This is a genomic window from Ideonella azotifigens, from assembly GCF_021043325.1.
GTDB classification, from domain to species: Bacteria; Pseudomonadota; Gammaproteobacteria; order Burkholderiales; family Burkholderiaceae_C; genus Ideonella; species Ideonella azotifigens.
This window is the reverse complement of record NZ_JAJNKD010000020.1, coordinates 55,906-113,576: the sequence shown is the minus strand read 5'-3', so window position 1 is coordinate 113,576 and position 57,671 is coordinate 55,906. Positions and strand designations below refer to the sequence as shown.

The following is a 57,671-nucleotide window of genomic DNA, read 5'->3' as shown; positions in this document are numbered from 1 at the left end:
GGCCCATCCACCGGCGAGCTGACGGCCGGCCGCTGGGCGAGCACCATTCACGCACGTCCCCGGGGCGCCTGACGGCGCCCGGCTGATCACTTCCCGACGGCGATTCCGCCACCGGCCAACCATGCCAGCAGCGGCGCCCAATCCGCCTGGGGACAGCTGGCCTCGACCTTCGACGCGCACCGGCACCGAAAGACCTGCGCCAGTTCATCCGCTTGCAGCGGCTCGGCCGCGAGAAGCTGCGCGGCGAGCACATTGCCATCCGCATCGGACGGATCCGCGCCGCGCAGCGTGCGCTCGCGCAAACGTTGGCGCAGCACTTCGATCTCAACCTCGAAGTCCAGCACGATGCAGCGCACGGCCTGGAGGGCTGCGAACTGACGTGCCGCATCGCGCCGGGCACGCTGCAAGAAGGTGGCGTCCAGGATGGCGTGGCGACCGCTTCTCAGCACAGGCGCGGCGAGTGCCAGCAGCCGCGCATAGGTGGCGGCGGTCATCTCCGGGGCATACAGCCCGGGGGAGGCAGGCGCACCGGCGTGATCGAGCGGCTGAAGACCTGCCAGGCGCTTGCGCTCCACGTCGGCACGGATGCGAATGGCGCCGATGGCGCCCAGCAGGTCCAGCGTGAGGGAGGACTTGCCGCTGCCGGAGAAACCATGCGTCAACATCAGCACGGCGCGCGTGTCGCCTCGTCGGCTGAAGGCAAGGGCGAGATCGATGTAGCGGCCAACGGTTGACGGTCCGCCGGCGGTAGCGCCGCCGCTCGCGGCAGCCGACTGTTGCGCGCGCAGCATACCCACCTTGGCACGCACCAGTGCGCGATGGACCAGGTAGTAGTCAAGCAACTCGACGCCGCCGTAGTCGCCGCCAGCCTCCAGGTAGCCGCTGACCAGGCGATGCGCCAGTTTCGGCAGGCCATGCGCGTGAAGGTCCATCGCCATGAAGGCGAGTTCGCTCATGACATCGATCCAGCGGAAGCTGTCGTTGAACTCGATGCAGTCGAAGACGAGGGTGCGGCCGTCCACCGTCGCCACATTGCCCAGGTGCAGGTCACCGTGGCATTCGCGCACCCTGCCCTGCGCCAGGCGCTGCGCCATCAGCGGTTCAAGCCGCTCGAATGTGGCAGCCTCCCAATCCCGCAGGCGCTGCAGGCGGGCGCGGCCATCGGTCGACGCATCCCATTGCGCCAGTTCGGCCAGGTTGTCGAGCATCGCCGCGCGCAACCCGGCGGGGCTGCCCAGCGCTCCGTGCGCCCCGGCAGCCGCGGCATGGAACGGCACCAGCAGTTGCACCAGCGCATCGATGTGTTGCGGACCCAATTCAGCCCGAGCCGCCAGGGCGTCCCACAGGCCGTCCTGAGCGAAGGACCGCATCTTCACAGCCACGTCGAACGCAACGCCCTGCCCTGCGATTTCCGGTGCCACCGGCGTGCCGCAGATCGGCACCACGGCAAGGTACAGATCTGGCGCCAGGCGCCGGTTCAGGCGCAGTTCCTCCTCGCATGCCCACCGCCTCTGCGCGAGAGTGGACTGGTCCAGGAAGGCATTTTTCAGCGCCTTCTTGAACTTGAACGCATGCTCGCCGCAGACCAGCACATGGGAGATGTGTGTCTCGAACTGCGCAACCGTGCAGCCCGTCTCGGCTGCGAGCCGGCGCCGCAGTGCGGCCACCATGGCGGCTTGCTGCGTCAGGCCCAATTCATCGCTCAAGGCGCCCCTCCCTTTCACAGCGACAGACTACGCCCTGACCTTGATTGCGCGCAAGATGACCGTCGGCCAGTCGGTGTGTACTGATCGGCCGGATCTCAAGGGTCATGCGCCCATGGATCACAAAACGGCAATGCACGAGATCCAGGTTGGGCAGCTGAGGCAATGTGAATGCAATGGACGACATGACAGGTGGCGCGGCGGCCCGCGCCGTGGGGGCCACGTTCGAAACTGCGCACAAAGCCGCGCGCAGTGACGCCGTGCCAGCGCAGGTGCGAACCCTGCCTCAGCTTTTGGACTGGCGGGTTGGCAGCACGCCCGAGCTGGAAGCCTACCGGGAGTTCAACGCAGGCACCGGGCAGTGGGCGAGCTTCTCCTGGCGCGAAGCGGCACTGCGCATTGCCAGCTGGCGCGCCGCACTGGCCAGAACCGGGCTGGAACGCGGAAGCCGCGTCGCGATCCTGCTGCCCAACGGACTGGCGGCCGTCTGCATCGACCAGGCGGCGCTGGCACTGGCCTGCGTGCCGGTGCCGCTGCATGCGCTGGACAACCCGGAGAGCATCGCCTACATCCTCGCGGACAGCGATGCGGCGCTGCTGGTCGTCGCATCGCTGGGCCAATGGCAAGCCATCGCTGCCTTGCAGCGAGCGCTGCCGATGCTGCGCAATGTGGTGGTGCTCGAAGAGATGGACAGCGCCGTGGACGCGCCAGCCGGCGGCCCACGCATCTGTTCGGTGACCGCCTGGCTGGCCGCCCGCGCGGAGACTGCGCCACCTCTCCCGCCACTGGCGCCAGAGGAGGACGAACTGGCGGCCCTGGTCTACACCTCGGGCACCACCGGAAAGCCCAAGGGCGTGATGCTGACGCATGCCAATGTGGTCTCGAATGTCAAGGCGGCGCTGGTGCGCGTCGCGCCCCGGACAGACGACGTTTTCCTTTCCTTCCTGCCGCTGTCCCACACCTTCGAACGCACCGCTGGCTACTACCTGCCGATCGCTGCCGGCTGCTGCGTGGCCTATGCCAGGTCCATTGCGCTGCTGGCGGACGATCTGCTCATCGTGAGCCCTACCATCCTGATCTCGGTGCCGCGAATCTACGAGCGGGTCTACGCCAAGCTGCGCCAAGCGCTGGCCGGCTCGGAATGGCGCTTGTGGCTGTTCATGTGGGCCATCGAGGTGGGCTGGCGGCGCTTTCGCCGCGAGCAAGCGCTGCCGGAGGAGCGCCACGGCTGGCCGCTGTGGGACTCGCTGGCGTGGCAACTGCTCGAGCCCCGCGTGGCGCGCCCGGTGCGCGCTGCGTTCGGCGGGCGGTTGCGGGTCGCAGTGAGTGGCGGCGCACCACTGCCGCCGGTGATCTCACGCTGCTTCCTGGGACTGGGGCTGCCAGTCCTGCAGGGCTATGGCATGACCGAGACCTCGCCGGTGGTTGCCGTCAACGCCCCCGACGACAACGACCCGGCAACCGTCGGCCGCGCGTTGCCGGGCGTGGAATTGCGCATCGCAGAGCGCAGCGAGCTGCTGGTGCGGGGCCCGAGCGTGATGCGGGGCTACTGGAAGCGCGAGACGGACACGCACAACGCATTCCTGGACGGCTGGCTTCGGACCGGCGACCAGGCGGTCATCGAACACGGGCGCCTGCGCATCCTCGGCCGGGTCAAGGAGATCATCGTCACCTCCACCGGCGAGAAGATCGCCCCTGTCGACCTCGAATTGGCGATCACGGCCGACCCCTTGTTCGAACAGGCCTGCGCCATGGGTGATGAGCGGCCCTTCATTGCGTGCGTCGTGGTGCTGAACCGCGATGCCTGGGTGCGCCTGGCCGGCAGCCTGCGGCTGGACCCATCCGCTCCTGCCAGCCTGCGGGATGCGGGCGCACGCCGGGCCGCGCTCGAAAAAATCACCGCCCGTACCTCCGCCTTTCCGCGTTACGCACAGCCCCGCGCGGTGCTGTTGACGCTGGCGCCCTGGACGGTAGAGAACACCCTGCTGACGCCGACCCTCAAGGTCAAACGCCAGAACCTGGTGGCCCGCTACAAAGCGGAAATCGACGCGATGTACACGCGCTGAGGCGCTGCCCCAAGCTCAATGTGGCATCGCGGCACCCGCCGCATCCGCCCAACGCTGGGTGGTCGCCAGCCATTGGTCCTGGAATCGCCCGAGCTGGGCCAGCGAGGAGGTGTCCAGGCCATTGGCCACGGGCGGTTCCGCCCGCTCCGAACGCAGTTGCTGCGCCAATGCAAAGGCATTGCTGTTCAGGCGGCGGGCGAGTTGCATTTCGCCTTCCATCCAGCCCGATACGCCTTCACCCATCTGCTGCATCAGCAGGGCCAGCTGCCCGTTGACCAGCTTGGCCGCAATCGCCATCAGTGCCGGCAGGTCACCCGCGTGTTCTGCATCGCGCAGCGCCGAGTCCAGCGCGACGGAAAAGGCGTCAATGGACTTTGCCTGCTGCTGCTGCAGTTGTGCTGCGCAGTCGACAAGATTCTGCGCGAGGGCCATCGAGCTGCCGAGGATCACGCGGGCTGCGCTGATGCCAGCGTGCGGCTCACCGCTGCTTGGTGCCTCTTCAGCGCCGGTCTTTCGGTTGGCGCTCATCGTTGCACTCCTTGCCATGTCGTTCTCCTTGGACGTCATCAGGAAAAGCCCATCCTCGCCCACTCGGCGAGGCGTGCGTTGATCCCCCTCAACGCCAGCAACATCGCCAGGGCCAACATCGCGAAAACAGGATCGGTTCACGCCGAGCACCCGATGACCGCCCCCCTCTTGCCGCCGTTCGATCCCTGGCTCTGGTTTCAGGCTTGCCAGCAGACGTGGCTGGCAACCCTGGACCCGCTGGGCGCGGGCCGCCAGATGCGCGATCAGCGGCTGCGCCACCTGCTGGCCTTCGCGACACGCGAGTCCCCGCTGTATGCCGCGCGTGCGCATGGCGCAAAGGCGCTCGCCGATGTCGATCCGATCAGCAAGCAGCTGCTGATGCAGCACTTCGACAACTGGGCCACCGACCGGCGCATCACGCTCAGCGGAGCCGAGGCGGCAGTCGCATCGGCAGACGGCTGTGCCGACCCCTGGCTGGCGCACTACATGGTGTGGACCAGCTCCGGCACCAGCGGCCATCCCGGCATCTTCATCCAGGACGCTGCCAGCCTGGCCGCGTTCGACGCCATCGACGCCTTGCGCCTGCGCGGCGCGAGCCTGTCGCAACCAGGGCTGGGCACCTGGGGCCTGGGCCGGCGCTTCGCCTTTGTCGGCGCGATCGGGGGGCACTACGCAGGCCATGTGAGCATGGAACGGCTGCGGCGCCTGGTGCCTGCGCCATGGGCGCCGGAAATTCACCTGATCTCGGTGCTGGAGCCTCTGCAACAGATCGCTGAGCGCCTGCAGCGGCTGCAACCGGACGTGCTGATCACCTACCCGAGCTGTGCCACAGCCCTGGCCGCCTGGCAGCGCGAAGGCACGCCGGGGCTGCGGCTTGAAGAGCTCTGGCTGGGCGGTGAACAGCTGAGCAGCACGCAGCGTGAGCTGCTGACCACGGCCTACGGCTGCAAGCTGCGCAACAGCTACGGCGCATCGGAGTTCTATTCGATGGCCTTCGAGTGCGCCCAAGGCCGTCTGCACCTGAACGACGACTGGGTGATCCTGGAGGGGATCGACGCCCAGGGGCGAGCGGTGCCCGTCGGCGAGTTTTCGCACAGCACGCTGCTGACCAACCTGGCCAACCAGGTGCAGCCGCTGCTGCGCTACGAACTGACCGACCGCATCCGGTTTGTTCCCGAACCCTGTCCCTGCGGCTGCGCCTTCCCGGTGATCGAGGTGCAGGGCCGTTCCGACGATGTGCTGGTGCTGCCCGCCAGGCAAGGCGGCACCGTCACCCTGCTGCCGCTGGTGCTGGAAACGGTGATGGAGGAGGAGGCCGGCGTCACGCAGTTCCAGCTGCTGTACCACCAGGATGGCGCGATGGAATTGCGGCTGACCGCCGAAAACGGCGACAACGATCCCAGCAATTCATTCGACCGCTGCAGCCGTGTGCTGAAAGCCTTCTTCGCAAGCCAGGGCGTCGGGCATCAGCGCATCGTTCACGGCGAACAGCCGCCCCTCAGGCAGCGTGGCAGCGGCAAGTTGCGCCGCGTCGTGATGCTGTGAGGCGCGACCTCTTCCGCCTCCCTTGTCGGCCTCAGTTCAGTTCGAGTGAAATGCGCCGAACGCCCGCATCAGGTGCTTCTACGGAAAACCCCAACTCCCGGGCCAGCTGCAACATGCGCTGGTTGTCGACCAGCACCGTGGCCACCAGGCGCTGGACACTGCGAGCGCGCAAGTAGCTGATCAGCTTGTGCATCAGCCGCCTGCCCAGTCCACTGCCCTGAAGGTCCGAACGCACGATGATGCCGAACTCGGCCTGCAGGTTGTCGGGGTCGCACACCGCGCGGACGACACCCAGCGTCTCGTCACCGCCAGCCGCGGCCGGGCCGGTCGCGATGAAGGCCATTTCCCGCCCATAGTCGATCTGCGTCAGGCGGGCGAGTTCGCTGTGCTCGATGCTGCGGCGGCTGTAGAAGACGCGCAGCCGCACGTCTTCCGGGTCCAGCCGCTCCAGGAACGCGCGATGCTGGGCCTCGTCTTCTGGCCGCACCGGCCGCAGGGTGAGTTGCCGGCCTTGCCATTCAAAGGTTTCGACCAGCTCGCTGGGGTAAGGCAGGATCGCGAAGTGCGCTGTGCCACCTGGCGCCGCCGCGCTGACCCGGACCCGCGCGTCCAGCGCCAGCACGCCCTGCGCGTCGGCCAGCAGCGGGTTGATGTCGATCTCGGCAATGCGAGGCTCTGCGGCCAGCAGGTCCGAGATGGCTTCCAGCGCCGCCACCACGGCGTCGAGCTTGGCGGCAGGCACGTCGCGCCAGCCCGCCAGCAGGCGAGCCACCCGGGTGCGGCCAATCAGCGCCAGGGCCAGCGGCCCGTTCAGCGGTGGCAGTGCAATGGCCCGGTCGGCCAACACTTCCACCGCGGAGCCCCCTTGCCCGAACAGGACGACGGGACCGAACACCGGGTCCACGCGGGTGCCCAGGACCAGCGCCAGCGCGTGCGGCCTCTGAACCATGGGCTGCACCGTGAAGCCCGTGACCCCGGCCATGGGCAACAGCTCGGCCACGCGGCGCAGCATGCCGCCGGCAGCTTCGCGCACCGCTTCATCGCTGGCCAGCCCGAGTGCAACGCCGCCCACGTCACGCTTGTGCGAGACCTGCGGCGAGAGCACTTTCAGCACCACCGGGTAGCCGATCAGGCGTGCCGCCTCCACCGCGGCATCGGCCTGGGGCGCCACGACCCTTGTTTCGACGACTGGCACGCCCGCGCCGGCCAGCAGTTGCCCGGCCTCCGGCTCGCTCAGCATCTCCCGCCCCTGGGACAGCACCGCGTCGATCAAGGCCCGTGACAGTGTCCAGTCATGCGCGGGGCGGGCAGCTTGCACTGCCGGTGTCTGAAGCAGTTCCTGCTGGTTGTAGCGGTAGGTTTGCAGCATTGAAAACGCCCGCACCGCTTCCTCGGGCTGGTCGTAACAGGGGATGCCGGCCGCGCGAAAGGTGTTCCGCGCGCCCTGCACCGCCGCGTCACCCAGCCAGCAGCCGAGCAGGCGGCCCGGGGCAAGCTTGCCGAGTGGCGCCAGCGCCGCGGCGATCTCGCCACTGGGCACGATCGCGGTCGGGGCATGCATCAGCAGCACGCTGCCGTTGGCAGGGTCGCCAAGCAAGGTCTTCAGCGCCAGAACATAGCGCGCCACAGGCGCATCGCCCATGATGTCGACCGGATTGCCGTGGCGCCAGTTGGCGGGCAATGCCACGTTCAGCGCCCGCAGCGTGGCTTCGCTCAACGGAGCCAGCGCGACGCCGGCCAGCGCAGCTGCGTCGGCCGCCAGCACGCCGGCGCCAGCGCCATTGCTCAGCAGCGTCAATTGCGCCGGCCAGGGTGCCGCCTGATCGATGGGCTGGCCGTGAAAATGGGCAAGTGTTTCAACGGCAGTGAAAAACTCCTCCAGGGTGTCGACACGCAGCATGCCGGCTCGCCGGATGGCCGCGTCGTACACCAGGTCCGAGCCAGCGAGCGCCCCGGTGTGCGACAACGCCGCCGCCTGGTCATGCGAACGGCCGGCCTTCACCACCAGCACCGGCTTGTTGCGCGCCGCGGCACGTGCTGCGGACATGAACTTGCGGGCCGAAGTGATGGATTCGACATACAGCAGGATCGCACGCGTCCTGGCGTCGCTGGCCAGCCAGTCGAGCAGGTCGCCAAGGTCCACGTCCACATGCTCGCCCAGCGAGATGCAATGCGAAAACCCGATGCCACGGCCATTCGCCCAGTCCAGCACCGCGGACATCAGGGACCCGGATTGCGAGACCAAGGCCAAGTCGCCGGGCTGGGCGCAGGTGTGCGCGAGGCTGGCATTCAGATGTGCATGCGGCGACAGCAGGCCCAGGCCATTCGGGCCGATGATGCGCAGCATGTGTCGGCCGGCGGCCTCCAGCATGGCCCGGCGCATGGCTTCGTCCATCCCCGCGCTGAGCACGACAGCGGCACGCGTGCCGCGAGCACCCAGGTCCTCGATCAGCCTGGCCACCGTCGCGGCGGGCGTGCAGATCACCGCGAGTTCCGGGGCCTCGGGCAGGCTGGCCACATCCGCATAGGCTTCTTCGCCAGCGATCTGGCCGTGCTTGGGGTTGACCGCCCAGCGGGCGCCGCCGAATCCGCCCTGGCGCAGGTTGCGCCAGACCGTGGCGCCCACGCTGGCAGGCCGGTCACTGGCGCCAAACACGGCAACCGAGCGAGGCGCGAACATCGAGTCCAGGTGGCGAATGCTCATGGCAGGCTCGGCGTAAAAGAGAGGCAGACCATCATGCATGTGCCTTGGCCTGCGCGGTTGATGTGCCGCAATGGCCGGCGGAAGAAGCCAGGCGGCTTCGCATCAAGCGTCATTTGAGCGATCTCAACACCGCCTGGTGCGTCGCGCGCCATGCTGGGAGCCAGCCACAGCCGTGTGGCTCCAGTTTGCAATGGAAAGGTCTTCTGAATGGACGGGACGGTCGGGATTCGCAGTGCCGCGCGGGCCATGCTGGCGTCCGCGCTGCCGCTTCTTCTGGCTGCCTGCGGCCACCTCCTGCCCAGCGAGACGCAGCGCACCGCCACTTCGTTCGAAAGTTACGAGGCGGCGGGTCAGGCGCTGCAAGCCGTGGTGCCGTTCAAGACCACGGTGAATGACTTGAAAGCACTCGGCTTCGACATCGCGGACAGTGCGAATGTGAACGTGATCCCGTATCCCGAGTTGGTGGCGCGGCTGGCCCCCCATCCGAACATCGCGCTCGATGAACTCGATCCCGGCATCCGCGCCTGCATCCAGGCACAGATGGCGTGCCGCGCCTACGAGTTCGAGATCGGTGTGCAGCAGCGCCAGCGCGTGGGCGATTTCTGGCGCGATTTCCTGAACTTCAGGCGCCTGACAGAAGTGAGCGGCTGGCATTTGCGTGCGCTGCTGGTCATTCGGAGCGGTGTGGTCCTGTTCTCCAACTTCGGCGGCGAGCCTCGCGTGGCTCGCTCGGAACTGCGGGTCAACCCGCTGGGGCCATTGCAACCGTCTGGCGAAGCAGCCGGTGCAATCCTGACCCGCTAGGGCCACACATGCAAGCCATGGTGCTCCACGGGCCTGGTCAGCCGCTGCGGCTGGTGCAAAGGGTCGATCCCGAACCGGGGCCTGGTGAGTTGCGCCTGCGGGTCGAGGCCTGCGCGGTCTGCCGAACAGACTTGCACATCGTCGACGGCGAGTTGCCGGTGCCGCATTGGCCTGTCGTTCCCGGCCACGAGATCGTCGGCATCGTCGAGCGCGTTGGCAGCGGGGTAGCGCTGTCGCTGCTTGGGCAACGCGTGGGCGTGCCCTGGCTGGGCCACGCTTGCGGCTGCTGTGCCTATTGCGCCCGCGGCAGCGAGAACCTTTGCGATGCACCGCTATTCACCGGCCACGGCCGCGATGGCGGCTTCGCCACCCATGTGCTCGCCGAGGCTGCGTTCTGCCTGCCCTTGAGCCTGCCGATGGCGCCAGCGCAAATGGCCCCCTTGCTGTGCGCTGGCCTGATCGGTTGGCGCACGTTGCGCAAGGCCGGTGACGATGCAGCTCGCATCGGCATCTATGGCTTCGGTGCCGCGGCGCATCTGGTCACGCAGGCCGCGCTGGCGCAGGGCAAGGAAGTGCTCGCATTCACGCGGCCGGGGGATGCCGCGACGCAGCGATTCGCGTTGTCGCTGGGCGCAAGCTGGGCTGGCCCGGCCGACCAGCCCCCGCCGACGCCACTGGACGCGGCGCTGATCTTCGCGCCGGCAGGCGAGTTGGTGCCGCAGGCGCTGGCGGCCGTGCGCAAAGGCGGCCGGGTGGTCTGCGGCGGGATCCACATGAGCGACATCCCCTCATTCCGCTATCGGCTGCTTTGGGAGGAGCGCCAGCTGGTGTCGGTGGCCAACCTGACCCGCGCCGATGCCCATGAGTACCTTCGTTTTGCAACGGCGCATCCACCCCAGGTCCAAACCACCGTCTACCCTCTGGCGCAGGCCAACGAAGCTCTTGCCGATCTGCGCGCCGGCCGGCTGCAAGGCGCTGCCGTCCTGTTGCCCTGAGTCTTCGCTGGCCGCCACCGTGGGGGCCGCCGGCGCAGCGTCCCGAACCGAGAACGGTTCTGCAGTCTGAAAAGGCCTTGAACTCGGCTTACAAGACCAGCGCCAAGCTGGGAGTGGATGCCACCGTCGCGCTTGGTACGAAAGGTGGAAGGCTGGCGGCAGCCGGCATCGACCTGGTCCTGTATTCGAAGATCAAAGGAGTGTTTGCCGGTGTGGCCGTGGACGGCCTGTTGCTGAAAGGATTCACGAGCGGCTACTTGACCTTGCCGAGGGCGACTCGGAACTCCTCGAGCTTGGCTTCGTAATGCTCCGCTTCTCCATAAGCGAGGAAGCGGTTGTAGCGCGCGTGAGTTCCCAGGATCTTGTGCGCATGCTTGATGGGGCAGAAGTACTGCTCGGTGCGGGCGACGATCTCGCGCAGGTAGGCAACCAGCCCGTTTGCATACTCGCAGTAAGTGCAGTGAAACTTCTCGATGAAGTTCAGGTAGCCGAGGTGGCGCCTGTCGTACACGAGGTAGTCGCTGCGCCGCACCTTGGCGATGCCGTAGATCGGGAAGCACGCCCACTGATAGAAGCTCACGAACAGATCCAGCATCAGCAGCGGTATCGCCATGCCGTAGATGATCGGGCCGGTGATCAGGTTCTGCGGGCGGTTGGTCACCAGCCAGCGAAAAAAGCCGGTCTTGAGCTTGCGGTGTGCCACCTTCACCGAACTCTCGAACTCCACCCGCTTGCCGTTGATCCGGAAGAACATGCGACTTTCCTGCTCGTGCACGGCCGTGCGCAGTTCTTCCTCGAGGCCCGCCATCTGGGCCAATATCTCGGCGATTCGACTATTCATGGTGCAAGCATAGTCGCGCCCCCCCGAGGGCGGGCATGCGCGTACAAAGGTCGCGCGGCCAAGCTGCTGATCGAAAGCCCTTGCGGCTGATCGCCGGGGGCTGCGTTCTGGTTCGCCAGCCAGCAGGCCAACATCGGCACCTGTTCCCACAAGCGCGCAGCCGAGGCTGCCGCTCAGCCGGCGTGGCTTCGCGATCTGCATTGCGGGCGATCAAGGTCGCACGGCCTGGGTGGCTGCAAGCTGCGCCCATGATCACTCCAGCACGAGCGCCTGAGAACCAAGCCACATCGAAGGCTGGCCGTGCCATCGACCGCACACGTCGCGCGCTCACGTGCACGCTCGTCGGTTCACCGCTGGTCGGTCGAGCGGCGGCCGCCGCACCCGCAAAGACACAGCGGGTTCCGATCCTCGTGTTTCACCGCTTCGCAGAGACCATGGCCGACAGCATGACGCTGCGGATCGCAAACTTCGAGTCGCAGCTGCGCATGCTGGAGAGCCGGAATTGCCACGTCATCCCGCTGTCTGATTGGGTCGCCTGGCGGCTCGCGCTGGCCAGCGGCGATGCGGCCCCGTTGCCGGCGCGCGCCGTCGTGCTGACTGCCGACGACGGGCACCGATCGCAATTCGAGGCGATGGCGCCGGCCCTGCGGGAACGCAGCTGGCCCGTCACGCTGTTCGTCTACCCTTCCGCGATCTCGAATGCCAGCTATGCAATGACCTGGCCGCAGCTCCGCGAGCTGGCTGCCGACCCGCTCGTCTCCGTTCAATCGCACACCTTGTGGCATCCGAACCTGGTTCGCGAGCGCGGTCGCATGGCGCCCCAAGCCTTCCGCAGGTTTGTAGCCGACCAGTTGACCCGCTCGCGCGACACGTTGGAGCAGAAGCTGGCACACCCCGTCACCTTGCTGGCCTGGCCCTTCGGCCTGAGTGACGAAGGTCTGGCGGCCCAGGCCGCCGAGGCCGGCTACCGGTCAGCGTTCTCGCTTGGCAACCGTTCGGCCGGGCCCGCCGATCCACTGTACGCGGTGCCACGCCATCTGATCGTCGACAGCGTGGATGCAAGCCAGCTCGCGGCCCGCCTCGAAGCTGCATTCGCGAACGGGATGGCATCGTGAGGCGCCTGGCGCCCGCTTGGATCGGGCTCGCGATGTGCGTCGCGGCTGCGCAGGCTTGCGCACTCGGAGGCGAGGTCCGGGACGCAGTGTCGGGTCGACCTGTCGCGCTCGCGACGGTTGTCGTGGCCGGCGAAGTCCATGCCAGCGACAGCCTGGGCAGGTTCGAGGTCGATGGCGCCACCGACGGCGCGTCCGTCACCGCGCGTGCCATCGGCTATGCCAGATTCCAGGGCATCGTCGCTTCGTCCGCGCCGCTCGTCATTGCGCTGACGCCGCTGCGACCCAAGGCGCTCTACCTCTCGGTGTACGGCATCGGCAGCGCGACGCTGCGCGGCGACGCGCTCAAGCTGATCGACGAAACCGAGCTCAACGCTTTGGTGATCGACGTCAAGGGCGACCGCGGCTTCGTGCCCTACCGCAGCGCGGCGCTGGCGGCTTCAGGGCTGACGCAGACGCTGGTCACCGTGACGGACATGCCGACGCTGCTGCGGACATTGCACCAGCGCGGCCTCTACCTGATCGCCCGCATCGTCAGCTTCAAAGACGAGCCCTATGCGACCGCCCATCCGGCGTGGGCAGTGCACGATGCCCACGGAAACGTGTGGAAAGACCGCGAAGGCCTGCCATGGATCGACCCGTTCTGCCGCGAGGCCTGGGAGCGCAATCTGGCGCTGGCCGAGGAAGCGGCGGCCCTCGGCTTCGACGAGATCCAGTTCGACTACCTGCGCTTTCCCGATGCCACCGGGCTGGTGTTCTCCGAGCCCGACACCGAAGACCGCCGCGTCGCTGCGATCAATGGATTCCTCGACGCGGCGCAGCACCGCCTGGCACGCTACAACGTGTTCGTCGCGGCCGACATCTTCGGCTACGTCGCCTGGAACAGCAACGACACCCACATCGGCCAGCAACTCGAGGCCATCGTCAAGCACGTCGACTATCTCTCGCCGATGCTCTACCCCTCAGGCTTCTCCTTCGGCATCCCGGGGTACCGCGACCCGGTCGCGGCGCCCCACGAAATCGTGGAGAACAGCCTGCGCCGCGCCATTGTGCGGACCGGCTTACCCGGCCTGCGTTTTCGTCCGTGGCTGCAGGCATTCCGCGACTACGCCTTCGACCGGCGCGCTTTTGGCGAGCGCGAGATCCGCTCGCAGATCGACGGCGCCGACGACGTGGGCACCGACGGCTGGATGCTGTGGAACCCCAACAACCGCTACGGCGAGGGTGGGTTGGAGGCCGACACGCAAGGCTCGTCACCATGAAGCATCGCCGGCTGCGCTGGTGGGCGGCGGTGATTGCGCTTCTCGCGCTGCCTGTTTTGACGGCCGCTGGCGACCTGTCCCGGCAGGACTGGACGCCGATTGACGCTGCAGTGCGCGCACAGATCGCCGCCCGCCAGTTGCCCGGTGCCGTGCTGGTGTTCGGCGATGCCGAGTACATCTGGCTGCGACGCGCCTGGGGCTGGCGTGCGCTCGATCCGCAGCGAGAACCGATGACTGCGGACACCGTCTTCGACCTCGCGTCGCTGACCAAGGTGATCGTCACGACCACAGCGGTGATGCAACTGGTCGAACGCGGGCTGGTGCAACTCGACGTCCCGGCTGCCCGCTACTGGCCTGCCTTTGCCTCACACGGCAAGCAAGCCATCACGGTGCGCCAGTTGCTGACGCACCGCTCGGGGCTGCGTCCCGACCTGGACTTGCGCGAAGACTGGCACGGTTACGCCGCCGCCATGCGGCGCGTGGAGGGCGAATCTCCAGGCGCTGCACTCGGCAAGCGCACGGTGTACAGCGACATCAACTTCATTGCACTCGGCGAATTGGTCCGTCGCGTCTCCGGTCTGCCTCTGCAGGTCTATGCGGAGCGCCACGTACTGGGTCCGGCCGGAATGCGCGACACGGGGTTCCTGCCGGACAGGGCCTTGCGTGCACGCATCGCGCCGACGGAACGCATGGGCGGCGAACTCCTGCGCGGCACGGTGCACGACCCGACTGCCAGGCGCATGGGCGGCGTGTCCGGGCACGCCGGTCTGTTCGGCACGGCCGACGATCTCGCGCGCTTCGCACAGGCCCTGCTGCGCGGCAAACGCCTCCTCGACCGGTCCTCCATCAAAGCCCTTCAGCAGGCCGAGGGGGATCCGAACGATCCGGACGGCGTGCGGGGCATCGGCTGGCAGTTGCAGGCGCCGCTGGTGGCCAATCGCGATGACCTCGAACCCAAGGGCCTGCTCGGGCACACCGGCTACACCGGCACGGCCCTGTGGATCGATCTCGTCCAGGGCCGCTTCATGGTCCTGCTGAGCAACCGGGTCCACCCGGACGGTCAAGGCAACGCCCAACCGCTGCGACGGCAGGTACTGGCCCTGGTGTCCAGCCTTGCGCCTCCGCTGGAAGCGGCGGCGCGGACGAGCCCGCTGCCCACCCTGCGCGTTGCGACCGGCATCGATGTCTTGCGCTTGCAGCGCTATGCAGCGCTGACAGGGCGCCGCATCGGCCTGATCACCCACCTCGCCGCGATCGATGCGCTCGGCTGGCGCACCTTGGATCGGCTGCGCTGGGCGCCCGGTGTGACGCTGGTCAAGCTCTTCAGCCCGGAGCATGGCCTCTACGGTGACGTCGAGGGCGCGGTCCCATCGGGCACCGAACCCTTCAGCGGACTGCCGCTGATCAGCCTCTACGGCGCGGCCACCCGCCCCGGTGTCGCGAGTCTGCAAGACATCAACACCCTGGTGTTCGATGCGCAGGACGTCGGCGCGCGCTTCTTCACCTATGCCTCGACGATGGCGCAGGCGATGGAAGCCGCCGCCGAGCAGGGCATCCGGTTCGTCGTGCTCGATCGGCCCGATCCGATCCGCGCTGATCGCGTCGCAGGGCCGGTGCTCGACCCGGGCCGGGGATCTTTCACCGGGCCGGAAGGACTGCCCGTGCAGCATGGCATGACCGTCGGCGAACTGGCGCTGTGGTTCCGGGACGACCTTCGTGCTCGCCGCGGGCTCGATCTCGACCTGCAGGTCATCACCATGCAGGGATACCAGCGCTCGATGTGGTTCGATCAGACCGGGCTCGACTGGGTACCGCCCTCACCCAACCTGAGGACGCCCACGCAAGCTGCGCTCTATCCGGGTGTCGCCTGGGTCGAGGGCGCGAACTTGAGCGTCGGGCGCGGCACGAGCCATCCCTTCGAGTGGCTGGGGGCGCCCTGGGTGGTCGGCAGCACGCTGGCCGATGCGTTGAACGAGGCCGCACCGCCGGGCCTGCGCTTCACGTCCGTCGACTTCACGCCCGATGCCGGCCCCTATGATGGGCAGCGCTGCCACGGCGTCGAGGTCCGTGTGGTCGATCGCGACACGCTTGATGCTCCCCTTCTCGGCGCACTGCTGGTGAGAACGCTGCACCGCCTGTGGCCCCGCGAGTTCGCCATCGACAGCACCTTGGCGACCATCGGTGCCAGCGCGACGCTGCAGGAACTGACAGCCAGCACCGACCTCGCCACGGTCGCGTCGCACTGGCAGCCAGCGCTGTCGGCATTCCGATCCCGGCGTGGCCACGACCTCCTGTACGAACCGCCGACGCCGCCAATGCTGTCGCGTTGATGCAGATCAGTGCGTCCGCGCGGCTCACGCACGCGCCATTGATCGCACGCAACGGTCTGCGCCATCGGCGCCGCCATCCTCGCAGGCATGGCCTCCGCCACCTTGTTCACGAAGGAACATGACATGGGCGCGCAAACCACCTCGAGCACCCACGACCCAGTGCTTGCCGCCTATGACACCCACACCGCGGCCGGCAAGGCGTTCTGCGCGGCGTGGCTTTCCACCTTGTCAGGTTTGGCAGTCGTCGTGCGGCAGCATTCACCCGAGAATGGCGTCGACCGGCCTGCGCATCGAAAGCGGCATCACCGGGCCCCGGCCAAAGCGCACCACCAGATCCGGCCTCTGGCTGCCCAGGCCGAGCGCTGCAGCGAATTGAGGGCGGAGCGCGCTGACCTCGACTGGCTGATTCACGAAAGCGTTTCGGATGCCGAGCGTGGTGGCCTGAAGCGCGAAACGCTCGTAGCAGCGCCCTGCCTCGATCCAGTGCACCCTGTCGTTCGCCTCGGAAACAAACACGGCCAGGCCTGCAGAATTCCGGAGCTGCCTCGCATAGCGCTCGTTCTCGGACTCCGGCGTGAAAAACAATCCCATCAGAGGACTGGCCAGCCAGCGCGGCAAGACCGGGGAGCCCGTTGTGCCGGAGAAAAGACCATCGCCCGATCGTTGCGCCTCGGAAGCACTGAAGCGGATCCAGGACTTCAGTTCGGCAACGAAGGCGGCGTCGGCCATCTGCGCGCTGTTCGCCTCGATCACGTAGGCCAGAACATTTTCCATGGCGAGGCGTTCTGTCAACAGCATCACCCGCACCCCGTTGCCCGTCCCTGCCCGTTCCAAGCGCCGGAGATCGTCGTTTGAAATCGGTTTGCCGTCGTAATCGCCACGGGTGCATTGCCGCTCGGTGATGGCCCGGAACAGCGGCGTGATGGAGGGCTTCGTGGCTTCAAGGTTCACGGCGATGTCGTCCGGACTCGCCAGGTCCTTGCGGACCTCAGCCTGCAGCCCGGCGGCAAGTGCTGCATGCGTCAGGTTTTCAACAGCGCAGCCCAGAGACACGTGGAGATGATGGTCGTCGGGGTCGACGGCCGGGCAACGTCGCGACAGATCGGGCGCGATCACGATGGAACGTTCGTTCACGCGGAATTTCCAGCATTGCGTGTTGTGGCTGGATGGTGCGAGCGACGCGAAGCGCACCAGTTCGCGCATCAGGAAGGCATGGTCAGCCGGGCTGCTGGCAAGCGGTCGCCGCAAGCTGCGGGCGTAAGCCTGCTCGCCCGCGCTGTCTGAACATGCGACCAACGCTGGCGAGAGCGCGCCACAACTCAACGCACCCAGCAAGAAGTGTCTGCGCATCGGCGGCACAACATGTCGGGGAGATGAACGCAGAGACATTGAACCCGGCACTCGAATTGGTCTCAAGTAGCAAGCCCCGCCCGTCTTTAGGAATCTCCGACAGGCCCGAACAGGTGACGTCGATCAAAGGTTTCCAGCACGTTGCGAATCGCGAAGATGTGGAGGTACTTCGTGATGCGAGCACCCAGCGCAAGTTCGGCTCGCGCCCCTTCGTAGAGATTGGCCATCTCCGTGACCGAAATGTGACATTCCAAGGCCAAGGACTCGACGATCCGAGACTGATCAGGTTGCAGCAGATTCATGTTGGGCACGGTGACTCCTCGACTCGACATTGGTTCATGAAAGTGGCACACAAGGCCCTGCGGCAATCGTGCGGCACGGCACAAAGATCTTGACAGATCAATCAGGCATCTCAATGAACGGACCCAATGTAGTCCGCAAGCAAATTCGGCGAGTTGCCCGGCATCAAGATCGGGAGTGGTCGCAATGCGCCATCGACTATCGACATGTCAAAGGCGGCGGTGCGGGCCGCGCGATTGCGCTGCGTCAACTCCGGTGCGCAGGCTGCGCCGCCCTGTCATGCAAGCGTCATTCATCAAGCCAAGACTGGCCCCACCCCAGGCTTCATGAATCGAACCCATGCAAAAGACTCAAGCGCTGACCGCTCTCGGACAGCAACGGCTGATGCTGCCGGCATGGGTCAAGGCGGCGCTGGCCGCCAATGACCGCCTCAAGGTCTACCTCACGGTGCTGCAGACTGCTGCAGCACATGCATCTCACCCCAATCGCGACCTGCCCGACCTGACAAAGGAAATCGCCGCGACCACGTTGGAAGCCGGTTGGTTGATGGGAGTCATTGCGGTCGCGACGCGGGTTGACGATTCGCTGGCACTTCCGGAGTTGCCAAGGCTGATCAAGGGCCTTGAAGACGACCTCACGACCATGGCCCGACCGGTGCTGGAGAGCGTCCCCGCTGGCGAGCAGACACATGTCCGTGTCGAGCACTGGCTGGCCTGGCTCCGGGACCTGCCCGCAGACCGGCTCGCCGACGCGCAGGTCGACGCTCTCACCCGCGGCCTGCGGGGTGAACAGGACAGCCTGCACCTGCTGGTGATGGATTTGCACAAGCAGATCAACAAACTGTCGGCCGAGCTGGCCAGCGAGGTCATCGCCGGTGCCAACGCGTGGGAGCTGCAGCCCGGAGATCGCCCGCGAGTGGCTGCCTTCATGCGGGGCCTGAATCGCACGTCGGAATTGAAGTTCGACCACCCGGGGTTGGACACGGTGGCCACCCGAGACGGCGAACGCCTGCTGATCCAGAACGACATCGGCACCAATGATGCGCACGTGCTGGTACTGCAGGTGACCGGCTGCGTGATCACCCTGACCTATTCCGACCTGCACCCGGCGCGCTTCGAATTTTTCCAGTCGATGCTGGCGCCGCTGGGGGCGGCATGGTCGGAGCGGGTGTCTCGCACCGACGCCGAACTGAACCAGGGCCTGGCCTATACCGTGGGCACGGCCAGCTTTGATTGCGCTGATGATGCGGCAGTCGAGGCCGCGCTGGAGGGCATCGGCTCGCGCATCGTCTTCCTGATCGACTGGAACCGTGCGCGCAAGCGCCTGCGCGCCTTCGTCGACAAGCAAGCCGCGATCACGGTGCTGGCCGACGCCGCCAGGCTCGACGTCGGCCACCGCGCCTGGCTGCAGGTGGGTGGCGAAGGGCTGATTTTCGCCGCGATGCAGGCCGTGGGCGAAGGTGCATTCCGCATCGGCGACCGGCTCGATGAAGTCATTGGGGCAGCCGATGCGCACAGCTTCCTGGTCGCGGTAATGCGGCTGGCGTGCGACGCGCTGCACCGTGGGCAACCGGTCGCGCTGGTGGCCGACGAGACGCGCATGCTGCTGGCGCGGCATGTGCGCCAGCGCAGCAGCGAATTCGACCTGCTGGCCGAACATGCCGCCTACTGCGAGACGCTGGCTCAAGCGATCGGCGACGCGCTGGCGCACGGCGCAGAGCGTTCGGCCAAGGCGGCAGCCGAACTCTCGGCGCGCGCCAAGACATGGGAGCGCAGGGCAGACGAGCTGGTGATGCAGGCACGAGAGAAGGCTGAACGCCAGCCCCGCTGGCGGCCCGTGGCCTTGCTGGTGGCGCAGTCCGACGACGTGGCCGATGCACTCGAAGAAGCGGCCTTCCTCATCAGCCTGATCGCCGACGGCCACCTCAAGGGCTGGAACGACGAGGTTCGCAAGGTGCTCGGGCGCCTGGCCACCAGCGTGCGGCAGGCGACACAAGATCAGGTCAAGGCACTCGCGATCGCACGCACGCTGGGTGCCGGCAGCGAGGCGGCCGACAACGACGCGTTCCTCAGGGCGACATGGCGGGTCGTGCAGGCCGAGCAGGCATGTGACGCGCTGCTGCGCGACGCGCGGCGCGAGATGCTTGCGGCCATCCAGGACGCACCCTCGCTGATGCTGGCCAACGACCTGGCATGCACGCTGGAACTGGCATCCGACCGATTGCTGGTTGCCGCTTACGCGCTGCGCGACCTGGTGTTCGGCACCGCCGGGGTGCGCGAATGAAGTCGCAAGCCGTCCATCTCGGCAAGCACCGCCAAGCCTTGGACCATCCCTTCCCAAAGGGCCCGGAAGTTGCGCCCTCAAGCAGGCCGACGGTTGCGCTAGAGCAGTCGCCAGTGCTTCCACCCGAGGTCTACCTGATCGGATGCGGCCACGACACCACCCATACGGCTCAGGGGTCGGCACAGCGCATGGGCTTCAAGGCCTGGAACCTGTTGCGCATGGCCGGCCTGTCCCTGCCCGTGCCCCCAGCCTTCGTGCTCGGCACCCACTACTGCGTGGACCCCGCAGCACGCGCCATGAGCGCCCACCCCGATGTGTGGCGAGCGGGGCTGCAGGCGCTCGAACAGGCGACCGGCCTGACCCTGGGAGATGCCCGCCGGCCGCTGCTGCTTTCGGTGCGCTCCGGCGCGCCGGTCTCGATGCCAGGGATGATGGAAACGCTGCTGAACATCGGGCTTTGCGACCATACCGTCGAAGGCCTGTTGCGCCAGACCGGCAACCCCCGCCTGGTTTGGGATGCCTACCGCCGCCTCGTCGCCAGCTACGGCGAGGTGGTGGCGGGGCTGCCGGCACTGTGCTTCGAGGAAGTCGCCGCGGCGCTGCTGCAAGGGCGGGACGAACGCTTGCTTGACTTTGCAGATCTGCGCTGGCTGACCCAGCGCTTTCTGCAGGTCTATGCCGAGCATGCCGGACACCCCTTCCCTCAACAGCCGACGGCGCAACTCGCTGGCGCCATCGAGGCGGTGTTCAGCTCCTGGCAGTCCGCCAAAGCGCAGGCGTACCGGCGCCTGAATCACCTCGACGATGCCATCGGCACCGCGGTGACGGTTCAATGCATGGTGTTTGGCAACGCCGGTGGCCGGTCGGGCGCAGGCGTCGGCTTCACGCGCGACCCTGGCAGTGGCGCACCAAACCTGTGGGTGGACTTCCTGTTCGACGCGCAGGGGGAGGACGTGGTGTCAGGGCGCCGCAGCGCACACGGACACGACGAGCTGGCAACCGTCCTGCCGGAGGTCTGGCAGGCACTCAACGATGCGACACAACAGCTTGAGCATGCCTTTGGCGACATGCAGGACTTCGAGTTCACCGTGCAGGACAGCCGCCTCTTCATGCTCCAGACGCGCGCCGGCAAGCGAACGCCACAAGCCGCAGCGCGCATTGCACTCGACTTGCTCGACACGGGGCTGATCGAACCCGATGTGGCGCTCGCCCGCACGGCAGGGCTGGATCGCCAGGCGCTGGCGCAAACGCACGTGGTGGCATGCGACGGCACCCCCTTGCGGCCTTTGGGGCACGCCGCCAGCGCCAGCAGCGGTGTGGCGGTCGGCGAGATCGCGCTGGATGCGGCGCGGGCCCTGGCCCGTCACGAAACAGGCATCCCTGTCGTGCTGGTGCGCCGTGACGCGGACACCGCCGACATCGCGGCGCTCGAATCAGCCACCGGCCTGCTCACGCAACGAGGCGCCCGCACATCGCATGCGGCCGTGGTCGCCCGGCAACTGGGCAAGGTGTGCCTGGTCGGCTGCAGCGAACTGCAGATCGACGAGACCGCGCGCACGGCGAAGGTCGGCGACCAGATTCTGCACGAGGGAGACCTGCTCACCCTCGATGGAAACGACGGAACCTTCTATGCCGGCAAGTCGCAGGTTGAGGTCACCTTTCCCGAAGCACTGCTCGCACGTCTGGGTGCATTGCGGCGAGGAAGTCAAATCGGCTGAAAAGCAAGACCGGGTGCCGTATCAAACGGCTGCGACGACGAAGGACCGCCAGCGGCTTTCGAAGGTGACAGCCTGTTCGGGATGCAGGGGCCCCACCTGCAATGGCCCGCCAGCGGGCCCCAGGAACTGGAAACTCATTCCCTCTTGCTGCAGATAGGCCAGCAAGAAATTGCGCAAGGGGTCCCCCTCGCTGATGTGCACTTCATACGACCAGCGGTCGCCCTCGGCCCGGGTCAGGATGCGCATCACGGTGCCCCTATGTTGCATTGCAGCAATGATGCACGATGCTCACTCCCTTCCGGCGGAAAGGACTATTCTGAATCGACGGTGCCGCTTTGGCCTGACCTCCGGTCTCGCCTCACCGCCGGATGTCTCGTTTGCGGGCAAGTTGTCTCTGAGACAGCCACCTGGCATTCCCATTCAGCACTGGCACCGTTCTCCTCACGCAGGATCGGTCATTTCCAGCTTGAACTGCGCCACTGTTTCGACAAGTTGTCCCGCCTGGCTTTTGAGGCTGCACGCGGCTGCCGCCATCTCCTCTACGAGCGCAGCGTTCTGCTGGGTACCAAGATCCATTTGCACCACAGCTTGATTGACCTGCAAGACCCCCGCACTCTGCTCCGTACTGGCGGCACTGATCTCGCTCATGATGTCCGTGACCCGCCGGACGCTCGTGACGAGTTCGGCCATGGTGCTGCCCGCCTGGCCGACGAGCTTGTTGCCTTCCTCGACGCGACCGACGCTCTCACCGATCAGGCTCTTGATCTCGCGGGCGGCCTCGGCAGATCGGCCCGCAAGGCTGCGCACCTCCGCAGCCACGACGGCAAATCCGCGACCTTGCTCACCCGCCCTCGCGGCCTCCACCGCTGCGTTCAGCGCCAGGATATTGGTCTGGAACGCGATGGAGTCAATCACACCAATGATGTCGACGATGCGCCTGCTCGCTCCATTGATGCCATTCATCGTCTCCACCACTTGCGCGACGACGCTGCCGCCGCGCGCGGCCGTCTCGGAAGCATTCAGTGCGAGCAGATTGGCCTGGCGCGCGTTGTCGGAGTTCTGCTGCACTGCGGCGCTGAGCTGCTCCATTGACGCCGCAGTCTCCTCCAGTGCGGCCGCCTGCTGCTCGGTACGAGCGGAGAGATCTTGGTTGCCCTGCGCAATCTCCGCACTGGCGGTGGCCACGCCCTCGGAGCCCGCGTGGACCTTGCCAACCAGGCTGCGCAGGCTGTCCTGCATCGACTTGATTGCGTGCATGAGGCTGGCGCCATCGCCCGCCTTGAGGCTGACGTCGACGGTCAGGTCACCTTGCGCAATGCGCCGCGCGACGCCGGCGGCATCGTCCGGCTCGCCACCCATCTGCCGCAGCAAGCTGCGGGTGATGACCAGGCTGACCGCCATCAGCACGGCCGCCAACAACGCCGCGCCCATCAGTGCGCCAACAATGCGCCGCTGGACCACCGAGTCCACGCTGTCGACGTAAACGCCGGATCCGATCACCCAGTTCCACGGGGTGAAGGCCTTGATGTAAGTGACCTTGGGCATCGGGGCATCACTGCCGGGCTTTGGCCACATGTAGCTGACGAAGCCCTCGGCCTTCTCCTTCGCGATCTTGTTCATCTCCACCGTGAGCAGCTTGCCGTTCGGATCCTTGAGCCCCGAAACATCGGTTCCATCGAGCGAGGGATTGGTGGGGTGCATCACCATCCGGAGCTGGGTGTCCTGGATGAAGAAGTACTGATTGCCGCTGTAGCGCAGGCTCTTGATGTCTTCGGCAACTCGGCGCTTCGCCTCGGCCTCGCTCATCGCGCCTTTGGCCGCCTGGTCCCGATAGTGCGCGAGCAGCCCGTAGGCGGTCTCCACGGCTTGCTTCACGCCGAGTTGGCGTTCCTCCATGATCAGGCTGCGCTCGGTGAAGAGGAATGTCGCGACGAGCAACGCAATGCCGAGCAACGCACTGCCGATCAACAATCCGAGCCGCTTGGAGATGGTGAGTTTCGACATGTTCAGATTCCAACAAATTTGATGACAACAGCGTGGGAGGATGGCTGGACGAGCTTGATCGGTTCAGGTCACCGTGTGTGGGGCCGTGCGTGAGCCGGGATCGCTCTCTGCGTTCTAGAGAACACGGTGGAGTCGATTTGCAGCCATGCCGATTGAAGTGCGGTGGTCTCACCCGCTATCGACCAGGAATCCGATTGGCATGAGGGAGCACAGCCGCAGACAAAGCGGTTTGGCTTCAGAGCTGGCGCGAAATGACGCGTCGGCGACTGGCCGCCTCATCCGAGCGCCCGATCGGCGCGCTGGCGCGAAAAGACTAGGCGCGCAGCCTGCGAGGCGGCGTCGACTGCCGGTGGATCTCCGCTACCGAGGACAGGTCGGTCGGCCAGGGCGCCCGTCCTTCGCGCATGGCCGCCGGTACTGCACCGAACCAGCGTCGAAAGGCCCGACTCAAGTTGTTGCCGTCGTGATAGCCGAGCTCTCTGGCAATCTGTTCCAGCGTGGCATCGGTGTGTCGCACATGCCAAAGGGCCTGGCATCTGCGCACGCGGTCGAGCAATGCCTGGAAGCTGGTGCCCTCGTCCTTGAGACGTCGATTCAGCGTACGAGGCGAAACGCCGAGGGAGGCGGCCACTTCAGCCAGCGACCACGCATCGGCGCCCAGCAGTTGCAACAGGTTCTCGACGCGGGCCACGGCGGTATATCGCGCTATCTCAATTCGCTCCTGCTGTTCGCATTCGCGCCATGCAGATGCAAACGCAGCAGGCGCCGCGGTCGGACAGGGGGCGTCCAGCAAGGCGTTGGGCAACCAATAGGCCATGCGTCCTGTGCCAAAGCGTACCTTCCCTGCAAGTGCGTCGTAGGCACGCCGCCACGCCGGCGCAGCCCATGGGACCTCGAGAACGGCCTCCCGTTGCCTCTGCCCGGACACAGCGGCCATCACAGAGCTGAACGACGCGGCCACATGGTCGAGCACAAACGCCCGCACGTCGCCGAGTGAAATGCTGGGCTCGAAGACCAGCCACGTCCCGTCCGCTGTGACTTGCTGCACAAGTTGCACAGCACCGGAACGAAACGGCATGAAGCGAACCAGCACGTCGAGGGTCTGACGCAAATTTGCGCTCGTCGAGAGGGCATACCCGATCGCGCCGTGCGACGCCATCTGCACCTGCGCACCGGTCTCAAGGGCAAATGTCGGCCGCCCCGCTGCACGTTGGGCGCCGACGATGATGCTGCGAACGATGCGCAGCGGCAGCATCTCCTCCGCACGCGCGAGCACTGGCCCACTGATGCCCGCGGCAGACAGCAAAGCGTCCACGTCCTTGCCTTCCGCCCTCAGGGCAGCACAAAGCATGCGAACGTATGCCGGATGGACGCAAGGTCTCAGATCGGCCTGCTCACGAACGAGGATTGGAAGGGTCATCTGCAGGTCGCTTGCGTGAGAATTGCCAACTCCTGCTGCTGCTGGAGTTCGTGCGGACCACGGAATCTACGCACCTTGCCCGTCGGCCAGTCGCGATGAGATGCCAGTGCGCAGCGCTTCATGATCCGCTTGCGGGGGCGGAAACGATTGACCATTCGCATCGGAACGCAGCAATGATCAAGATCGCTGCACGAGGTCGCTCTGCTTGCGACGTTGCTTCTGGGCGTACATCAATGCGTCCGCGCGGCGCAGCAGATCATCCGCTGTCGCGCCATCGTCGGGGAACTGCGCCACCCCAGCCGAGGCTCGCACACCGATGCTCACTCCACCGAAGCTGACCGGTTCCGCGATCTTTTCAACCAGGCGGGCCGCGACATTTCGTGCCACCCCTTGGCTGGAGACGCCTTCCAGCAGCACCACGAATTCATCCCCTGCCAATCGCGCTGCGATGTCCGAACTGCCAACGCCGTGAGTCAGCCGTTGTCCCACCGCCTTCAGGATGGCATCGCCAGCGGCGTGACCATAGGTGTCATTGATGGCCTTGAAGCCATCGAGGTCGATGAACACGACAGCGAAGGGAGTCGGCAGCGTCGGCGAGTGGCGGGCGATCCACTCCGGCATCACGCTCAGCACACGACGCCGGTTCGCGATGCCGGTCATCGGATCGTGAAGGACCTCGTGGCGCAGGGCGCTCGCCAGGGCATCCACTGAGAGGTTCTTCAGGATGCCGACAAACAGCCGGTCCGCCCCACTCCGCAGACTGGCCACCTGCAGGAACAGCGGAAAACGCCGACCGTCCTTGGCCCGCCCCACAAGCTCCCGGCCCTGGCCGATGATGTGCTCCGTGCCCGTCGTGAGATAGCGCCGCAGATGGCCGTCGTGCTGACTCGCATCCGCGCCCTCCATCAGCACCGACACGTTGCGGCCAACGACATCCATCGGGGTGTAGCCGAACATGTCCTGCGCGGCCTTGTTGAAACTCAGTATCACGCCAGTTTCGTCAATGCTGACAATGCCGTCGAAAGTGCAGTTCAGGATGCCGTTCAACTTGTCGCTGCGCAGCTTCTGCTGGATCAGCACCCGCAATCTTGATCGCACCGTCACGGGATCCGACACGAGCAGGAAGTCATCTGCGCCCAGTGCCAACGCTGTCTCGATATCGGCGCTCGTGCGGCAGCACGCGATCAGCGGCGTCCACATGCCGTTTGGCTTGCGCGCGGCGACGAAGGCCTTCACGAATCCCATCGACTGTGGCGTGAAGTCGAGGACCACGAGGGCCACGGCAGACGCACGCTGCAACAACTCGTCGTGAGCGCCCAGTCGCGCGACTTGCAAGTCAAGGCCCGTCTGGAGCAGGATTGCGTCGTCAAGCAAGGGCTGCGCGGGCTCGCAGATGTAGAGCACAGTAGATTCATGTGTTGGCTTCATTCGGCTTGGTGTTTTCCGGATCAAGGAAACTGTTCGAGGACATCGATGGGCGCGCAGACAGCGCCGATTGGAGAGGGCGTCCGCCCATGTGCATGAGGCGACACAGCGGGACCTCTCCCGCGCCCTGATCGCAGGCTGCGCCGTGGTGTCCACCCGAGCGGTACTTCGCGCCCGCTCCCGTATCGTTCAGCGTCGCGACACATCGACGCGAGTCCATGACCGTCAAGGACACGGCGCATCATCGGTCCGATCACCAGCCATGCGCGCAGGCGCTGACGGAGCAGTCCCGCCCACAGCGTCCGCCAAGCCCGGTTTCGAAGCGCCACGGGATGGGAAGGGCTCGATGGGTGGCGTAGCGGCTTCCTCTTCGGAGACCGCACGTCGCAACGCTGACTCAGCCGGCCGCAGCAGCATCGAAAAGCAGGTTCCAATTCCGGGCGTACTGGACACGCCGACATGACCGCCGGCCTGATGCACCAAGCTGTGGACCATCGCCAAGCCCAGGCCGGTGCCCTTCCCCACTTCCTTGGTGGTGAAGAACGGATCGAAGACGCGTGCCATCAACGCCGGAGGAATACCGGCACCGTTGTCGCGTACCCGCAGCGCCACATGTGGGCCGTGCACACGCTGACCACAGCTTGTGCACTCGAAGTCCGCCAGCGCAACTCGAGCGAGCTCGATGTCGATTTCGCCGACGCCGCCCACGGCGTCGCGCGCATTGATGACCAGATTCGTCAGCGCCTGATGCAGGTCAACCTCGGTGAAGTACGCGTCAGGCAGCGTCGGTTCAACGTGCAACGAAATCTTCGCCGTCGGCGGCAGGGTCGACGCGAGCATGCGAAGCACCTCCTCGACCACCGGGCGCAGGGTTCGCGACTGCGGCGCTTGGGCCGGCGCGGGCCGCGAGAACCGCATCAGACGCTCGATCAGGTCGCGCCCTCGTTCGCTGACGCGGGCAATTTCACGCAGGTAGGTCATCACCTTGCCCGACGGATCATCGATACGGCGCTCCAGTGCCAGCGTCGACAGTCCAAGAATGCCGGCCAGCATGTTGTTGAAATCGTGGGCGATGCCACCTGTCAGCTGGCCAAGGGCCTCCATCTTCTGAGCCTGCATCAGTTGGCGCTGGAGCCGCGCCTGCTCATGCTCGGCATTGCGCCGGTCGGTCAGGTCCTCGACGATCGACCAGATGCAGGGCTGGCCGTTGAATTCGATGCGAACGCCGTTGAGACGTACCGGCCGCAGTCCACCATCGCGGCACTTGTACTCTTTCTCGTAGGGCCCGTAGCGGCCGACAGACTGCAGGAGCTCGAGATTTCTCCGCTCGTCGCTCTCATGTTCGGATGGCGTCAGGTCCCAGTAGCTGAGAGCGTGCAGCGATTGGGCGTCATAACCGGTAAGCTCCATGAAGGAGTTGTTGAAGTCCAGGAAGTTGCCGTTGATGTCGGTCAGGGCGATGCCCAGCGGGGACATGTCGTACAGCTTGCGCAGCTTCTCTTCGCCGTGACGCAACGCAGCCTCCGAGCGCTTGTGCTCGGTCATGTCGCGCAAGAAGCCGACGAAGCGGCGTCCTCCGAGATCCGGCATTTCACCGACGCGGACATGGACGGACACCAGGCTCCCGTCCTTGCGCAGCGCCTGGACCTCCCGACCGGCAGCGGTCATTCCCCGCCGTCCGTGTCCGTACCCCTGCATGTAGCCCCCGTGAAGGCTTGCCATGGCCGGCGGCATCAGTTGGCCGAGCGTCATGCCCTCTAGCTCGTCCGGCGAGTAACCCAGCAACTCGTTCACACGCGGGTTTGCGCGCAGGATGCGTCCGATCTCGTCCGTCACGATGATCGCGTCCGGTGCGCTGTCGACGAGTCGACGCAGAGACTCTTCGCTGTGACGCCCCCGCTCTTCCGCCCGAGCGCGCTCGGTCAGATCATCTCCCACCCAGACGTGTCCCTTCAGCGCCCCCTGATCGTCGTGCACCGGGGTCGACCTTCTGTCGTCGATGTAGCAACCGCCGTCGTTGCGTCGCACCGGCAACTGCCCGCGCCAGGGCTGCGCTGATTGCATCGCGCGGTCAAGTGCGTCGTAACTCGGCCTTGCGCCCACCGCCTCCAGGACGCGCGTCGGCTGGCCCAGAAGTTCCTCGGCAGGGTAACCGGTGACACGGCACATCGCTGCATTCACCCAGCGGATTCGGCCGTCCACACCTGACACCAAGATGGGGCTCGCGACGGCCTGCAGCGCGTTCGCGAGTTCGCCAAGCCTCAGCAGCGGCTGGCGAAGCGTCTGTTGCAGCACCAGTCGATAGAGCACGATGACCGCAGCGAATTCGTAGAGGCTTCCGCAGAGGGCGAGGACACCATCTCCTGTGGCCTGGACCGCCACGGCCAGCTGACCGACGAGCGCCAGCCCCGCGGCGGTGCGCAGATAGGCTCGCGTCATCGACGGCTGCCGACCCTCCCGGTGCCAAGCCAGCATCGTGGCGGCCGCGAGCGCTGAGAGCGCCAGCTCCGCTCCCGGCCACGCCCGCAACAAGGAGAGACCACCGCCGACGCAGAGGACCGTCAAAAATGTGAGCAGGCGCTGATAGCGAGCTGGATGTTTCGACGACGGCACCGTCAGCGCAGCGATGATGCCAAGAGCGACCAGCAGCGAAGCAGCCCCGCGCGATGCGTCGAGCAAACGCAGCAGTGCCGCCCCCAGCAGGAAGTCGGTCATCCAGAGCAAACCCGCGGGCCGTCGAGCCTTGTCCTGGCCCCACAGTATCGAAAACGCAAGAGCGGCTACGAGGGCAGTCGCCCCCGTCACATACGGCTGCAGCAATGCAGGAATGAGCCAGGAGGCGCGCGGGAGCGCGAGCACCCCGATCAGTGGCAGCACGGCCGCCGCGGTACCGAGGCCCGCCATCGCCAGCGGCGAGAGCGGTCGGCGCGTTCGGGGTAAAGCTGCCGTCACGGCGTCAATGCCCGTCGCAGCCGCGCACCGCGCGCAGCAGGGCCTGCGCATCGAAAGGTTTGCGAAAGAAGTGCTGCACGCCGATGGCGAGCGCACCCCGCTCGTCGATCACGTCGCAGTAACCCGTGCAAAGGATCACGCGCACCTGCGGCCTGAGCCTCAGCATCGCACTTGCCAGCACGTCACCGCTGAGCTTGGGCATGCGCTGGTCGGTAACGACGACATCGACGCGTCGGGGGTCGGCTTCATAGGCATGCAGCGCCGCCTGCGGATCGGCGAAAGTGGTGACCGCGAATCCATGTTCGTGCAGCAGTTCGCCAAGATACAAGGCGACGATCGGGTCGTCGTCCACGACCCACACACGGGTCGGCGGACCCGATTCAATTCGGATCGGCACGCCGACCCTCATCGGCGACGGCCCGAAAGCGCCATCCGCGATGCCGAACAGGACGCGCAAGCTGACGCTTCGCCGCGGCGCGGGGATCAGCCGATCAGCCGCGCGGCGCTGGGCGGAAGGGGGAAGTCGATTCATGCTCAATCTCCCTGGGATCGCTGCATCACGCGGTCTTCACGCCGGACAGCCCATCGACAACGCGTCGGAACAGGCTCTCTCCGAGGTCATCGTTCGCATCAGCATCGACGTTAAGCTGTTCCGGATGCCGTCGAACAAGCGCCACGAAGGCGGCCACGATGCGTGGATCGCGCCAACCGCGTGCCGCCTCGGACTCCAGGATCTCTAGCGCCCGCTCGGGAGGGAACGGCTCCTTGTACGGGCGCGCAAAGCGCAGCGCGTCATAGATGTCGACAACCTGGAAAACGCGCGCGAGCAGCGGGATCGCTTCACCTGCCAGGCCGTCCGGATAGCCGCTGCCATCCCATCGCTCGTGATGGTGACGCACGATCGGCACCGTCAGCCGCATGCTCTTGAGCCCGTCAACGAGGCTGGCACCGATGACCGTGTGCTGTCGCATCACCTTCCATTCGTCATCGTCCAATGCGCCCGCCTTCATGAGGATCGCGTCCGGGATGCCGAGCTTGCCGATGTCGTGCAATACGCCGCCACGCCGCAATGCCAGCAGCTCAGGCGCCGTCAGTCCCATCGCCTGGCCCAGCAACACGCTGTTACGCGACAGGCGAGAACAATGGTCGCCGGTGTTCTCGTCTTTGGCTTCGACCAACCGGGCGAGTGCGAACAGCAACGACTCGGCGCTGTCGAGCTGATCGGTTGCGCGCTTTCGTTGCGCCGCCGAGTCGACGCGTGCCTGGAGTTCGGCGGGCAGGTATGGCTTGCGAACGAAATCGTTGGCACCGGCCTGCAGGCTGGCCATCAGGTCATCCGATCCACCGCTGCCCGTGACGATCAGTACGGGCAGCAGCGTCAGTCCGAGGTCGCGGCGAATGCGGCGACAGACCTCATCGCCGCCAATGTCAGGCATGCTTTTGTCGAGCAGCACGATGTCGAAGTCTTGCTCGCGCAATCTTGCCAACGCAGCGGCGCCACTGCCAGCCACCGTGACGATATAACGTGGCGCTTCGAGGATCTCACCCACCATCAGGCATTGCAGGGGATCGTCGTCGACCGCGAGAACCCGGTACGGCAGCCGATCATGCGCACTCCAGGACACGTCCGTCACCGTCATCCGTCTGCTCCATTCGCGCCCGCACGATGGCGACGTCATGGCGACTCGGCCGGGCATGCGCCGATCATCACCCGCCGGTGATTTTTCGTCTGTCGGGACCTCGGCGAACCTCGTGTCGGCCGCCACGTCGCCCTGCTCGGGAAACGCTGTACGCAGTGTCAGCGAATCCTGAGTGTCACTCGCGTCAGTCGGTTGTCAGCCCGTGCCGAAGCGCGTACTTCAACAGCTCAGCGTTGTTGTTGAGATCCAGCTTCTGCATCAGACGCATCTTGTGCGTGCTGACGGTCTTCGGGCTCAGGTGCAGGCGGTCGGCGATCTCGCCCAGAGGAAGCCCACTGCTGATCATCTGGAGAATCTGAAGCTCACGTGGCGAGAGCTGCTGGCGGCGATCACTTTCGTCGACATTGGCGTTGAACACCACGGAATCGACGAGCGCCGGATCGATGAAACGCCCGCCCCCGAGCACTTTGCGCAGCGCGCAGAGGAGCGTGTCCGGATGGCAGTCTTTCGTGATGTAGCCCGCGGCGCCGGACTTCAGCGCACGCGCGACGATCTGACCCTCGTTGTGCATGGACAGCACCAGGATGGGCAAGTCGCTGCGCTGGACACGCAAGCGCTGAATCAGTTCGATGCCACTCAGACCCGGCATCGCCATGTCCATCAGGACCAGATCCGCGGGGACGCGGCGCAGCAGTGCCTGCAACTCCTCGCCCGTGGCCGCCTCACCGCTGACCCTCAGGGTGCTGACGCTCTCAATCAACTGGCGCAGGCCGCTGCGCACGAGGCCGTGGTCATCGGCGATGACGATGTTGTGCGGTTCCATCTAGGGCTCCTGCAGTTCACTCAAAGGCAATTCGACATCGATGGTGGTCCCGCTCCCAAGGCGACTTCGCAGACTCAGCCGAGCACCGATCTTCAGGGCCCGCTCGCGCATGCCGAGCAGACCGAAGCTGCCGCGTCTCTCCTGCGCCATGGCCGGATCGAAGCCCACGCCGTCATCGCGCACGGTCAGGTGCAGCGAGTCACCATCGGTGGCGATTCGGATGTCGACGCGTCGCGCGTGTGCATGCCGGGCCACGTTGGTGAGGGACTCCTGGACGACCCTGAAGAGCGCGGTCGAACGTGCATCGCTGATGACGACTTCCCGGCCGTCGAGCTGCACTTCGCAGGGCATCTCCCATCGCAGGCCGAAATCCTCGGCCAGCCACTCGATCGCGGCGACCAGCCCGAAGTCGAGGGCGGAAGGTCGCAGGTTGCTCGCGACGTGGCGCACCACGTCGAGCGTCCCGTCGACCATGACACTCATCCGTTCGGCCTGTGCGGCGAGCTCGAGATTGGCGGCGAAGCGTCGTCGGAGCAGCGACAATTCCATCTTCAACGCAGTCAGGGCCTGACCAAGCTCGTCGTGGACCTCCCGTGCGATATGGCGCCGCTCCTGTTCGATCAACTCCTCCTCGTTGGCGGACAGGGCCCGCAGACGCTGACGCGAGAGCACAAGTTCGTTCTCGACTCGCTTGCGCTCGGTAATGTCCTGAAGCACGCCCACCAAGCGGGGTGCCTCGCCGGCGCGGCGCTCGCCTTGCTGGTGCACGAAGCGCTCACCACCGTCGTCAAGCACCAGCCGGTAATCGATGGCCAGCGCGCCCCTCCCCAGCAGCGCCGTGCTCAGCGCCGAGTGAACCCTGTCGCGGTCCTCGGGATGCACGCGAGCCAACCAGTCGGCGCCGACGACGGGGCCCGAAGGACTCGCCGGCAGCCCCAGCATCTTCCGACCCTGCTCTGACAGAAGCACTTCATCATGCGCCGGGTCCCATTCCCAGTCAGCAAGCTGCGCAATGCGATGTGCATTCACCAGGCGCGCCTCGCTGGCTTGCAATGCCTGCTGGAAGCGGTGGCTGCGGTCGATGTCCAGCACCTGAACCACGAACTGGTGCTGTTCGTTCCCTGGAAAGCGCAACCGTGAAACGACCACCAGCACCCAGACCGAGCGGCCGTCACCGCGACGCCAGCGACGCTCGACATGGTGCTTGTCGATCTCGCCGGCACGCATGCGGCCGAGAGAAGCCAGATCTTCCGCCACCGGACCGGGCTCGCCGACGTCGACCAGCGTCATGCCCAGCAGCGCCGCTTCCTCACGACCAAGCAGCTCGCAGAGTGCCTGATTGACTCGCTCGAATCGGCCGGCTGCATCCCACACGGCCATGCCCAGTGCTGCGGAATCGAACAGGCTCTCGAAGAAGTTTTTCGCCGCAATGATCGCGGCCTCGGCGCGGAGCATCGTGGTGAGGTCTTCGTTGACCGCAATCGCGCCCTGGATAACGCCGTCGTCGTTCACCAGGGGCACCGCGGCGTTCATCAGCGTCCGCCGCGAACCGTCGGCTGTCTCGATCTCGATCAGTTCACCAATCGTGGCCTCGCCGGTGCGGATCGCCCGCATCATCGGATAGTCGTCCGGCGCAACCAGCTGGCCAGTCACGACGCGGCGCGCTCTGTGGCCGACCGGCCGGCCGTCGCACAGAGGGACGGGCCCGTGCCACAGCCGCTCGACGGCCGGGTTCATGGCAACCACTCGGCCGTCGGCATCAGCGATCCAGACCCCAACCGGCAAGGACTTCAGGACCAACTGCAGCAAGGCCTCATTGCGCTGCAATGCCTCACGTGCTCGCCGTTGCTCGCTCATGTCCTGCACGTTGACCACGTGAAAGCGCTGGCCATCAGCACTGCCAACGTCTGTGGCATCAATCAGGACGGGAAAGATGCTGCCGTCGCGCCGCATGTGCCACGACTCGAAACGGTGATGCCCTTGAGCGTGCGCTCGCTCGTCGTGTGCCGGCAGGTTTGCGCGCGACTGTGGGGCAACCACGTCGAGCACCGGCCGCTGCTTCAGCTCGTCGACGGTGTATCCATGCATGCTCGCGAACGCCGGGTTCATCAACTCCAGCCGCAGGCCGTCGTCGGAAACGGCCGCGACTCCCCAATTGGCATGGAAGAAGATGCGCTCCCAGCGAGCGAGCTCAGCACGCTGCGCCTGCTCACGCCGCAGGTCTCGGATGATGAGGACCGCGCACCGCACGCCCTCGAAATCGAAGCTTTCGACAAGTACTTCCACTGGAATGCCGTCGCCGGACGCGGTCAGCAAGATCGCCTCGCTCGTGCCGGGAAGGGCTTGCCACGGCACCTCACCGCGGGCGGCGGCAACCAGCCCGTTGACGGATTGCCCTTCCAGCTGCGCACCGCTGAAACCGGACAACACCTGAACTCCGGCATTGCTGGTGCGGATCCGGCCGTGCGCGTCGAGCGTGACAACACCACGAGGCAGATGTTCGAGCGTCGCCTGGATGTGTGCCTTCGCGTAGCGCAAGGACTGCAGTTGCGGAAACGCGCGCCGGTAGAGCAAACCCGCGCCGGTGGCGCCCAGCGCCAGCAACATCAGCAGCACCAAAGGCAAGCTGCCCATCAGGCGTCCGATCAGCGGAGCGAGCAGCATCTTCTGCGCCACACCGAGCCCGGTCACACCAACGGGTGCATAGCCGACCACGGCTGCGGCCAACGCCGGATCCCGCAGCAACAGCACCCCGTCCCCACCGTTCCAAGCACGCTGGATGGGCCAGGGTTGATCGTCGCTCCGCCGCGGAAGCGGCATCACGTGTCCCGACGGTCGCCCTCGCGACAGACACTGCGCACCGGCTGCGCCTGCGTCGGCGCACAACATCGCGTCGGCGCTCGTCCCGAAGAGTTCCTCTGACGGCATCTGCGCCTCGGCGTGAAAGGGCCGGATCTGGATCGCCAGCTTCTCATCCGCGCGTCCTGCGGTCGAGCGCTCGATCTGCAGAACGAGACCATTGGGGTCGAGGATGGACATGCCGGGTTGTCCGACAAGGTGCAGCTGCGGCCCGGCCACATCATGAAATGTCCCCTCGGTCAACGCCGGGGACCCCGGCACCACCAGCCGGATGCCCACCTGGCCCAGTGGGTCCAGCTGTTGGCGCAGTTCGCGCAGCCACTCCAGCCGCGCCGCCGCGTCTGCGCCGGCGCCCTCGGAGAACGGGAAGGCTGCCGCGCCACGGTCAGCCGCGGCGCTGACTCGCATGATCAGTTCGTTGAGGGCGAGTGCCTGACCCAGAGCGCTGCGATGCAGCATTGGCTTGGCAGATTCGACCGCGCTTGCCGTCACCAACCCCGCGATGAGCATCGCTGCCAAGCCGATGCCACCGAACAGCATCGCCAGATACGACGCGAAGATTTGGCGATCCTCACGGGCGTCATAGAAGGCACGGATGGCCGGCTGCCGGTAGACGCGCAACGTGGCCGCTAGCGCGAGCAAGGACATCACCAGCGTGGTCGGCCACGACAGCCCTGGATCGAGAGGCAACCAGTCGAGAAGCAGACGAGCCGGCAGGAGCGCACACAACGCGGCGCCGGAAATGATCCACAGTGGTGCCAACGTGCACTGCATCGCGACGGCTTCAATACCGCGCAGAGGCATGTGCAGGGGCAAGAGGGTTAGCGCGAGGCAGACAAGCCCGACTGCCAGCCCGATTCCGGTCAACGGCCCGAAGCGCCCACTGGCGGCCGCAGACGTGCCGCTCATGACATCTCTGAGGATGAGCCCAGAGACGAACACCAGTGCCAGGATCGTGGCTGCGCGAGCGATGGCCGCCATCCAGTTTGAGCGCCAGGCAAGCCCGGAGATGGCCGTGAGCACAAGGGCGAAAGCCAGCGCGCCGCGCAGTTCAGGTGCGGGCACAGTGGGCGCCCAGCGGGCGCCGAGCAGTGGCGCCCCGAGGCCATAAGTCGCCGCCAACAACGCGGCGGCCACGGCGGCAACCAGTTCCCAGCGCTCGGCAACACCGGTCACGTGCGGCGCGCCGCGCGCTCGGGCGAGTTGTTCGGGGGGCATGGATCCTGGCGCGCAGCGCATCGAGGGTTGATCGAGGGTTGCCGCGGCTCTGGCATCCATTCGCAAGCTCGGATGCCGGCTTAGCGGAGCAGCAGACATGACACGCCACACCAACAGTGGGCCACGAACTGCTCGCAACGCCCATCAGGGCATGCTGGTTCGGCGTGAGGAAATCCTGACGGACGGACTACTTTCCTAGTCTTTGAATCTAGGCCATGAGGAGATCAATGCCTTGATCGACAGCAAGAGAATATGGAGGTTCGCAGCCGCGGCTCTCGTCGGTTCGGCGTTGGCGACTTCCACTTGCCGGTGGAATAAGAAGCAATGTCGAGCAGGCCAGACCACCCAGACAGCCGGGCCCAGTCAGGGAGAAGGCAAGGCTTGCTCGGCGAGTAGCAGCCCGGCACTGGAAAACAGGCTGGTGCCGCGAGCGCCAAGGCTCCATGACAACCGGGGCCACGCGTGACGACTGCCCCTGCCGACACAAGCTACAGTGTTATGGCTGCATGCTCTGCCTACAAGAATGCTCAGCGAAACCCGGCTTGGTTTGCCTGCGGGGTTTCCTGTGGGGTTTTTGGAACGACGCAGACGAAATATGAAAGCACGACAGGCCCTTGGCTTCGCACTCGAAGTTCAGGTGCAGAAGGTTGACTGAGCGCCCGCGCAGGTAGGTGGCGGCGAATCAATCACTGTCGACACCGACTACTCACAGAAGGCTTGCGCCGTCCGCAACTCGGATGTCTGAACCAGCTTAAGGTGCTTATTTCCGAAGCGCCTTTTCCCCACTTTTTCCCCACCACCACGAAAAACGCCACCCGAAGGTGGCGTAAGTCGTTGATTTACCGGGTAAATCCTGGTGGGCGGTGCAGGGTTCGAACCTGCGACCCCTGCCGTGTGAAGGCAGTGCTCTACCGCTGAGCTAACCGCCCGAAAACTGAGGGCGCCTTGGTCAAAATCAGCAGCGATTTGCTTGATTTTTTGAAGGATCTTTTGTTCCCGGGAAGCCTTGCATTATGCCATGACTTTTCGCCAGATCGCAAGCCCTCCGGCGGATTTGTCGAGTTCCTTCAATACCGTCTCGTGGAGCAGCAGTTCGGCCTCGTCGGCCTCCAGCACCGGCAGCATGAAGCCTGAAAGGTCGATCTGCGCCACGGCCAAGCCGGGACCGCTGCCGCTGTCGGCGGAGTCGATCATCAGCGTGTTCTGGCCACGCGTGAGGCGGATGTAGACCTCGGCCAGCAGGCCCGCGTCCAGCAGCGCGCCGTGCAGCATGCGGTTGGAGTTGTCGACCTCCAGGCGTTTGCACAGGGCGTCCAGCGAGTTGCTCTTGCCGGGGAACATCTCGCGTGCCATGAACAGCGAGTCGGTGATGCGGCCGACATGCTCGGCAAAACGTGGGCGGCCGATGCGACGCAGTTCTTCGTCCAGGAAGCCGACGTCGAAGCTGGCGTTGTGGATGATGATTTCGGCGCCACCGACGAAGTCCATCAGGTCGTCGGCCACGGCGGCGAAGACCGGCTTGTCGGCCAGGAATTCGTCGGTCAGGCCGTGGATGCGGATCGCATCCTCGCTGCCCTTACGCTCAGGGTTCAGGTAGAAGTGCCGGTGCTCGCCGGTGAGGCGGCGGCCGACCATTTCGACACAGCCGACTTCGACGATGCGGTCACCGGTCTCGGGCGACAGGCCGGTGGTTTCTGTGTCCAGGAAGATCTGGCGCATGCGGGTTCTCTCGCTCTTTGGTTCGCGCAGCTCAGCCGAGTTCGGCCAGCCGCTTCTTGATGTCTTCGACGTTCTGCGGGTTCGGATTCACCGAGCCCAGGTAGCGCTTGTACGCTGCCCTGGCCTGCGTGGTGTCGCCCTTGCCCTGCAGTGCCACGCCAACGCGGTAGTCGATCGGGAAATTCTCATGGCCAGGCAGTGACTCGGCCAGCTTCAGCTCGGCCAGCGCCGCATCCCACTGCTGCAACTCGGACAGGGCCCGCGCCAGGCTGTAGTGCGGGCCAGGTTGCTCGGGCCGTTCGTGCACCATGCGCTCGAACAGCTCGCGCGCCTTGGCCGCCTGCCTGTCCTGCAGCAGGGCCAGCCCCAGCGCATTCCACTGCCCTCGCAGCTCGACTGCCAGCTCCAGGTCACCGCCCGGCTGCACCGAGGCGAGCAGGCGCTCGGCATCGGCCAGCTTCGTGCGGTACAGCTGCACCATGGCGGTCAACAGCTTGCCGTATTCGGCGGCCCGTGCGCTCTCGGCCTGTGCGATCTCGCTGGCCTTGGCGACGCTGCCGCCAACAATGCCGGGCACCATCAGGTAGTACTGAACCAGCCCGGCGCGGGCCGGCGCGAAGGCCGGGTCCAGTTCCAGCGCCTTGGCGAATTCGTCGCGCACCTTGCCGACGCCAAACGCGGCTTTCATGATGCCCTGGGCCAGGATGTTGATGGCCGTGACCGCGCCCACGCCGTAGTGGCATGCGGCCACCTGCGGCGTCTTCTGCACGCAGGCCTCGAACTTCGCCAGAGCGGCATCGCGGCGGGCGGCGGCGTCGGGCACATTGCGGCCGACCACGCTCTCCAGGTAGGCCAGCCAGGCCGGGCCGTCATCCGGGTGCGCCGCCAGGCGCGTTGTGGCGGCCTGCTCCAGCTCGACCAGCTTGTGCGCGTCGGCCAGGGCCTGGAGTTGCGGGTCGCGCAGGCCTTCAGCGCGCGCGCCCTGCGTGGCCAGCAGCGTGGCCAACGCCAGTGCGGCCGGCCAGCGCATCAGGCGTGCGCCGCTGCCGGCAGCGGCTGATTGCGGCTCCAGGCAAACAGCAGTGCGCCGCCAATGATCATCGGCAGGCACAGCCACTGGCCCATGCTCATGTTCAGCGCCAACAGGCCGAGGAAGCTGTCCGGCTCTCGGAAGTATTCGGCAATGAAGCGGAACAGGCCGTAGCCGACCAGGAAGGCGGCAGACACCTCGGCTCGGCGGCGCGGCTTGCTGCCGAACCACCACAGCAGCCCGAACAGCAACATGCCTTCCAGCAGGAACTGGTAGACCTGCGAAGGATGCCGGGGCGTGAGGCTGCCGGACTGTGGGAAGATCATCGCCCACGGCAGCGACGGATCGGCCTCGCGGCCCCAAAGCTCCCCGTTGATGAAGTTGCCGACGCGGCCGCTGGCAAGGCCGGTGGGCACGCAGGGCGCGATCAGGTCGGTCACGTCCCAGAACGAACGGCGGCGCAGCAAAGCGAAGACGAACATCGCGGCGATCACGCCCAGCAGCCCGCCATGGAAGGACATGCCGCCCTTCCAGACCGCGAACACCTCCAGCGGGTGCTGCAGGTAGTACATCGGCTTGTAGAACAGCGTGTAGCCAATGCGGCCGCCCAGCACCACGCCGACCACACCGAAGAACAGCAGGTCCTCCACGTCCCGCCGCGTCCAGCCGGCGTTGGCGAACCAGGGTTTTTTCACGCGCCGCGCGCCCAGGTACAGGAACAGCGCAAAGGCGACCAGGTAGGTGATGCCGTACCAGTGGATCTGGACGGGCACGCCGAATCGCGTGAGGTCCAGCGCGATGGGGTTGAACTGAGGGTGCATCAAAGGCATGGGGCGGGATGATAAGGCGGCCCGCCGTCACCCTGCCTTGCCAGGGCTACACTGAGGCTTCTGGACCAACGCCCTTCCGCCATGGCCTCCGACCTGAACCGCCGCTCCAAGCACATCACCGAGGGCGTGGCGCGGGCGCCCAACCGCTCCATGTACTACGGCATGGGCTATCAGGAGACCGACTTCGGCAAGCCGATGATCGGCGTGGCCAACGGGCACTCCACCATCACGCCCTGCAACTCGGGCCTGCAGAAGCTGGCGGACGCGGCCGTCATTGGCCTGAAGGAAGCCGGCGCCAACCCTCAGATCTTCGGCACGCCGACCATCTCCGACGGCATGGCCATGGGCACCGAAGGCATGAAATACAGCCTGGTCTCGCGCGAGGTGATTGCCGACTGCGTGGAGACCTGCGTCGGCGGCCAGTGGATGGACGGCTTGATCGTCATTGGCGGCTGCGACAAGAACATGCCGGGCGGCATGATGGGCATGCTGCGCGCCAACGTGCCGGCCATCTACGTCTACGGCGGCACCATCCTGCCGGGCCGCTACAAGGGCCAGGACCTGAACATCGTCTCGGTCTTCGAAGCGGTTGGCCAGTTCTCCGCCGGCAACATGAGCGAGGAGGACTTCTGCGAGATCGAGCGCCGCGCGATTCCCGGCACCGGCTCCTGCGGCGGCATGTACACCGCCAACACCATGAGCTCGTCCTTCGAAGCGCTGGGCATGAGCCTGCCGTATTCATCGACCATGGCCAACGTGGAAGAAGAGATCGTCGCCAGCGTGAAGCGCTGCGCGGCGGTGTTGGTGGCGGCGGTCAAGCAGGACCTGAAGCCGCGCGACATCGTCACGCGCAAATCCATCGAAAACGCCGTGGCCGTCATCATGGCCACCGGTGGCTCGACGAATGCGGTGCTGCACTTCCTGGCCATCGCCCACGCGGCCGAGGTCGAATGGACCATCGACGACTTCGAGCGCATGCGCCGCAAGGTGCCGGTGCTGTGCGACCTGAAGCCCAGCGGGCAGTTCCTGGCGATTGACCTGCACCGCGCCGGCGGCATACCGCAGGTCATGAAGACGCTGCTGGCCGCGGGCCTGCTGCACGGCGACTGCATGACCATCACCGGCAAGACCGTGGCCGAGAACCTGGCCGACCTGCCGGACCAGCCGCGCGCCGACCAGCAGGTGATCCGCCCCATCGCCAATCCGATGTACGAAGAAGGTCACCTGGCCATCCTGAAGGGCAACCTGAGCCCGGAAGGCTGCGTGGCCAAGATCACCGGGCTGAAGAACCCGGTCATTACCGGCCCGGCGCGGGTGTTCGACGACGAACAGTCCGCCCTGGCCGCCATCATGGCCAAGCAGATCCAGGCCGGCGACGTGATGGTGCTGCGCTACCTGGGCCCCAAGGGCGGCCCAGGCATGCCGGAGATGCTGGCGCCCACCGGCGCGCTGATCGGCCAGGGCCTGGGTGAAAGCGTGGGTCTAATCACCGACGGCCGCTTTTCCGGCGGCACCTGGGGCATGGTGGTGGGCCATGTGGCGCCGGAAGCCTTTGATGGCGGGACGATTGCGCTGGTGCAGGAAGGCGACTCGATCACGATAGACGCGCATCAGCTGAAGCTGCAGCTGAATGTGGCTGACAGTGAAATCGCCCGCCGCAAGGCCGCTTGGGTGAAGCCCAGGCCACGCTACACGCGCGGCGTGCTGGCCAAGTTCGCCTTCAACGCATCCAGTGCCAGCGCTGGCGCAGTGCTGGACCGCTTCGAGTAGGCAGGTGCCGGCCCATCCAGCGAAAAGCTGCCGCCCGGAGAGCCCGTGCGGCAGCTCGTTGTTTTGGGAAGACGGTTCAGCGCTTGCGGTTGCGATTGCCGCCGCGCAAATGGTCCAGACCCATGTTGGCAATGTTGCGCCGCCGCCGCTCGGCCTTGCGCTCCTCGTCTTTTTCCATTTCGCGCTTGCGCGTCAGGCCACTGGCATCGGCATAGGCCCACCAGGCCAGCGCCAGCACAAAAGGCAAGGCAATCCACCACCAGTCCAGGTGACCCACGAAGCCCCAATCCAGCAGCCAAAGTGCCAGCAGCACCACCCCGATGATGATGAACGCCATGTGCGATTTCCCGGTTGCCGCGCCGCTCGAACGCAAACCCTGCGTCGCAGCCGTCCCTACAATGTTCTGGGCACGAATGTAATTCACACAGCCCTCATTTCCTCACTCACGGAAAGATGCCGATGAAAGCGCTGATCACACTACTGGCCCTGGTGGCCGCCTCGCCAGCCTTTGCACAAGCCGAGTTGGCCGCCAAGAAGAACTGTCTGGCCTGCCATGCCGTCGATAAAAAGATCGTCGGCCCGGCCTACAAGGACGTGGCGGCCAAATATGCCGGCCAGAAGGACGCGGTGGCCAAGCTGGCCGACAAGATCCAGAAGGGTGGCTCCGGCGTGTGGGGCCCCGTGCCAATGCCAGCCAACGCCGTCACGCCGGACGAAGCTAAGCAGCTCGCGACCTGGGTGATGTCGCAGAAGTGACGCCGCGGCAGCCGCCGCACGCTCATCCGCCCAAGGCCGCACCCGCGGCCTTTTTGCTGCCCGCAACTTTCTCCAGGGCGGTTCACCCCGTTCCTCGCGCTGCGCCGTAGAAGCTGGTATCCAGACCTTAGGATGCCACCATGACCCGGCTCAACCAGTTTGCACTCGCCGCCATCAGCGCCATCGCCTTCGCTGCACAGGCTCAAGCCCCCGCTCCCGCCCTCGCCGGCATCGAACAACGCAGCACGCTGGCCGACCAGCAGGCGATTGCGCTGACCATCTACAACGACGACCTGGCGCTGGTGAAGGACCGCCGCCAGCTCGCGCTGCCGCGCGGCGTGAGCCGGCTGGCGCTGCGCGATGTCGGCGCCCGCATGCGGCCCGAGACGGCGCAGCTGCGCAGCCTGTCGCAGCCCGGTGCCTTGAGCGTGCTGGAGCAGAACTTCGACTTCGACCTGCTCACGCCGGCCAAGCTGCTGGAGAAGTCGGTTGGCAAGACGGTGCGGGTCATCAGGACGCATCCGCAGACCGGCGCCGAGACCGTGGAGACCGCCGAGGTGCTGAGCGCGAACCAGGGCGTGGTGCTGAAGATCGGCGACCGCATCGAGACCGGCATGCCGGGCCGGCTGGTGTTCGACGGTGTGCCGGCCACGCTGCGCGACCGGCCCACGCTGGTCACAGAACTGGACAACCAGCTGGCCGGCCCACAGGCCACCGAGCTGTCCTACCTGACCGGCGGGCTGTCCTGGCACGCCGACTACGTGGCCGAGCTGAGCGCCGATGACCGCACGCTGGACCTGAACGGCTGGATCACGCTGACCAACCAGAGCGGCACGGCTTACCCGAACGCACAGGTGCAACTGGTGGCCGGTGACGTGAACCGGGTGAAGGAGCAGATGGACATGCGCATGGCGCGCGGCCGGGTCATGATGGCCGAGGCTGCTGCCCCCGCCGCACCGAAGGTGGCCCAGGAGACCTTGTTCGAATACCACCTCTACACATTGGGCCGCGCCACCACGCTGGCAGAGAACCAGACCAAGCAGGTCGCGCTGATGAACGCCAGCGGCGTGCCGGCGACCAAGGAGCTGCTGTTCAGCGGCAGCGACCACTACTACCACGACAGCGTGGGTGAACTGGGCCGCAAGCTCAAGGCGCAGGTCTTCGTGGCCTTCACCAACCGTGAGGCCGACCACCTCGGCCAGCCGCTGCCCAAGGGCGTGGTGCGGGTCTACAAGCGCGACAGCGCCGGCCTTGCGCAATTCGTCGGCGAAGATCGCATTGACCACACGCCGAAAAACGAGACGCTGCGGCTGCACCTGGGCGAGGCCTTCGACGTGACGGCCGACAAGAAGCAGACCGACTTCAAGCGCCGCGAGCCGACCAACCAGGCCAGCTACGTGGCCGAAAGCGCCTACGAGATCGTGCTGAAGAACGCCAAGCCCGAACCGGTGACGGTCACGGTGCGCGAGCCGGTGCCAGGCGACTGGAAGATGCTGGAGAGCTCCCAGCCATACGAGAAGGTGGCGGCCGGCACGGCGCAGTGGCGCATCAAGCTGCCGGCCGAGGGCTCTGTGACGCTGAAATACCGGGTGCTGACGCGGTTCTGAAAGGGGGCGCCAGGCGGCACGCCGCGTGCCCCTGTGGCGGCATCGGCGTCGCCTTTCGCGCTTCGCCTGCTGCCACCTCAGGAGCCCGTTGCCGATGCGCCCGGTCCATGTTGCCGCTGTTCAAGCTCTCGCAGCGGGTTCTTCGTGACACGCCGCTGGGAAATCGACGCCTTGCGCGGGCTGATGCTGGTGCTGATGACGCTCACGCACCTGCCCACGCGCTTCTCGGACCCGACCGGCCAGCCGTTCGGCTTCGTGTCGGCGGCCGAAGGTTTCGTGATGCTGTCCGGCTACATGGCCGGCATGGTTTACACGCGCAAGGCGCGTCAGAAAGGCCACGCCGTGATTCCCGGCGCTTTCCTGCGGCGGGCGCTGAAGATCTACCTGTGCCAGGCCGGCCTGCTGCTGTTCCTGTTCACGCTGATCGCCATCGTGGGCCTGATGGCGCGGCAGGAAGCCGTGACCAACCTGCTGTCCTTCTACCTGGCGCACCCGCTGCAGGCCTTTATCAGCGGCATGCTGCTGGTCTACAACCCGCCGCTGCTGGACATCCTGCCCATGTACATCCTGCTGATGCTGGTCAGCCCTCTGGTGCTGCTGCACGGCTTGCACCGCGGCTGGGGCGGCGTGCTGGGTTTGAGCCTGCTGCTGTGGCTGGCGGCGCAGTTCGACCTGCCGCACCTGCTCTACGACCGCATGGCCGAGGCCAGCAGCCTGCAGTGGATGCCGTTTGCCGAGCTGGGCTCGTTCAAGCTCTTCGCCTGGCAGTTCCTGTGGTTGCTGGGCCTGTGGATGGGTGCCAGCGGCGCCGACGACGGCCCGACGCCGGGTTGGGACTTTCCGCGCTGGATGGTCAACACAGCACTCGCGGTTGCGACGGTGATGCTGATCTGGCGCCATGCGGTCGGCCAGGTGCCGTTCAGCGAACCCAGCGCCTTCAACCTGCTGTTCGACAAGTGGCAGCTGGGCCCCGTGCGCTTGATGAACTTCTGCGCGCTGCTGGTGCTGGTGATGCACTTCGGGCCCTGGCTGAAGACCCGGCTGCCGCGTGTGACAGCGCTTGAAACCCTGGGCAAGGCCTCGCTGCCGGTCTTCTGCATGCACCTGCTGCTGGCCCTGGTGGCGCTGACCATCTTCGGCTCGTCCACGCCGGAACGGCCGGTGTGGATCGACGTTGTGATCCTGGCCGCCACGCTGGGTGTGTTGTACGGCGTGGCCTGGGGCAGCCTGCGCATCGATGCCCGGGCGGCCGAAGCGCGCAAGAAGCTGGCGGCCCGGCGGCAGATGCGCCGCGGGCCGCACGCCCCGGCCGCGTGAAGCGGGCTCAGCGAGCGGCGGTCTGCACCGCTTGCGGCGCCTGGCGCGGCAGCAGGTGGGACGCGATCTCCTTGCGCCACAGCGCATAACCCTGCTCGTTCATGTGCAGCCGGTCTTCCAGGAACAGCTCCGGGCGCGGCTGGCCCTGGCTGTCCAGCATCTTCGAATAGATGTCGATGAAATCCAGGTTGGCGGTCTTGTCGGCGTAGGCTGCGATCAAGGCATTGGTGTCGTGGATGGACGGCATCAACGAGGCGCGCAAGGGGCTGGGCTTGATCGACAGGTAGGCGATGCGGGTGTCCGGCAACGCTGCCTTCACGCCTTCGACAAGCGTCTGGAAGCTTTTCAGCACGTCCTGCGGCGTCGCGCCTTCGGCCAGGTCGTTGTCGCCGGCATAGACCACCACCAGCCGCGGCTGGTAGGGCAGCACCAGCCGGTCCAGGTAGCGGGCCACGTCCGACAGGCGCGAGCCGCCGAAGCCGCGCTTGATGACGCTGGGCTGCTGGTCGAACTGGGTCTCGAGATTGCCCCACAGCCGGATCGACGAGCTGCCGACGAACAGCACGCCGCCAGGCTGGGGCGCCGCGGTGCGGTCCGCCGCAGCAAAGGCGTCCAGGCTTTCGCGCCAGCGGGCGTCGATTTCGGACCTGGCGGAGTTGGGCGACCGCAGCGGGGTTGTCAGCGACTGGGCACGGGCGGCGCCCAGCGCCACCATGCTGAGGCCGGCCACGGTCGCGGCCGTTCGCAAGGACTTTCTCATGTGATCACTCCTGCGTGACAAAGCAGTCAGGTGCAGGCGGCACGGCGAAGTTCCGGCCCCAAGGGATTTCAAGACGTAACAGGAACGCCCGGAAGGCAAAAAGGGCGGCACTGCGCCGCCCCTTGCATGGACCCTGAAGCCTCAGTTGACCTGGGACAACTGATCCAGGATGGCCGGATTCTCAAGCGTCGAGATGTCCTGCGTGATGGCCTCGCCCTTGGCCACCTGCCGCAGCAGCCGCCGCATGATCTTGCCCGAGCGGGTCTTGGGCAGGTTGTCGCCGAAGCGGATGTCCTTGGGCTTGGCGATGGGGCCGATTTCCTTGCCGACGTGGTCGCGCAGCTGCTTGGCAATCGCCTTGGCTTCCTCGCCGGTGGGGCGCGGGCGCTTGAGCACCACGAAGGCGCAGATGGCTTCCCCCGTCGTGTCGTCCGGCCGGCCCACCACAGCCGCTTCGGCCACCAGCTCGGTGCAGCTGACCAGCGCCGACTCGATCTCCATCGTGCCCATGCGGTGGCCGGAGACGTTCAGCACGTCGTCGATGCGGCCGGTGATGGTGAAGTAGCCGGTCTTGGCGTCGCGGATCGCGCCGTCGCCCGCCAGGTAGTACTTGCCCTGGAAATCGGCCGGGTAGTAGCTCTTCTTGTAGCGCTCCGGGTCGCCCCAGATGGTGCGGATCATGCTAGGCCAGGGCTTCTTGACGACCAGGATGCCACCCTGCCCGTTCGGCACGTCCTTGCCGGTTTCGTCGACGATGGCCGCGGCGATGCCGGGGAACGGCAGCGTGCAAGAGCCAGGCACCATCGGCGTGGCGCCCGGCAGCGGCGTGATCATGTGGCCACCGGTTTCGGTCTGCCAGAAGGTGTCGACGATGGGGCAGCGGCTGCCGCCCACGTGCTGGTAGTACCACTCCCAAGCCGCAGGGTTGATGGGCTCGCCAACCGAGCCGAGGATGCGCAGGCTGCTCAGATCGTAGCTCTTCGGGTGGACCTCGTCCTTGGCCTCTGCCGCCTTGATCAGCGAACGGATGGCCGTGGGCGCGGTGTAGAAGATCGTGACCTTGTGGTCCTGGATCATCTTCCAGAAGCGGCCGGCGTCCGGGTAAGTGGGCACGCCTTCGAAGACGATCTCGGTGCCGCCCAGCGCCAGCGGGCCATAGGTGATGTAGGTGTGGCCGGTGACCCAGCCGATGTCGGCGGTGCACCAGAAGATGTCATCGGCCTTCAGGTCGAAGGTCCACTTGGTGGTAAGTGCCGCGTGCAGCAGGTAGCCGCCGGTGCTGTGCTGCACACCCTTGGGCTTGCCGGTGGAGCCGGAGGTATAGAGCAGGAACAAGGGGTGCTCGGCCTCCACCCATTCCGGCTCGCAGGTCTCGGGCTGGTCCTTCATCAGTTCGGCCAGCCACAGGTCGCGGCCTTCGGTCATGCTGACCTTGGCGCCCGCGCGGTTGACCACCAGAACCTTGCTCACCGAGTCGCAGCCGCCCAGCGTCAGCGCTTCGTCGACGATGGCCTTCAGCGGCAGCTGCTTGCCGCCGCGGACCTGGCAGTCGGCCGTGATGACGGCCTTGGCGCCGGTGTCTTCGATGCGGTCGCGCAAGGAGTGGGCCGAGAAGCCGCCGAACACCACCGAGTGGGTCGCGCCAATGCGGGCGCAGGCCTGCATGGCCGCCACGCCTTCGACCGACATCGAGATGTAGATGATGACCCGGTCGCCCTTGCCGATGCCGATGGCCTTCAGCGCATTGGCCATCCGGCAGGTCTTGGCCAGCAGCTGCGCGTAGCTGGTGTGGGTGACCTCGCCGCCGTCGGCCTCGAAGATCAGCGCGGTCTTGTCGCCCAGGCCGCGCTCGATGTTGCGGTCCAGGCAGTTGTAGGAGGCGTTCAGCAGCCCGTCCTCGAACCACTTGAAGAACGGCGCGTCAGCCTCGTTCAGCACCTTGGTGAAGGGCTTCTTCCAGCTGAGCAGCTCGCGCGCCTGGCGGGCCCAGAAGGCTTCGTGGTCCGCTTCGGCTTCGGCGCACAAGGCGTCGTAGGCGGCCATGCCGGACACATGGGCCTGCGCCACCAGTTCGGCGGGCGGCGCGTAAATCTTGAGGTCTTCACTCATGTCGTCTGTCTCCTCGGTCTTGATTGCCTTCACGGGCCTGCCTGCCGATGGGCTTTGCCCGTTTGGCCTGCACTGTGGTCCGCTCGTCTGACGAAGGGCTTACTGGATCACACCCATAGAATTCCCGGCATCGGCCAGCCCTCCGGGCCTGCCCCCCCATCCCCGACGCCCTCGCACCTCATGACGCCAACACCCAATCCTCCGCCCCGCCCGCGCCTGGGCGTGCTGCCAGCCGTGATCTTTGCCAGCCGCTGGCTGCAACTGCCGCTGTACCTCGGGCTGATCCTGGCACAGGCGGTATACGTGTTCCATTTCTGGGTCGAGCTGGTGCACCTGATCCAGGCAGCGCTGGGGGACTCGCATGCGCTGGAGATCCTGGTCAAAAGTGTGGGCTACGGCCATGCAGACACGCCGCCCAGCGGGCTGAACGAGACCATCATCATGCTGGTGGTGCTGGGACTGATCGACGTGGTGATGATTTCGAACCTGCTGATCATGGTGATCGTCGGGGGCTACGAGACCTTTGTCTCACGCATGAACCTCGAAGGCCATCCAGACCAGCCCGAATGGTTAAGCCATGTCAATGCTTCCGTACTGAAAGTCAAGCTGGGCACCGCCATCATCGGCATTTCGTCCATCCACCTGCTGAAGACCTTCATCAGTGCCGAAAACTACAGCGAGAAGACCCTGATCGCGCAGACCGTGATCCACCTGGCCTTCCTGCTGTCGGCTATTGCCATAGCGGCGTCTGACCGCATCCTGTACGCCAGCAAGAACCCCGACCCGCACTGAGCCGCCCCCTTCAGCGTCGGGGCGTGCATGAAAACGCCGGGCCGCCCCAAGTTTTCATGACCCCCTCGGGGGGCGGGCCGGGCGCAGGCCGGTCCTGGGGGTACTCAGTACCCAAGCCCCGAGGGCCGCGGCAATGATGGAGCCGCCCAGCACGCCCAGCTTCAGCTCGGTTTCCAGCAGCGGGTTGCCCTCGAAGGCCAGCCCGCCGATGAACAGGCTCATCGTGAAGCCGATGCCGCACAGCAGCGACACGCCCAGCACCTGGCGCCAGACGGCCCCTGCCGGCAGAGCGGCCCAGCCCGCGCGCACCAGCAGCCACACGGTGCCGAACACACCCAGCGCCTTGCCCAGCACCAGCCCGGCGGCAATGCCCAGCGTGACCGGCGCGACCAGCACCTCGGCCGAAGCGTCCAGCAAGCTGACGCCGGCATTCGTGAACGCGAACACCGGCAGCACCAGGAAGGCGACCCATGGGTGCAGCGCATGTTCGGCGTCTTCCAGCGGCGAACCGCCGTCCGGCCGGCGCATGGGAACCGCCAGTGCGGTGGCCACGCCGGCCAGCGTGGCGTGCACGCCGGACTTCAGCACGAAGACCCACAGCACCAGTCCCAGCACGACATAGACGCCCACATTCGTCACCCTGGCCCGGTTCAGGCCCCACAGCCCGACCAGGCAGGCACCGGCGCCCAGCAGCATGCCCAGCGACAGCTGGCTGGTGTAGAAGACCGCGATCACCGCAATGGCGCCCAGGTCGTCGATGATGGCCACCGCCGTGAGGAAAACCTTCAGCGAGGCCGGCACCCGCGAGCCCAGCAGCGAGACGATGCCGATGGCAAAGGCGATGTCCGTCGCCGAAGGAATGGCCCAGCCGCGCAGCGCGACCGGGTCGGCATGGTTGATGGCCGAGTAGATGAGGGCCGGCACCGCCATGCCGCCCAGCGCCGCGGCCGCCGGCAGGATCGCCTGGCTGCGCGAGGCCAGTTCGCCTTCGACGAACTCGCGCTTGATCTCCAGCCCGACCAGGAAGAAGAACACCGCCATCCACAGGTCATTGACCCAGACCAACAGCGGCTTTGCCAGCACCAGCCAGTCGCCGGCAATGCGAACCTCGCCGGGCAAGGCCAGCAAACGCGCATAGGCCGCGCCCCAGGGCGAGTTGCTGACGATCAGCGCCAACGCCGCGGCAATGGCCAACACGATGCCGCCTGCGGATTCGTGGGCGAAGAAACGACGCAGTGCCGGGGTCATCGATGGGCTCCCTTCAGTAAAATCCCGGATGCATTCTGCCCGTCAGCCGGCAGACCTCCGCCCGCACAAAGCAAGCATGGAAAGCCAAGCATGACCACCATCCGCCAGGCCGATCTGATCGAGTCCGTCGCCAGCGCGCTGCAGTACATCAGCTACTACCACCCGGCCGACTACATCGCCCACCTCGCCCGCGCCTATGAGCGAGAGGAGAGCGCTGCCGCCAAGGACGCGATCGCCCAGATCCTGACCAACTCGCGCATGTGCGCCGAGGGCAAGCGCCCGATCTGCCAGGACACCGGCATCGTCAACGTGTTCCTGAAGATCGGCATGGACGTGAAGTGGGAAGGCTTTGGCAAGGGCTCGGTCACCGACGCGGTGAACCAGGGCGTGCGCCAGGGCTACCTGAACCCGGACAACGTGCTGCGCGCCTCGGTGCTGGCCGACCCGATCTTCGAGCGCAAGAACACCAGGGACAACACGCCTGCCGTGGTCCACATGGAGCTGGTGCCCGGTGACAAGGTCGACGTGATCGTCGCCGCCAAGGGCGGCGGCAGCGAGAACAAGTCCAAGATGTACATGCTCAATCCCAGCGACAGCATCGTCGACTGGGTGCTGAAGACCGTCCCGACCATGGGCGCCGGCTGGTGCCCGCCGGGCATGCTGGGCATTGGCGTGGGTGGCACGGCCGAGAAGGCGGTGATGCTGGCCAAGGAAGTGTTGATGGAAGACATCGACATGTACGAGCTGCTGGCGCGCGGCCCGCAGAACAAGCTCGAAGAGCTGCGCATCGAGCTTTACGAGAAGGTCAACGCGCTGGGCATTGGCGCGCAAGGCCTGGGCGGCCTGACGACAGTGCTGGACGTGAAGATCAAGACCTTCCCGACGCACGCCGCCAGCAAGCCGATCGCGATGATCCCGAACTGCGCTGCCACCCGCCACGCGCACTTTGTGCTGGATGGCTCCGGCGCCGTGCACCTGGACCCGCCCAGCCTGGACCTGTGGCCCGACGTGACCTGGGCGCCGGACTACAACAAGAGCAAGCGCGTGGACCTGAACACGCTGACGCCGGCAGAAGTCGCCAGCTGGAAGATCGGCCAGACGCTGCTGCTCAACGGCAAGATGCTGACCGGCCGCGACGCCGCGCACAAGCGCATCAAGGACATGCTGGCCAAGGGTGAAGCCCTGCCGGTGGACTTCGCCAACCGCGTCATCTACTACGTCGGCCCGGTGGACCCGGTGCGCGACGAAGTCGTCGGCCCGGCCGGCCCGACCACTGCGACCCGCATGGACTCGTTCACCGAGATGATGCTGGCCCAGACCGGCCTGATCTCGATGATCGGCAAGTCCGAGCGCGGCCCGGTCGCGATCGAATCCATCAAGAAGCACAAGAGCGCCTACCTGATGGCCGTGGGCGGCAGCGCCTACCTGGTTTCCAAGGCCATCAAGGCCGCCAAGGTCGTCGGTTTTGCCGACCTGGGCATGGAAGCCATCTACGAGTTCGACGTGGTGGACATGCCGGTGACCGTGGCCGTCGATTCGACGGGCACCAGCGCCCACATCGAGGGCCCGAAGACCTGGCAAGCCAAGATCGGCAAGATCCCCGTGGTGGAGGCTTGAAGTGGGGCACCCGGCCTCACGGGTACGTGAGACCACCCGCCGAGCGGGTTGGCGCAGCCGCCTTGGGGCGGCCCGGCGCCGGCTGCGTTCAACCATCTGGCAGCAATTCAGCCCGCCAGAACCGCAGCTGGCGGCGCTGGATTGCGTTTTGTCTCAAGGGGTGGCCGTGGGGGCCAGTGTTGGGATAGGCTAGGCGCCCTGTCATTCCCCAGGGAAAGAACGCCTTGAGCAACACCCCGAGTTCGCTGCCCACGACGCTGGCGACCACCTCGTTGTCACCGCTTTCGCCGCTGCCCGGCAGCAGCAACCTTGCGCTGGTCGGCATTCCGGCCGACTTCCCCGTTGCCTTGAGCGACGAGCAGCGCAACGCCATCGGCGCGCAGATCGCCAGCGTCAGCCTGGCGCAGACGCCGATGCTGGACATCGCCAAGCTGGGCGGCGAAGCGGAGCAGTCGCTGCACCGCACGCTGGGCCAGTTCCTGGACCGCATCGAGAAGGCCGAACAGCCGCGCATCTTCAAGCTGGTGGCAGGCCTGAGCGAAGCCGTCGAAAGCGAGAAGCTGGACGCGCTGGCCGACAAGATCCTGAACGCCCAGCCCAGCGCCATGGAGCGCTTCATGGGCATGTTCAACAAGAAGACGCTGAGCAAGGCCATGAGCCGTGCCTACGAAGAGGTGCGGCTGGCCGCTTCGGGCAAGAGCAAGAAGCTCTCGGACCTGATCAAGACCATGGAAGTGGAGCTGCAGCAGGAGCAGCAGCGGCTGGACGGCGAGGTGCGCAACCTCGAACAGCTGAAGAACGCCTACCGCGAGCGCTTTGTCGAGTTCGCCCAGGTGGCGGCCTTCCTGATGGGCTTTGTCAACAAGGCCCGCGCCGAGCTGGGCGAAGCCATCAGCAATGGCGCTGACAGCGGCACCGTGGCCACGCTGCAGGACAAGCTGCAGGCACTGGAAAGCCGCGCACTGGCCATCGAGAGCACGCTGTCGCGCCTGCCATCAGACCAGATGGTGATCCGCCAGCTGCAGAATGCCGGCATTTCCACGCTGCAGGAAACCACGACCACTGCGTCCTCGCGTTTTGCCAGCATCAAGATGACGCTGCTGACCATCCACGGCGCGCTGGTCACGCAGGGCGTGCAGCGCCTGGCGGAACAGGGCGCCGCGCTGGACGCCAACCTGCTGGCCGTGCGCTCCAAGCTGATGACCGAGGTCGTCGGCAAGGCCGCCACCGCGCCGGGCGACAACCGCCTGGCCCAGGCGCGCCAGCTGCAGGCCATCGTGGCCGACACGCGGCAGCTGGTGGGCATCGTCGAGCAGGCACGGGCCAAGAACACGCAGAGCTTCGAGCAGGCCCGCCAGATCTTCGCGCAGGCGCGCCAGGACATGGCGCAACTGGGCGCGGTAATCCGCCCTGACCTGCCTGCGCAACGCTGAGCGCGCTCGCCCCCTTTTCGTTTTTCGCTCCCTTCTGCAAGGACCCGCTACATGTCCAAACTCGTTCTGAACCTGGCCAAGCCCGGCGAGCAAGCGCCCAAGCTGCAGCTCAACCTCAGCAAGGGCGAAGCCTTCACCGCCAAGCTCTCGTGGGACGGCGAGACCGACCTCGACCTGCACGCCATCGTCTGCGTCAATGCCGGCGACGGCGCCAAGGCGCAAAGCCTGGAAGACATCCTGTCGACCTACAACGTGCGCCGCAAGATCGGCGGCCAGGAAGTGGGCGTGCTCGACAAGCAGGCCGACGGTTCGTTCCAGGTGCATGGCGGCGCACTGCGCCACAGCCCGGATGCACTGGACGGCGCACTGGACGGCGTGGACGAATGGATACGCGTGGACCCGTCCAAGCTGCCTTCGGTCAGCAGCGGCGTGCTGGAGATTCCGCTGGTCGCGATGATCCACACCCAGGCCGCGGCCAAGCGCTTCGGCCAAGTGCAGAACGCCGAGATCGCCATCGTCAACGCCAGCGGCGCAGAACTGATGCGCGCCAGCCTGTCCAACCAGTTCGGCGACTTCATCGGCGTGCAGATGGGCTCGATCATGATCGAGGCCGGCGGCAAGGCGAATTTCGTCGCAGTGGGCGTGGGCTTCAACGGCGACTTCAACAGCGTGCTGGGCCACTTCTCCTGAAGCACGGCCCGCTCCCCCAGGCCGCATGGCCACCCGCCCGACGGTGATCGGCGGCGCAGCGGCGCCGCCCGCCGACAGCAGTGCCCCGCTGGCGCCAACGCGCATCGGTTCGCCTGCGCCTGCCGCGCAGGCGAGCGCGTTGCCGGCCGCCCCTTCACCCGCCGCTGCAGCGCCTTTGCCCAGCGCCATGCCCACGCGCCTGCCGGCTGTGCCAGCGCCGCCAGTAGCGCCGTCCGCCAGCCCGCCGCTCAGCGTCGTCACCACCAAGGCCGATGCCACGCCCAGCCGCCTGCCCGGCGTGCCGCGCAAGCCGCTGGCGGTCGACGATGCCACGCTGTCCCAGCAGTTTCCGGACGCCCCACCCGCCCTGCTGGCACGTGCCCGGCAGTTGCTGGCTGGCGTCGTGCCAGCGGTGTTCGACCGGCCTGCTGTGGAGCGCTTCGGCCGCGAGACCCAGGCCCGCCATGCCGGCCTGGTGGACGAGCTTCTGCAGCTGATGGACCACGAGCTGCTTCGCGCGGCGCCCCGCCACATCGAACGCCTGCTGGCGCTGCTGGAAGACCTGGCCGAGACGCTCGCGCCCTCCACTTCCGCGCTGCCCTGGAGCCGGCGCAAGGCGCCACGCGCACGGCTCGCCGCGCTGCGGCCGGAGATCGACACGCTGCGCGCCGCGCTGGAAGCCGCGGACGGCCCACTGGCCAAGCTGCGTGCGCAGCTGGCCACGAACCAGCAGGCCGCCGCCGAGCTGCTCACCGAGCTGCAGGCGCTGGGCCTGGCCACCGAAGCTTTGCCTGGCCTGCTCCCCGCGGCACAGCGCGAAAACCTTGCGCTGTCACTGCAGGATCGGCTGGTCTCGCTGGCCCGCACCCAGGCCACGCTGCAACAACACCGCCTGCAGGCCGAGCAGGCCGATCAGCAGTTGGCGCAACTCGCCAGCCGGCTGCACGACACCGTGCGTGTCAGCCTGCCGGCATGGCTTGCCAGCATGGCCGCGCTGCCCGCCGAACCCGCGCACGACACCGAACGTTTCCTGCTGCAAGAGCGCCTGCAGGCCGTGATCCACGGCCTCAGAAGCTGAGCGCCACCCCCGCAGTGCCGATTGATCCTCCGAAAGAACCGAGCTCACCATGGCCCTGACCCTGAACCTGCAAAAGTCCCAGGCCTCGCTGCAGCTGTGCCTGCAAAAGGCCGGCGTCACCAAGCCGCCCGTCGTCGACATGGCCTTCCTGCTGGACGTCAGCGGCTCCTTCGAGGACGAGCACCGCGAAGGCATCACCAATGACTTGCTGACCCGGCTGGTCCCGTGGGGCCTGACCTTCGACCCGGACAAGAAGCTCGACGTCATCACCTTCAGCCACACTGCTGCCTCGGTGTTCGAGGTCGGTGCGGTAAAGGCCGACAACTACCAGGGCTACATCGGCCGCGAGATCGTCGCCAAGGTGCCTGGCTGGTGCGGCGGCACCGACTACAGCTACGCATTGGAGCAGGCGCTGCGCGGCTTCGGTTGGCTCAAAGGTGCCGAGCCCGGCCTGCTGGGCAAGCTGTTCGGCCGCAAGGCCGAGGTGAAAGAGAAGAAGCGCTCGCTGGTGGTGATGGTCACCGACGGCGAGAACAACGACCACGCGCGCACCCGCCAGGTGCTGCGCGACTCCCAGCAGCGCGGCGACGAGGTCTACTTCCTGTTCCTCGGCATCTCCAACCAACCCGGCCAGTTCGGCTTCCTCGAAGCCATCGGCGACGAGTTCGACAACACCGGCTTCCTCGCCGTCACCAACCTCCGCCGCTTCGTCGCCCAGTCGGACGACGAACTGAACCAGTCACTGCTGCTGCCGGAGTTGTTGACCTGGTTGAAGCGGTGAGGTGAACGCATGAGGAGACATTGAAGTGACGCAACCTCTGCGCCCGAAGCCCGCGGCAGCGCCAGAGCCGCTGCCCCAGCTGCGAAAGTTCTCAGTGAGCTTCGCCTCTGGATTGCACGGGCTCATCATTCCGACGATCTTCTACCTGCCCATGCTGCTTCATCAGCTGGGCTGGGAGGACGCCGGACCGACTTCGTTTTCTGGCTCTGTCTCATGGACCTTCACCCTGGACCTCTATTGGCTGTGGCTGATATGGCCCTGCATCCAAATTTGGGGAGGGGCACCCGGGGAACGGCTTTTCTCGTTGGGATTCAGCCTGGGCTTGACAGGCTGGCTGCTGAGCTCACCGCCCATGCTGATGCTTACCGTGCTGATGACCGGTGGACATATCTAGAGTCACACGCCCAACAGCTGAACGAATTGCGGTTGCCGATTGATTGAAGCCTGGAAACACAGACCATGGTGACGCCCGTACACGTCGAAGCTTCGACCCAAGCGCGCTGGTCCAAACGCAGCAAGGCTTGTGCGATCCATGGTTGGGCTGTGCCCGCGATCTACCTTTTGCTCTTTCTGACGGCGATCATGGGCCTGGATCTAGGGCTGCTGCAGTTGAGGAACCTCACCATGCGCGTGACCGCAATCGTCTACTGGCTTTGGCTGGCCTGGCCCTGCACCTACCGCTGGCACTCAACGAATGACCCGACCAACTTCGTCACGGCCTTCTTTGTGGGGCTCATCGCTTGGATGGCTTGTCTTCCGATCATGGTGCCGGTCACGCTGATCGCCCTGGGCGACGGGCAAATCCACATGTGACCTACCCGCGAAATCGTCGCCGGGTTGCTCAGACTTGGTGCGGCAGTGAACCGACCGATGGTCCAGTCGCCCCCAAAGGCGCAGAGACCGCCGCCCGACGGTCCACCTGATGCACCACCCGCTGTGGATAGGGAATCTCCACGCCGAGCTTTTCCAGCGTGCGCCAGAGTTGCAGGTTGACGGCGGAGCGCACGCCGCCGGCGCCGTTTTCGGGGTCGGCGATCCAGAAGACGACCGTCAGCTCCAGGCCGTCGGCGGCGAAGTTGGAGAGTTGCACGGCGGGGCCGGGGTCTGACAGCACGCGGGGGACTTCTCGCGTCACGGCTTCGAGTTGCGGCATCAGCGTGTCCAAGTCAGTGCCATAGGCGACTTGAACCAGCGTGGACATGGCCACCCGCGAGTCGGCCAGCGAGGCGTTTTCGACGCGCTGGGTGATGAGCAACTCGTTGGGCACGATGGCTTCGCGGCCGTTCAGCGCGCGGATCACGGTGTAGCGCGTGGCGATGTCGGTGATGCGGCCTTCGAAGTTGTCGACCTTGACCATGTCGCCGATGCGCAGCGAACGCTCGGCGAGGATCACGAAGCCGGAGACATAGTTCGCCGCGAGCTTCTGCAGGCCGAAGCCCAGGCCCACGCCCAGGCCGCCGCCCAGCACCGACAAGGCGGTCAGGTCGATGCCCACGGCCGACAGCGCGACCAGCAGGCCGACGAAGATCAGCAGCGAACGCACGATGTTGGCCGCGGCCTTGCGCAGCGACAGCTGCTCGCCAATGGCGCCGGCCAAAAGCTTGGCCTCGATCGCGGCCGAAACCCACAGCGTGAGCACCAGCACGAAGCCACCGGACAGCAGCCCGTCCAGCAGGTTGCGCACCGAGACTTCGCTGCCACCAAGCTTCCAGCGGATCTGGTCCAGCTCTTCCAGCAGTTGCGGCAGCACGCCGGTGATCCAGCCGACCACGGCCAGCCAGGCAACCCAGGAAATCGTGCGTTCGGCCGCTCGCACCAGCCGTGAGGCGGGAAACGCGACGCTGAGCACGCGCACCGACAGGCGGATCAGCGCAAACGACATCAGCACCGGCACGACGATCTTGAACACCGCCAGGGGCAGGCCGAAGCCCAGCATGATGCGGCGCGCGGCAAAGGCCAGCGCCAGGGCCAGCGCCGGGAACAGCACGCCGTCCACGATGCGCCGGCCGAACCAGATGGAGGGCTGCGTCGCCGTGGCCACTGCGCCATCCGCTGCGGGCTTGCCGCGCAGCGCCCGCACCACCGCCCAGGCCAACAGCAGGCAACCCAGCGCAACCGCGATTTCGATCAGCGCGCTGGGATGGCGCAATGCGTTCAGGAATTCGGTGAGGGTCAGCGTGGTCAGGCCGGCAGTGTTCATCCCAACATTGTCGCGTGGCTGCGTGACGCGTCAGCGGTGGCCGGCGCGAGAG

Annotated in this window: 46 protein-coding genes and 1 tRNA gene (1 of these 47 running past the window's edge); 23 read left to right on the top strand and 24 right to left on the bottom strand. The window is 66.2% G+C overall.

What is annotated here, in order from left to right; translation table 11 throughout:
- A protein-coding gene (locus tag LRH25_RS28285) for a response regulator transcription factor (RefSeq protein WP_141285550.1) crosses the window boundary here: on the top strand, positions 1 to 22 show its 3' end. Its footprint begins 674 nt before the window's first position; 22 of the gene's 696 nt are visible here — the last part of the coding sequence; the start codon falls outside the window, past its left edge; the stop codon is at positions 20 to 22.
- A gap of 64 nt (positions 23 to 86) precedes the next feature.
- Here the strand turns inward: LRH25_RS28285 and LRH25_RS28280 are convergent, their stop codons facing one another.
- On the bottom strand, positions 87 to 1,670 hold the full coding sequence (locus LRH25_RS28280) for a bifunctional aminoglycoside phosphotransferase/ATP-binding protein (RefSeq protein WP_141285548.1): 1,584 nt from the start codon (positions 1,668 to 1,670) through the stop codon (positions 87 to 89).
- A gap of 209 nt (positions 1,671 to 1,879) precedes the next feature.
- Here LRH25_RS28280 and LRH25_RS28275 point away from each other — a divergent pair, with 209 nt between their 5' ends.
- Positions 1,880 to 3,769 carry an AMP-dependent synthetase/ligase gene (locus LRH25_RS28275; RefSeq protein ID WP_231012968.1) on the top strand — a complete coding sequence of 630 codons (1,890 nt, stop codon included), beginning with the start codon at positions 1,880 to 1,882 and terminating at the stop codon, positions 3,767 to 3,769.
- 15 nt (positions 3,770 to 3,784) lie between these two features.
- Here LRH25_RS28275 and LRH25_RS28270 read toward each other — a convergent pair whose 3' ends face one another.
- On the bottom strand, positions 3,785 to 4,297 hold the full coding sequence (locus LRH25_RS28270) for a hypothetical protein (RefSeq protein WP_141285546.1): 513 nt from the start codon (positions 4,295 to 4,297) through the stop codon (positions 3,785 to 3,787).
- Positions 4,298 to 4,450: 153 nt separating this feature from the next.
- Here LRH25_RS28270 and LRH25_RS28265 point away from each other — a divergent pair, with 153 nt between their 5' ends.
- A complete protein-coding gene (locus LRH25_RS28265; protein ID WP_141285544.1) occupies positions 4,451 to 5,842 on the top strand; it encodes a phenylacetate--CoA ligase family protein in 1,392 nt (463 codons plus the stop codon).
- Positions 5,843 to 5,873: 31 nt separating this feature from the next.
- On the opposite strand, the gene LRH25_RS28260 is transcribed toward LRH25_RS28265, so the two are convergent.
- Complete coding sequence (locus tag LRH25_RS28260) at positions 5,874 to 8,546, bottom strand: bifunctional acetate--CoA ligase family protein/GNAT family N-acetyltransferase (RefSeq protein WP_231012967.1); 2,673 nt, start codon at positions 8,544 to 8,546, stop codon at positions 5,874 to 5,876.
- A gap of 207 nt (positions 8,547 to 8,753) precedes the next feature.
- Here LRH25_RS28260 and LRH25_RS28255 point away from each other — a divergent pair, with 207 nt between their 5' ends.
- The 3 genes from LRH25_RS28255 to LRH25_RS33320 are packed head-to-tail and all read left to right on the top strand — an operon-like array spanning position 8,754 to position 10,650.
- Positions 8,754 to 9,350, top strand: a complete 597-nt coding sequence (locus LRH25_RS28255; protein WP_141291035.1) for a hypothetical protein — start codon at positions 8,754 to 8,756, stop codon at positions 9,348 to 9,350.
- A gap of 8 nt (positions 9,351 to 9,358) precedes the next feature.
- Positions 9,359 to 10,345, top strand: a complete 987-nt coding sequence (locus LRH25_RS28250; protein WP_231012966.1) for a zinc-dependent alcohol dehydrogenase family protein — start codon at positions 9,359 to 9,361, stop codon at positions 10,343 to 10,345.
- Positions 10,342 to 10,650, top strand: a complete 309-nt coding sequence (locus tag LRH25_RS33320) for a YSC84-related protein (RefSeq protein WP_141284660.1) — start codon at positions 10,342 to 10,344, stop codon at positions 10,648 to 10,650. Before LRH25_RS28250 ends, LRH25_RS33320 begins: the two co-directional genes overlap by 4 nt.
- Here the strand turns inward: LRH25_RS33320 and LRH25_RS28245 are convergent.
- Entirely contained in the window at positions 10,599 to 11,387 is a 789-nt protein-coding gene (locus tag LRH25_RS28245) for a hypothetical protein (RefSeq protein WP_231012965.1), read from the bottom strand. The two genes, LRH25_RS33320 and LRH25_RS28245, sit on opposite strands and share 52 nt — an antisense overlap.
- A 47-nt stretch (positions 11,388 to 11,434) precedes the next feature.
- On the opposite strand from LRH25_RS28245, the gene LRH25_RS28240 reads away from it, so the two are divergent.
- From LRH25_RS28240 to LRH25_RS28230, 3 genes are all read left to right on the top strand, one after another.
- Entirely contained in the window at positions 11,435 to 12,301 is an 867-nt protein-coding gene (locus LRH25_RS28240; RefSeq protein ID WP_141284654.1) for a polysaccharide deacetylase family protein, read from the top strand.
- Between the two features lie 122 nt (positions 12,302 to 12,423).
- On the top strand, positions 12,424 to 13,560 hold the full coding sequence (locus tag LRH25_RS28235; RefSeq protein ID WP_231012964.1) for a putative glycoside hydrolase: 1,137 nt from the start codon (positions 12,424 to 12,426) through the stop codon (positions 13,558 to 13,560).
- Complete coding sequence (locus LRH25_RS28230; protein ID WP_211361276.1) at positions 13,557 to 15,890, top strand: serine hydrolase; 2,334 nt, start codon at positions 13,557 to 13,559, stop codon at positions 15,888 to 15,890. The genes LRH25_RS28235 and LRH25_RS28230 overlap by 4 nt, the downstream gene beginning before the upstream one ends.
- A 258-nt stretch (positions 15,891 to 16,148) precedes the next feature.
- Here the strand turns inward: LRH25_RS28230 and LRH25_RS28225 are convergent, their stop codons facing one another.
- Complete coding sequence (locus LRH25_RS28225) at positions 16,149 to 17,093, bottom strand: Acg family FMN-binding oxidoreductase (RefSeq protein WP_231012963.1); 945 nt, start codon at positions 17,091 to 17,093, stop codon at positions 16,149 to 16,151.
- 233 nt (positions 17,094 to 17,326) lie between these two features.
- A complete protein-coding gene (locus LRH25_RS28220; RefSeq protein WP_231012976.1) occupies positions 17,327 to 17,542 on the bottom strand; it encodes a DUF3562 domain-containing protein in 216 nt (71 codons plus the stop codon).
- Between the two features lie 337 nt (positions 17,543 to 17,879).
- Here LRH25_RS28220 and LRH25_RS28215 point away from each other — a divergent pair, with 337 nt between their 5' ends.
- The gene (locus LRH25_RS28215; RefSeq protein WP_141284646.1) at positions 17,880 to 19,823 is read left to right on the top strand and encodes a phosphate transport regulator; all 1,944 of its coding nucleotides are present in this window, start codon (positions 17,880 to 17,882) and stop codon (positions 19,821 to 19,823) included.
- Positions 19,820 to 21,541 (top strand): PEP/pyruvate-binding domain-containing protein, encoded by a 1,722-nt coding sequence (locus LRH25_RS28210; RefSeq protein WP_141284644.1) that lies wholly within the window; start codon positions 19,820 to 19,822, stop codon positions 21,539 to 21,541. The genes LRH25_RS28215 and LRH25_RS28210 overlap by 4 nt, the downstream gene beginning before the upstream one ends.
- Before the next feature lie 21 nt (positions 21,542 to 21,562).
- Here the strand turns inward: LRH25_RS28210 and LRH25_RS28205 are convergent, their stop codons facing one another.
- The 13 genes from LRH25_RS28205 to lgt all read right to left on the bottom strand — a co-directional run bounded on the left by LRH25_RS28205 (position 21,563) and on the right by lgt (position 39,461).
- Positions 21,563 to 21,787, bottom strand: a complete 225-nt coding sequence (locus tag LRH25_RS28205; RefSeq protein WP_141284642.1) for a hypothetical protein — start codon at positions 21,785 to 21,787, stop codon at positions 21,563 to 21,565.
- A gap of 195 nt (positions 21,788 to 21,982) precedes the next feature.
- Positions 21,983 to 23,545, bottom strand: coding sequence for a methyl-accepting chemotaxis protein (locus tag LRH25_RS28200; RefSeq protein WP_141284640.1), 1,563 nt, complete (start codon positions 23,543 to 23,545; stop codon positions 21,983 to 21,985).
- A 313-nt stretch (positions 23,546 to 23,858) separates the two neighbouring features.
- Positions 23,859 to 24,860, bottom strand: coding sequence for an AraC family transcriptional regulator (locus LRH25_RS28195; protein WP_170200707.1), 1,002 nt, complete (start codon positions 24,858 to 24,860; stop codon positions 23,859 to 23,861).
- Between the two features lie 282 nt (positions 24,861 to 25,142).
- Positions 25,143 to 26,369: a sensor domain-containing diguanylate cyclase gene (locus tag LRH25_RS28190; RefSeq protein WP_170200706.1), complete on the bottom strand. Its 1,227-nt coding sequence runs from the start codon at positions 26,367 to 26,369 to the stop codon at positions 25,143 to 25,145.
- A 246-nt stretch (positions 26,370 to 26,615) separates the two neighbouring features.
- On the bottom strand, positions 26,616 to 29,105 hold the full coding sequence (locus tag LRH25_RS28185) for a PAS domain-containing sensor histidine kinase (RefSeq protein WP_231012962.1): 2,490 nt from the start codon (positions 29,103 to 29,105) through the stop codon (positions 26,616 to 26,618).
- 241 nt (positions 29,106 to 29,346) lie between these two features.
- A complete protein-coding gene (locus tag LRH25_RS28180; RefSeq protein ID WP_231012961.1) occupies positions 29,347 to 29,874 on the bottom strand; it encodes a response regulator in 528 nt (175 codons plus the stop codon).
- A gap of 25 nt (positions 29,875 to 29,899) precedes the next feature.
- The gene (locus LRH25_RS28175; RefSeq protein ID WP_170200703.1) at positions 29,900 to 30,982 is read right to left on the bottom strand and encodes an HD-GYP domain-containing protein; all 1,083 of its coding nucleotides are present in this window, start codon (positions 30,980 to 30,982) and stop codon (positions 29,900 to 29,902) included.
- Between the two features lie 184 nt (positions 30,983 to 31,166).
- The gene (locus LRH25_RS28170; protein WP_141284628.1) at positions 31,167 to 31,805 is read right to left on the bottom strand and encodes a response regulator; all 639 of its coding nucleotides are present in this window, start codon (positions 31,803 to 31,805) and stop codon (positions 31,167 to 31,169) included.
- Positions 31,806 to 35,882, bottom strand: coding sequence for a PAS domain S-box protein (locus LRH25_RS28165; protein WP_170200702.1), 4,077 nt, complete (start codon positions 35,880 to 35,882; stop codon positions 31,806 to 31,808).
- Positions 35,883 to 36,736: 854 nt separating this feature from the next.
- Positions 36,737 to 36,811: transfer RNA gene (locus LRH25_RS28160), tRNA-Val, on the bottom strand.
- Positions 36,812 to 36,893: 82 nt separating this feature from the next.
- Positions 36,894 to 37,601 (bottom strand): DNA polymerase III subunit epsilon, encoded by a 708-nt coding sequence (gene dnaQ, locus LRH25_RS28155; protein ID WP_141284624.1) that lies wholly within the window; start codon positions 37,599 to 37,601, stop codon positions 36,894 to 36,896.
- Positions 37,602 to 37,632: 31 nt separating this feature from the next.
- Positions 37,633 to 38,631 (bottom strand): tetratricopeptide repeat protein, encoded by a 999-nt coding sequence (locus LRH25_RS28150; RefSeq protein WP_231012960.1) that lies wholly within the window; start codon positions 38,629 to 38,631, stop codon positions 37,633 to 37,635.
- On the bottom strand, positions 38,631 to 39,461 hold the full coding sequence (lgt, locus tag LRH25_RS28145; protein ID WP_141289015.1) for a prolipoprotein diacylglyceryl transferase: 831 nt from the start codon (positions 39,459 to 39,461) through the stop codon (positions 38,631 to 38,633). The genes LRH25_RS28150 and lgt overlap by 1 nt, the downstream gene beginning before the upstream one ends.
- Before the next feature lie 81 nt (positions 39,462 to 39,542).
- On the opposite strand from lgt, the gene ilvD reads away from it, so the two are divergent.
- On the top strand, positions 39,543 to 41,231 hold the full coding sequence (gene ilvD, locus LRH25_RS28140; RefSeq protein ID WP_141289013.1) for a dihydroxy-acid dehydratase: 1,689 nt from the start codon (positions 39,543 to 39,545) through the stop codon (positions 41,229 to 41,231).
- A 76-nt stretch (positions 41,232 to 41,307) separates the two neighbouring features.
- Here the strand turns inward: ilvD and LRH25_RS28135 are convergent, their stop codons facing one another.
- Positions 41,308 to 41,655 (bottom strand): TIGR04438 family Trp-rich protein, encoded by a 348-nt coding sequence (locus tag LRH25_RS28135; protein WP_231012959.1) that lies wholly within the window; start codon positions 41,653 to 41,655, stop codon positions 41,308 to 41,310.
- Between the two features lie 35 nt (positions 41,656 to 41,690).
- On the opposite strand from LRH25_RS28135, the gene LRH25_RS28130 reads away from it, so the two are divergent.
- The 3 genes from LRH25_RS28130 to opgC all read left to right on the top strand — a co-directional run bounded on the left by LRH25_RS28130 (position 41,691) and on the right by opgC (position 44,911).
- Positions 41,691 to 41,987, top strand: a complete 297-nt coding sequence (locus LRH25_RS28130; protein ID WP_141289009.1) for a c-type cytochrome — start codon at positions 41,691 to 41,693, stop codon at positions 41,985 to 41,987.
- 140 nt (positions 41,988 to 42,127) lie between these two features.
- Positions 42,128 to 43,594 carry a DUF4139 domain-containing protein gene (locus LRH25_RS28125; protein ID WP_141289007.1) on the top strand — a complete coding sequence of 489 codons (1,467 nt, stop codon included), beginning with the start codon at positions 42,128 to 42,130 and terminating at the stop codon, positions 43,592 to 43,594.
- A 144-nt stretch (positions 43,595 to 43,738) separates the two neighbouring features.
- On the top strand, positions 43,739 to 44,911 hold the full coding sequence (opgC, locus tag LRH25_RS28120) for an OpgC domain-containing protein (protein WP_231012958.1): 1,173 nt from the start codon (positions 43,739 to 43,741) through the stop codon (positions 44,909 to 44,911).
- A gap of 7 nt (positions 44,912 to 44,918) precedes the next feature.
- On the opposite strand, the gene LRH25_RS28115 is transcribed toward opgC, so the two are convergent.
- On the bottom strand, positions 44,919 to 45,671 hold the full coding sequence (locus tag LRH25_RS28115) for an SGNH/GDSL hydrolase family protein (protein WP_231012957.1): 753 nt from the start codon (positions 45,669 to 45,671) through the stop codon (positions 44,919 to 44,921).
- Between the two features lie 141 nt (positions 45,672 to 45,812).
- Positions 45,813 to 47,780: an acetate--CoA ligase gene (gene acs / locus LRH25_RS28110; RefSeq protein ID WP_141287964.1), complete on the bottom strand. Its 1,968-nt coding sequence runs from the start codon at positions 47,778 to 47,780 to the stop codon at positions 45,813 to 45,815.
- Positions 47,781 to 47,960: 180 nt separating this feature from the next.
- Between acs and LRH25_RS28105 the strand changes: the two genes are divergently transcribed.
- The gene (locus LRH25_RS28105) at positions 47,961 to 48,572 is read left to right on the top strand and encodes a TIGR00645 family protein (RefSeq protein ID WP_141287965.1); all 612 of its coding nucleotides are present in this window, start codon (positions 47,961 to 47,963) and stop codon (positions 48,570 to 48,572) included.
- A 54-nt stretch (positions 48,573 to 48,626) separates the two neighbouring features.
- Here LRH25_RS28105 and nhaA read toward each other — a convergent pair whose 3' ends face one another.
- Positions 48,627 to 49,820, bottom strand: coding sequence for a Na+/H+ antiporter NhaA (gene nhaA / locus LRH25_RS28100; protein WP_141287966.1), 1,194 nt, complete (start codon positions 49,818 to 49,820; stop codon positions 48,627 to 48,629).
- 90 nt (positions 49,821 to 49,910) lie between these two features.
- On the opposite strand from nhaA, the gene LRH25_RS28095 reads away from it, so the two are divergent.
- From LRH25_RS28095 to LRH25_RS28065, 7 genes are all read left to right on the top strand, one after another.
- Positions 49,911 to 51,437 carry a fumarate hydratase gene (locus LRH25_RS28095; protein WP_141287967.1) on the top strand — a complete coding sequence of 509 codons (1,527 nt, stop codon included), beginning with the start codon at positions 49,911 to 49,913 and terminating at the stop codon, positions 51,435 to 51,437.
- Between the two features lie 224 nt (positions 51,438 to 51,661).
- Positions 51,662 to 52,870 carry a hypothetical protein gene (locus tag LRH25_RS28090; RefSeq protein WP_141287968.1) on the top strand — a complete coding sequence of 403 codons (1,209 nt, stop codon included), beginning with the start codon at positions 51,662 to 51,664 and terminating at the stop codon, positions 52,868 to 52,870.
- A gap of 51 nt (positions 52,871 to 52,921) precedes the next feature.
- Positions 52,922 to 53,560: a TerD family protein gene (locus LRH25_RS28085; protein ID WP_141287969.1), complete on the top strand. Its 639-nt coding sequence runs from the start codon at positions 52,922 to 52,924 to the stop codon at positions 53,558 to 53,560.
- A gap of 25 nt (positions 53,561 to 53,585) precedes the next feature.
- Entirely contained in the window at positions 53,586 to 54,638 is a 1,053-nt protein-coding gene (locus LRH25_RS28080; protein WP_231012956.1) for a hypothetical protein, read from the top strand.
- Positions 54,639 to 54,687: 49 nt separating this feature from the next.
- Positions 54,688 to 55,419, top strand: a complete 732-nt coding sequence (locus tag LRH25_RS28075) for a VWA domain-containing protein (protein WP_141290584.1) — start codon at positions 54,688 to 54,690, stop codon at positions 55,417 to 55,419.
- A gap of 25 nt (positions 55,420 to 55,444) precedes the next feature.
- The gene (locus LRH25_RS28070) at positions 55,445 to 55,813 is read left to right on the top strand and encodes a hypothetical protein (RefSeq protein ID WP_141290582.1); all 369 of its coding nucleotides are present in this window, start codon (positions 55,445 to 55,447) and stop codon (positions 55,811 to 55,813) included.
- A 65-nt stretch (positions 55,814 to 55,878) separates the two neighbouring features.
- A complete protein-coding gene (locus LRH25_RS28065; RefSeq protein ID WP_141290580.1) occupies positions 55,879 to 56,232 on the top strand; it encodes a hypothetical protein in 354 nt (117 codons plus the stop codon).
- A gap of 28 nt (positions 56,233 to 56,260) precedes the next feature.
- On the opposite strand, the gene LRH25_RS28060 is transcribed toward LRH25_RS28065, so the two are convergent.
- A complete protein-coding gene (locus tag LRH25_RS28060) occupies positions 56,261 to 57,619 on the bottom strand; it encodes a mechanosensitive ion channel family protein (RefSeq protein WP_231012955.1) in 1,359 nt (452 codons plus the stop codon).
- Positions 57,620 to 57,671: the final 52 nt, after the last annotated feature.

Coding starts and splice junctions, on each gene's coding strand:
- LRH25_RS28280 (WP_141285548.1), bottom strand. CDS start 1,670: ATGGTGGCCGCACTGCGGCGCCGGCTCGCAGCCGAGACGGGCTGCACG.
- LRH25_RS28275 (WP_231012968.1), top strand. CDS start 1,880: ATGGACGACATGACAGGTGGCGCGGCGGCCCGCGCCGTGGGGGCCACG.
- LRH25_RS28270 (WP_141285546.1), bottom strand. CDS start 4,297: ATGAGCGCCAACCGAAAGACCGGCGCTGAAGAGGCACCAAGCAGCGGT.
- LRH25_RS28265 (WP_141285544.1), top strand. CDS start 4,451: ATGACCGCCCCCCTCTTGCCGCCGTTCGATCCCTGGCTCTGGTTTCAG.
- LRH25_RS28260 (WP_231012967.1), bottom strand. CDS start 8,546: ATGAGCATTCGCCACCTGGACTCGATGTTCGCGCCTCGCTCGGTTGCC.
- LRH25_RS28255 (WP_141291035.1), top strand. CDS start 8,754: ATGGACGGGACGGTCGGGATTCGCAGTGCCGCGCGGGCCATGCTGGCG.
- LRH25_RS28250 (WP_231012966.1), top strand. CDS start 9,359: ATGCAAGCCATGGTGCTCCACGGGCCTGGTCAGCCGCTGCGGCTGGTG.
- LRH25_RS28245 (WP_231012965.1), bottom strand. CDS start 11,387: ATGCAGATCGCGAAGCCACGCCGGCTGAGCGGCAGCCTCGGCTGCGCG.
- LRH25_RS28240 (WP_141284654.1), top strand. CDS start 11,435: ATGATCACTCCAGCACGAGCGCCTGAGAACCAAGCCACATCGAAGGCT.
- LRH25_RS28230 (WP_211361276.1), top strand. CDS start 13,557: ATGAAGCATCGCCGGCTGCGCTGGTGGGCGGCGGTGATTGCGCTTCTC.
- LRH25_RS28225 (WP_231012963.1), bottom strand. CDS start 17,093: ATGCGCGAACTGGTGCGCTTCGCGTCGCTCGCACCATCCAGCCACAAC.
- LRH25_RS28220 (WP_231012976.1), bottom strand. CDS start 17,542: ATGAATCTGCTGCAACCTGATCAGTCTCGGATCGTCGAGTCCTTGGCC.
- LRH25_RS28215 (WP_141284646.1), top strand. CDS start 17,880: ATGCAAAAGACTCAAGCGCTGACCGCTCTCGGACAGCAACGGCTGATG.
- LRH25_RS28210 (WP_141284644.1), top strand. CDS start 19,820: ATGAAGTCGCAAGCCGTCCATCTCGGCAAGCACCGCCAAGCCTTGGAC.
- LRH25_RS28205 (WP_141284642.1), bottom strand. CDS start 21,787: ATGCGCATCCTGACCCGGGCCGAGGGCGACCGCTGGTCGTATGAAGTG.
- LRH25_RS28200 (WP_141284640.1), bottom strand. CDS start 23,545: ATGTCGAAACTCACCATCTCCAAGCGGCTCGGATTGTTGATCGGCAGT.
- LRH25_RS28185 (WP_231012962.1), bottom strand. CDS start 29,105: ATGACCGACTTCCTGCTGGGGGCGGCACTGCTGCGTTTGCTCGACGCA.
- LRH25_RS28180 (WP_231012961.1), bottom strand. CDS start 29,874: ATGAATCGACTTCCCCCTTCCGCCCAGCGCCGCGCGGCTGATCGGCTG.
- LRH25_RS28175 (WP_170200703.1), bottom strand. CDS start 30,982: ATGACGGTGACGGACGTGTCCTGGAGTGCGCATGATCGGCTGCCGTAC.
- LRH25_RS28170 (WP_141284628.1), bottom strand. CDS start 31,805: ATGGAACCGCACAACATCGTCATCGCCGATGACCACGGCCTCGTGCGC.
- LRH25_RS28165 (WP_170200702.1), bottom strand. CDS start 35,882: ATGCCCCCCGAACAACTCGCCCGAGCGCGCGGCGCGCCGCACGTGACC.
- dnaQ (WP_141284624.1), bottom strand. CDS start 37,601: ATGCGCCAGATCTTCCTGGACACAGAAACCACCGGCCTGTCGCCCGAG.
- LRH25_RS28150 (WP_231012960.1), bottom strand. CDS start 38,631: ATGCGCTGGCCGGCCGCACTGGCGTTGGCCACGCTGCTGGCCACGCAG.
- lgt (WP_141289015.1), bottom strand. CDS start 39,461: ATGCCTTTGATGCACCCTCAGTTCAACCCCATCGCGCTGGACCTCACG.
- ilvD (WP_141289013.1), top strand. CDS start 39,543: ATGGCCTCCGACCTGAACCGCCGCTCCAAGCACATCACCGAGGGCGTG.
- LRH25_RS28130 (WP_141289009.1), top strand. CDS start 41,691: ATGAAAGCGCTGATCACACTACTGGCCCTGGTGGCCGCCTCGCCAGCC.
- LRH25_RS28125 (WP_141289007.1), top strand. CDS start 42,128: ATGACCCGGCTCAACCAGTTTGCACTCGCCGCCATCAGCGCCATCGCC.
- LRH25_RS28115 (WP_231012957.1), bottom strand. CDS start 45,671: ATGAGAAAGTCCTTGCGAACGGCCGCGACCGTGGCCGGCCTCAGCATG.
- acs (WP_141287964.1), bottom strand. CDS start 47,780: ATGAGTGAAGACCTCAAGATTTACGCGCCGCCCGCCGAACTGGTGGCG.
- LRH25_RS28105 (WP_141287965.1), top strand. CDS start 47,961: ATGACGCCAACACCCAATCCTCCGCCCCGCCCGCGCCTGGGCGTGCTG.
- nhaA (WP_141287966.1), bottom strand. CDS start 49,820: ATGACCCCGGCACTGCGTCGTTTCTTCGCCCACGAATCCGCAGGCGGC.
- LRH25_RS28095 (WP_141287967.1), top strand. CDS start 49,911: ATGACCACCATCCGCCAGGCCGATCTGATCGAGTCCGTCGCCAGCGCG.
- LRH25_RS28085 (WP_141287969.1), top strand. CDS start 52,922: ATGTCCAAACTCGTTCTGAACCTGGCCAAGCCCGGCGAGCAAGCGCCC.
- LRH25_RS28080 (WP_231012956.1), top strand. CDS start 53,586: ATGGCCACCCGCCCGACGGTGATCGGCGGCGCAGCGGCGCCGCCCGCC.
- LRH25_RS28075 (WP_141290584.1), top strand. CDS start 54,688: ATGGCCCTGACCCTGAACCTGCAAAAGTCCCAGGCCTCGCTGCAGCTG.
- LRH25_RS28065 (WP_141290580.1), top strand. CDS start 55,879: ATGGTGACGCCCGTACACGTCGAAGCTTCGACCCAAGCGCGCTGGTCC.
- LRH25_RS28060 (WP_231012955.1), bottom strand. CDS start 57,619: ATGAACACTGCCGGCCTGACCACGCTGACCCTCACCGAATTCCTGAAC.